The sequence below is a fragment of the Sphingobacterium bovistauri genome, from assembly GCF_020295405.1.
GTDB classification, from domain to species: domain Bacteria; phylum Bacteroidota; class Bacteroidia; order Sphingobacteriales; family Sphingobacteriaceae; genus Sphingobacterium; species Sphingobacterium bovistauri.
In genome coordinates, this window is record NZ_JADEYP010000034.1 from 1 (window position 1) to 42,679 (window position 42,679).

Consider the following 42,679-nt stretch of genomic DNA (forward strand, 5'->3'; position numbering starts at 1 on the left):
AACTCTTTGTCGTTTAATAATGATTCTCTGTCAATCATAATAATAAAGTTATGTAAATAAAAATGTGGAATCCAATTATTTATGAACTCCACATTTTATTATTTACACACTTTATAAGACAGTGTCTAAGTAGTCATTTATTAATATTATTACGACAATTCAAATTTATCACTATCCTCTAGAAAAGGGAACATATCCCGTGACTTTTGAATATCTTGGGGATTTAAAGTAAAAGTATATAAATCCTCATCCTCAGGCTTGTAATATACGACATCCCCCATTGGTGAGATGCACATTGAACCGCCTGAATAATAAACTTCATTTCCATCATGACCTACCCTATTCACACCGATGACATAAGCTTGATTTTCAATAGCACGTGCTGGAATTAAAGCTCTCCAATGTGCAGAACGTTTGTCTGGCCAACTTGCGGTATACACCAATAAATCATAACCATTAACAACATTTCTGGACCATACTGGAAAACGTAAATCATAACAAATCATTGGGCATATTTTCCATCCCTTCAATTGCAAAATGATACGTGAATTTCCTGCTGTAAAATAATCCTTCTCACTAGGATTACCTTCCTTCGCTAAACCAAAAAGATGTCTTTTGTCATAATGTACATAACTACCATCTGGCGACATCCATACAAATCGATTGAAATAATTATTATCCTCAACTATGATTAACGATCCTGCAACGACACAATCATACTTCTTTGCTGTCTCATACAGCCATCGCATAGTTAGGCCATCCATCTTTTCTGCACATTTCTCTACATTAGTAGTGAACCCTGTATTAAACATTTCAGGCAGAATAATTAAATCTGTCTTTTCTCGTAATGAAGACAATCTTAAGCTTAAATTTTGAAGGTTTTTTTCAATATTTTCCCAAAAAATATAAGCTTGAAATATAGTGATTTTTATAGGTTCCATTATTGGTTTATTCCCTCTTTGAAATATTTTTAATCTAATATACCAATTTTCAGTAAAAAATTTACAACAAACTCATTTCTATTTATTACGATTCAACAAAGTATTTGATAAAACGATCAAATCTTGTTTATTTTCGTCTTTAACTTCAATAGAATTCAAGCTAATTAATGACCTGCTAGAATACTCTTCTTTTAACGTATTAGCTTGTTCAAATATTTTGTATTTATTATACATTTTTTTCATTAACTCCACTTTTTCTTTACCAGCAGATTCGTCTAATGCTAAAATAGAATTGAATTCTTCCAGATCCTCAGCTCCCAAAGCTCTTCTCAACAGTATATATAGAATTGTCTTTTTATTCACAATAATATCACCGCCTACCTGCTTGCCAAATGTTTCTGGATTACCAAATGTATCTAAAATATCATCTTGCAACTGAAAAGCTATTCCAAGATTGACACCAAACTCATAAAGTTTAATTCTATCTTGTTTATTAGCACCTGCAATAATCGCTCCCATTTCTAATGCTCCCCCTAATAATACAGAAGTCTTTAGACGAATCATATTAATGTATTCATCCTGAGTTACATCATTACGTTGCTCAAAATCCATATCAAACTGTTGCCCCTCACATACTTCTAACGCAACCCGATTGAATGTTTTAAGTAAATCTGGAACTGATACAATGGGACATTTGGATAATTCTTCATAAGATTTTACCAAAAGTGCATCTCCCGATAGAATTGCCACGTTGTCATTCCATTTTTGATGTACTGTTTGTTTACCACGACGAAGTGGAGCTTTGTCCATTATATCGTCGTGCATCAAAGAAAAATTATGAAAGTACTCAATAGCTATTGAAGCGGGAAGAACCGTTTCAAGATTTCTATACCCAAACAAACTGGCACCCATAAAAACTAATTGGGGACGAATTCGCTTTCCCGATAGAGATAATATATAATGAATAGGTTCGTAAAGATTATTCGGTGATTCAGGTAATTGTATATTTTCTAAAGCATCACTGATTTTCTCAGCGTAGTACGGATTTCCAAACATATGTAGTACGTGAATATTCTCACGAAGATACATATATATTTTAATACGGTTTTACATTTCCTTGTAATTTGCCTCTGCAATTAATAGTATATTTGTAGAAAAAGTATTGATGCGAATTTTAATTGTCCATAATTATTATCAACACAAAGGAGGTGAAGACGTCTTGTTTCAACAGGAAGTTGAAGCATTACGAAAACATCACCAAGTGGAGACAATAACTTTTCAAAATCTAAAAGGTTTTGAAGGATTAAAACAGTTTGCACTATATCCATGGAATATTTTTGCAGCAAATAGAATTTTGCAAAAAGCGAAAGGTTTCAACGCTGAAATTATACATTTCCACAATATCCATTATGCGATAGGTCCATTTGCAATCAGAAAATTGTATAACGCAGGATTCAAAATCGTGATGACTTTGCATAATTACAGATTGATTTGCCCATCAGCGACTTTATTTTTTGATGGTAAATTATTTACCGCAAGTCTTGATGAAGATTTCCCGATAACAGCTGTAAAAAAGAAGGTCTTAGATCGATCTTGGGTGAAAACATTGATAACAGCTTGTGTATATTACTTTCATCGTAAGATGAAAACATGGGATATGGTACACAAATACATTGTATTATCCAATTTCGCAAAAGAAACATTCCGTGTTAGTCCATTTGGAGTTGAACAATCTAAGCTAGAGGTGAAACCTAATTTTGTCCCTACACCAACTATTTTAGAAAAAAATCCACAACCCAACTTTATATACATTGGTAGATTATCAGAAGAAAAAGGTATTATTCCTTTACTAGAAGCTATAAAAAACACCGAATATCATATCAAAATATTGGGAACAGGACCACAACTCGAAGAGGTTCTTACTATAGTCAACAACAGTTCAAATATCGAATACCTAGGCTTTCTATCCCAAGAAGATGTTACTAAAGAGTTAAACAATAGCTCAGCACTAGTTTTTCCATCAATATGTTATGAAGGTATGCCAATGACAATTATTGAGTCTTTCGCTTTAGGTATACCTGTACTATGCAGCAATATTGGAATTTTAGAGCAGATGGTAACGCCTAACTATACAGGTTTACATTTTGATATTCATAATAAAAAAAGCATATTAGATACTTTAGATTTGTACACTAAATTATCTGAAGACGATAAGAAACGAATTAGTATAAATTGCAAAAATGAATACAGTAGCAACTATACAGAACAAAAGAACATACAGTTTTTGAACTCTTTGTACTCAAAGGCTATAGAAGAAAATAATATATGAGTAATATAATAGTAATCGATCATTTGGGAATTGCTCCTAAAATCAAGGAGGTGTTAGAGTCAATCTATGATCCAGAGCTTAAACCTGCAAATATTGTAGATTTAGGTCTTATCTATGAAATCATCACAAAAGAGGGAGGCATTGCAAAGATCGTTATGACATTAACTGCACCTGGCTGCCCTGTCGCAGGAGAGATCATGGATGAAGTACAGCGCAAAGTAGCAGCTATCGAAGGTGTTAACGAATCATTAGTAGAGCTTACGTTTGACCCACCATGGAACAGAGATATGATGTCTGAAGAAGCAAAATTAGAATTAGGATTTCTCTAGTCTTCCTTCTTAACAGAAGCTTCCAAATCTGCCAAGGTCTTTTTAGATTTGGAGGCTTTTTTATCATCCCCAAATAAACCCGTCCATATATTTCTTGATTCTTTAGTTAATAATGGTGAGACTATCGAAAGAATCAACACATATACCACCACGAAAGATTGTAAGACTGGCAACAATCCTCCTGCTTTACCTATGTTTGCCATAATAATGGAGAATTCACCACGAGCAGAAAGGGTAAATCCTATATCAAAAGATGTCTTTGGCTTCATACCCGAGAAATGTGCCGCAAAGTAACCTGAAGCTACATTACAGATAACAGTAATCACAGCCGCTACAGCTGCCCAACCTACCGCTCCACCTAGCGAATAAATATCAATAGACAATCCAAAGCTAAAAAAGAACATTGCACCAAAGAAGTCCTTATAAGGCAACACCATAGCTTCAATTTTCTTTATATATTTCGAATCGGCAAAAACTAAGCCTGCCATCAAAGCACCAATAGCTTCTGCTACATGTATCGTTTCAGAAAAACCTGCTATTACGAATAATAAACTGAAGATAATAAGAATGAAGAGCTCGGATGACTTATCTTGCAATATCTTATCAATAAAAGGAACGAGTTTTCGTCCCAAGATAAGAAAAGTAAGAATAAATCCTAGTGCCAGCAACGAAGTACCAATCACAGACCAGGCAGAAGACCCTCCTGTTAATATTAATCCTGACAAGAATGATATATGCATCGCAATGAACAAATCATCAAACATAATCATACCCATGATTACCTCCGTCTCTGCATTAGCAGTCCGTTTCAAATCCGTCAAAACCTTAGCTACTATCGCAGTAGATGAACTTGTCATCAACCCACATAGCACCATAAGCTCTTTAAAAGGTAAATCCATCAACCAGCCTATGAGTAATCCTGAAACAAAGTTGAGGATCACGTATAACGTACCACCTGTTACGATAGATTTGCCTGATTTGATCAGCCTGCTTACAGAAAATTCCAACCCTAGATAAAAGAGTAAGAATAGCACACCCAATCTCCCCATGAAATCAATAAACGGTTTACTCTCACTGAATGTAAAGAAAGACCAAAGAGAATCTACTTTAGATGTAAGGTTTGGGTTGTTAATCTGTGCTAAAAAATCGGCAATAAATCCGGGGTATTCTTTATTGCCTAACAACATACCTATAATAATAAAAAAAGGAATGACAGAGAAGCGTAATCTATTAGCCAACAATCCAACAGATGCAACTAACAAAACGGCAATTCCTATTTCTAATATTATGATATGCGACATATATTACACTAATAATTCTTTAAGAAGTTTGATATTTTTAGCTTTACCTGCGATGACCAAAGTATCCCCTGGCTCAATGATATAATCAGGTCCCGGATTGATTTTGGTTTCTGAGTCTTTGATAGCAGCAATAATAGATGCTCCTGTTTTCTGACGAACGCCCAATTCACCTATGCTCTTATTCACACCGTCATTTGACGCTTCTACTTTGTACCATTCGATACGCAAATCGTCTAATGCGACTTCGATAGTTTCCAAAGCCTTTGGCTTATAAGATAATCCACCAATTATTCCTGCCACTTGACGCGATTCTTCATCCGACAATGTCATTACACAATGTGTTTCATTATCCTCTTCGTCATGACGATACAATTCACGACGACCGTCATCATGAATCACTACGACCATATTGTCACCAGCTTCCGTTTCAATCTGAAACTTCTTGCCTATACCAATAAGATCACTTTCTCTAACTATTGACATAATACTATGTTATTAGTTTTATAAAAACTGATTTATTCAAATATAATAAAAATGAGGCTATTTGTTAGGATCAACTAACATATAACTGCCATCGTCTTTCAATTTAGGTATTCCCATCGCCAAAGATTTGCCATGGTAAAATAAATAAATCCAGCCTTCTGGAGCTCCTTGCTGCCAATATTCTTTACGTTTGTCGCGGGCTGCTCTTCCATCAAAATCATACTTTGCAATGAAGTTTTTGAATAACTCTTCTGGTTCTGGTAAAACATCTCCACCAAAGAAAAAATGTTCCCCACCTGTCTTGATATGAAAAGCTTGGTGACATTCGGTATGCCCTCCATTTACTTCATAACTTATTTCATAATTCACCACACCATCTCCCTCGACCAAATTAAGATTTCCGCTACGTTGGATCACATCAAACACTTCTGTACGATATGAAGGAGATTCTGATGCGTAAGCGTTCTCCCATTCTCCTCGTTGAATAATATATTCTGCTTCAGGAAATGCTACACGCCCTACTCCATTTTTAAAGTCTACCAATCCCCCTGTATGATCTTTATGCAAATGCGACATCAAGACATACTTCACGTCTTCGGGCTCAAATCCCAATTTACGAATACTATGATGAATCAACAACTCATCATCTTCCGTTCGAAATCCTAAACCAGCATCGCAAAGAATCAAACCATTCGTAGATTCTATTAAAAAAGGATGAACATGAACAAATAAAGATCCTGGACGGCTTTTTGGATCATCTTTTAAGGGGTCAAATGGCACGAATTTTTTAGTGGCATCTACAGAGAAGGAACCTTCAAATAAAGAATATGCTTGAATCATTCTTTTATATTATTGTATAATATTGTAAATATGATAGTTAGGAAATCCTAAATTAATTATCAACTGAGAGTATTAGGTTACTACACCTATAAAATGTATATTTACATACAAATATTGTGCAAAGATATGCAAAAAAGGTGGGTCCTAAAACCAAAAAGTAATAGCAATAAAGTCATTCATTTAAAATCAGAACTAGGTGTCAATGACATCGTTGCAAATCTTTTGGTAAGTCGGGAAATTGAAACCTTCGAGCAAGCAAAGTATTTTTTCAGACCTTCCTTGGATCATTTGCATGATCCTTTTTTGATGAAGGACATGAGCGTTGCAATATCTCGTATTGAAAAAGCTATAGGTAACAAAGAAAAAATTCTAATCTATGGTGATTACGACGTAGATGGTACCACAGCCGTATCCGTTGTTTATAGTTTTTTTCGCACTTTCCATTCCCGAATTGAGTTTTATATTCCAGATCGGTACGCTGAAGGTTATGGCATATCCACTCAAGGTATAGATTACGCTGCAGAAAATGGATTCTCTCTAATAATTGCACTAGACTGTGGTATCAAAGCTATTGACAAAATAGGCTATGCAAATACGAAAGGGATAGATTTTATAATTGGAGACCACCATTTACCTGGTGAAACAATTCCAAATGCTGTGGCTGTGTTGGATCCAAAGCGAGTAGATTGCGAATACCCCTATAAAGAATTATCTGGATGCGGAATTGGTTTTAAAATTATTCAGGCATTTGTCCTCAAGAATAATATGGATCTGGAAACTGCCTACCAATATTTGGATTTAGTAGCGGTAAGTATTGCATCAGATATAGTTCCTATCACCGGTGAAAACCGAACATTGACGCATTTTGGTTTAAAAAAATTAAACACCAATCCATCCGTTGGATTTAGAGCTTTAATTGACTTATCTTCAAACCGCACACGTACGTTCACAGTAAACGATATTGTATTTCAAATTGGTCCCCGTATCAATGCTGCTGGTCGAATAGAGCATGCGAAAGACGCGGTGAGATTATTGATTTCAAAATCAGAAGAAGAAGCTAAAAACTTTTCTAGTGCAGTAGATGATCAAAATAATGTGCGCAAAGATTTTGATTTGACAATAACAAAGGAAGCACTATCAATCATTGAATCATCCTCTGAAAACCAACGTCGTAAATCAACTGTTCTATACAAATCAGATTGGCACAAAGGAGTAATCGGAATTGTAGCCTCGAGACTGACCGAAAAATATTACAGACCAACTGTAATTCTTACGCAAACTAACGGTCACATAGCGGGTTCAGCTCGTTCAGTAATTGGATTTGACTTATATGAAGCCTTAAGTGAGTGTAGCGATTTGTTAGATCAATTTGGCGGACACAAATACGCTGCAGGTCTGACTATGCGTGAGGAAAACATAAGTCTTTTTCAGCAGAAATTTGAGGATGTGGTTCAAAAAACCATAAAACCAGAAATGCTACAACAAGAAGTTAGCATAGATCTCGAAATACAATTTAAAGATATAGACAGCAAACTATACCGTATATTAAAACAATTTGAACCCTTCGGGCCTCAGAATGAAGCTCCAGTATTTATGTCTAAAGATGTACGTATTATCGGATCTGCGTATATTGTAGGCAACAATCATTTAAAATTAACTGCTGTACAAGATGGTTCGCCTGCTTTTGAATGCATTGCGTTCGGTTTAGCGGAACATTTTGACCATATTCAAAGACAACTCCCCTTTGATATCTGTTATACGGTAGAAGAAAATAATTGGAGGGGTAAAAAGAATTTACAATTAAATATTAAAGCAATCCGATATTAAAATATATTTGCAATAGCTGAAATATTGATTCATGATACTTAGAGCAGAAAATCTCATCAAGAAATATAAACAACGGACTGTTGTTAATGATGTTTCATTTCACGTGGAGCAAGGAGAAATTGTAGGTCTACTTGGTCCTAATGGTGCTGGTAAAACTACATCCTTTTATATGATTGTAGGGCTTATTAAGCCAAATGATGGTCACGTATTCTTAAATGATGAAGAAATAACAAAAGACGCTATGTTTCAACGTGCGCAGAAAGGTATTGGATATTTAGCCCAAGAGGCATCAGTATTCCGAAAACTATCTGTCGAAAACAATATATTAGCTGTCTTAGAAATCCACTACCCTAACAAGGAAGAGCGCATGGCAAAACTGGAAGAGCTATTAAGCGAATTTAGTTTACATCGTGTTCGCAAAAATCGTGGTGATCTATTATCTGGTGGTGAACGTCGTCGTACTGAAATAGCTAGAGCATTAGCCGCAAATCCAAATTTCATACTCTTGGATGAGCCATTTGCAGGGGTTGACCCCATAGCGGTGGAAGAAATCCAGTCAATCGTTTCTAAATTAAAAGCAAAAAACATAGGTGTACTTATCACGGACCATAATGTACAAGAAACTCTATCAATCACAGATAGAGCTTATCTATTGACAGAAGGAAAGATTATGCTGACAGGTAAACCTGAGGAGATTGCAGAAAATGAAATGGCAAGGAAATTCTATTTAGGACAGAATTTTGTATTACGAAGAAAAAAACTCTAACTTCCAATACTAATCATACTAAATTATGGCCATTCTTAATTCTATTTTCTCATGGATAATGCAAAAAAGAATTCATCAAATTGAACTCTTTATCAAATATCCACATGATGTTCAAGAAGAATGGTTTCAAAATCTTGTCTCTGCTGCTGAAGCAACAGAATGGGGTAAAAAATATGATTACAAAAGCATACTTACCCCTGAAGAATTCAAAAATAGAGTACCCATAAGTGATTATGATGATCTAAAAGAATACATAGACCGTATGATCAAAGGTGAACAGAACATTTTATGGCCATCAGACATAAAATGGTTTGCAAAATCTTCTGGTACAACAGCTGACCGCAGCAAATTTATCCCTGTTAGTTTGGAAGCGTTAGAGGAATGTCATTACCAAGGAGGTAAAGACATGTTGACAATTTTTTGCCACAACAAACCAAACAACAAAGTTTTTACAGGTAAATCTGTCGTGATAGGAGGCTCCTCACAGATAAATAATTTTAGTCCAGACTCTTATTATGGTGATTTGTCGTCCATTTTATTGCGTAATCTTCCTTTTTGGGCTGAATTTTTACGTACACCAAATTTAGAAATCACATTAAACCCAAATTTCGAGGAAAAAATAGAGCAAATTGCAAAGCTTACTATAAAAGAAAATGTAACGAGCCTAGCTGGTGTTCCTACTTGGAATATTGTGATGGCGAAGCGTATTCTCGAAATCACAGGCAAAGATAACTTATTGGAAGTATGGCCTAACCTAGAATTCTACGGACATGGGGGAGTAAGTTTCACGCCATATCGCGAACAATTCAAACAGCTAATTCCTTCTGATAATATGTATTATTTGGAGAATTATAATGCTTCTGAAGGTTATTTTGGAATTCAAGATCAGTCAGATTCTGACGATTTGTTGTTAATGCTCGATTACGGAATTTATTACGAATTCCTACCAATGGAAAATTTGGAAGATGAACATCCAAAAACATTAGGCCTTCACGAAGTCGAAATCGGAAAGAACTATGCACTCATTATATCAACGAATGCAGGTCTTTGGCGTTATAAAATAGGTGATACAATTAAATTTACTTCTCTATCCCCTTACCGTTTCCAAATCTCTGGTAGAACAAAACAATATATTAATACATTCGGAGAAGAAGTAATTGTAGATAATGCAGATCAAGCGTTGAAAATGGCATGTCAAGTTACAGATGCTATCATAAAAGATTATACAGCTGGACCTGTCTATTTCAGCAACAACGATGCTGGAGCTCATGAATGGATAATTGAATTTGATAAGCAACCTTCTGATTTCAACACCTTCTGCGAAACATTAGACAATAGATTACGAGAGATTAATTCAGATTATGACGCCAAAAGATTCAAAAATTTGGCTTTGGGTCAACCCATTGTTCACAATGCCCCAAATAATACGTTTTACTCTTGGATGAAATCTCGTGATAAACTTGGTGGTCAAAATAAAGTTCCTCGTCTTGCCAATAATCGAGATTATTTAGACCCTTTACTGAAGTTAATCCATCGAAATTAATTCATCTTCTTTAATAATTTCTCTGCCTTTTTGCCCAAGTCTCCTTGACTAGGGATCATTTTAAGCAAAGCAATTGCATCTGAGGTTTTACCCTGTTTGTCCAAGCTTACAGCAAGATAATATTTTGCTTCGTCTTTGAAAATAGATTGACCTTCAGCAATTGTGGTTAATTTCTCACTAGCTTCAAGCCATTTTTGCTCACCTAAGTAACTTAGCCCCACATAATATTGATACTGGATTACATCCGGCTCTTTTTCGATTAAAATATTAAGTATAGCACGTGATTCTGCATATGATTGTTTATTGTACAATTGCACAGCCTCTTCATATTGTTCATTTGATTCTTGACCTCGCACAATTTCTGACTGCATTGATGGTAATTCATACAAATTATCGCTAGGACTGAACAAGAAGAGATATCCCGCGAACAATAAACATGCAGCACTTGCTACAGCCATCAATGGCTGTAGACGTTGAAAAATCCCTTTTTTACGATATTTCATCTTATTCTCTGCAAGAAATAATGATTCTCGTAAATCTGATTCTCCAGAAGTCAATCTTTTGTTCAAAATTCCATGCACCTCCTTTTGCAGCTTGACCAAATTTCTGAATTCGATATCTTGATTAAGATGATTCTCAAATTCTATCAAGTCCTGCCCTTCCAAATGTCCTTCTATGTAATCTTGAATTTTGTCTGCTAAATGTTCCATTGCAATAATCAATTTTTAAAATAAACCACATTCTTTCACCTTTTTAACAAGTGAAGCCATACATTCACTCTTTTTTTTACGAAGATATGCATAGGAAATACCCATAGATTCAGCTATTTTCTCTTGATGCTTTTCCAGCATACATCTTTTGATAATTTGCTGGCAACTTTCGCCCAAAGTATCTAACAGAGCCATTACTGTATTCTCTCGGTTTACTGTTTCCAACATTTCATCCCAAGCTTGTGATGAATCATCTTCAACATATAATACACTTTTCTCAAGATTTGTTACTGGCATTCGTTGATTTTTTTTCAAGACGTTCAACCATTTCCGTTTACATACTAGCCCCAAAAAAGCTCCAAAGCTCGTCGTCAGCTCAAAATCTTTTTCAATTGACATATGGTAGATATCTACTAATGATTCTTGCAAAATATCATAACCATCATCTTCAGAACCGCTATTCTGCTGTATAAGGGTAACAATCTGCTTAGAATATTTATTATATATTAATTGAATGCCCTCACTGTTATTATCCTTGAGGTATTTAATATAAATTTGGTCAATATGCATTTAATTGGCTATTACTTAGTAAATTTAATAATATTTCTACATAATCATTATTTTATATAACCTAAAATTATGGGATTGAAATTACTACCAATATTTTTTCTATTGATTGTAAATTTTTGTTTTGCACAAAGCGATACATCATTGACTCCTATCGATACTTTCGAAAGTAATATTGATATTTATGAAGAGAATGGGGTATTTCATTTTAAACCGGTTTTAAGGCCATTGGTTCAAATACCTGGAGGTAGAGCTCCTTATTATAAGTATTTATGGGATTTCGGTGATGGACACTTCAGTACGCAGCCAGAGCCCAGTCATCAATACGCCAAACCTGGCCAATATGAAGTCTCTGTATATGCTGTGAACAATTATGATTATGGACCGAAACCCAAAAGGCCTAAAAAACCTGTGAATAATAAACACAGCAATACGGCAATTGCTAGTATTCATCCTAATAACTTTGAACAGAATTTCTTTAACTCAAATGGAATATTTCAGATTTATAAGCTATCCGATGCCAAACCTGGTGAAGACATGCAGCTGGTATTAGGTGTAAATACAGGAGGTCAAAAGGGAAAAGTATATATTCTATCTAATGAAAAAATAGCCGGTTTAAATGGGTTCAAATTAGCGCATCAAAGCAAGTACTACCAAGAGAAGATAGATACCATTTTAAAAAATGACCATTTACAAAGTATGTGGGCTACTATCAAACAATCAACTTTCACTAAAACGGGGAGTCCAGATTATGGAATAAAAGAGATATCTGAGTTTAGCTCAAGCCAGCAAGCTGTAGATTATTTCAAAAATCTATACGGTGCTTACAACTCGCTTTCGGCATATGATATTGACCCACAGGTTTCTGATCACCAATTTTCATTATTAAATTTGGATGTCACGGAAGATATGCTTGTTGACACAAATGCTATAGTCACGATTACTGGCGTGTTTATTCCTGAAAATGGATTAGCAAATGTACATCAAGTTGACATACCCGTTGTGAAATCTCATGATCCAAACAAAATGTCGGTCAGACCTGCCCGAATGAGTTACCGCTTTCAGTCTAAAAACAAAACACTTACCTATAAAGTACAATTCCAAAACGATGGAGAGGGTGATGCCCGTCAAGTTCGTTTAGAGATGTTTTTACCACCCGAAGTCCGCAAAGAAACATTCCGTCTCAAATCCCTGTATCCACAATGTGATACTTGCGCTACCCCTTCTTCTATGGGTTGTTACCAATATTACATCAAAGATAACGGAGCCTTGGTTTTTCATTTTAAAGACATTGCACTTCCTGGTACAGCTTCAAAAACATTAACCGACCCTGATAGCTCAAAAGGATTTATTCTTTTTGAAGTAGATATGGAAAAGAAAAAGTTCCGGAATAAATCTTTCCAATCTTATACTGATATTTATTTTGACAAAAACCCTGCTATCACAACCAATATTTCTACCTCTAGATTTAGACAGATATGGTCTCCTATTGTGACTATTGGAACCGCCGCTACTTTTGGTACTCCTAAAGAAAATACGCTACAGCATCAATTCAAACCAGGAATCCAACTTGGCTTTGGATTAGCTCCAATGGCACCGTACAAAAAACCATTCTGGCAAGTTGAGATCTACACGTCCTATTACAGTCGTACTAGTACTACTGGTAGACAAGATGATAAAGGAGTGATAAGTTTCCAAGAAAACGGTCGAGATGTAAAATATGAATATCAAGCATCTGATAGTACTATAAATCGAGATTTTCTATCTGTACAATTACCAGTACAAATTCGCTATAATATTTCATCATTACTTTCTATTGGCGCTGGAGTAGCTTTACGCAAAGACTACAACGTAAAATACAGCAACACAAAAAACTTCTATTATGCATCTGCACAGGGTACTGAAGAGAATGTATACACTCAGGAGAATATAAATATGGAAAAAGAAAATAGCCCAATTAAATACAATCCCTTTTTAGATATCAATATAGGTCGCGTATATATGGGACCAGCAATAGGCTTTAGATTATCATACGATAAAAATCAAAAATCGTATAGCGGCATATATGGAATTTGGCGATTTTAGAACATAATGGAGCAATACATTAAATACTCATTATTCTATTTCTGTCTTATAATCATCCTTTGGAGCTGTCGGGAAACCAACAAAAACCAACCTATAGCTCTACAACAATTTCCTTCTATCACCTTTGAAGATTTTGGAGAAATAACGGACAATCATCCTGATAGATATATTAGTAATCCTGACTCTTTTCTCAATACCACACATCTAACTCCAAAAGATGACTATGAAAATGCTGTGTACGCATATGGTTTGGTGATGATGGCGTACAATCTTCGTGAAAACGGAAGGATATTCAAAAGTATTCAATACTATGAAAGAGCTCTAAATTTTGCAAAGATCCATACTATAGCAGATTTTGATATAGGTTTATATATTCTAAAACCCCTATCTGCATTATACATCAACGTTGATGATAATCAAAAAGCAATTGGTATACTTGAGGATTTGGTTCAATCTCAGCCAATACAAGAGAATACCTCAGGGCTTATTAATAATCTCGCAAACGCATATATCTATAATCACGAATCGAATAGGGCAATTAAACTCTTATCGAAACATATTATAGAAAAAAAAACTTCCGTACATAAAGCCTTATCTTTTAATTCACTGGCAACTGCCTATGCTAAGTCACAAGACACCATCAACAGTATACGATATAATGAATATGCTATTGCTGAATTTGAGAAATTTGAATTACGACGGGATACATTAATTTGGTATTGTTCAGCACTCACACAATATGCAGAACTTCATCATTCATCTAAACAAGCTGTTAAGGCTATTGAAATTCTTAATCATAATTTCGCGGGGACTCAATACAGAAATAAAGCAAATGCCCATTTAAGTTTAGCCTCAATTTATTTTGAAGATGAAAATTATGATGCAGCTCTAAAGAGTTACACCAAAGCCTTCGAGAACTTCAGGCAAGGCAATAGTAAATATTTTTTGGACTATAAATATACGTACACGCTATTGGGATTAGCCCGCTCTTATAAAGCCCAAAATCAAAGTGACTCTGCTTTATACTATTACGAATGGGCGGTAGAAAATGATTTCCGAACTCAACAATTAATCACAAGTGAGGCTAATCAATTAATAAATAATGTCTGGAATAAAAGTATCATAGAGGAACTGATTGAACTTTATTCAAATAATCCAACTATTCATTCCTCGGACAACAGAAAGACTTTGCTTTGGTGTATAGAATTAAGTAAAGCACGTCTTCTGATCAATGAAATCAATCGATCTGACAATTGGACCTCTGCATCAAATCAGGTCAAATCGGGTGTACAACAGATTCGACAATTTTACCAAAGATTAGACGCTTCTGAATCAGAAGAGGATAAAAAAAATATACTTGAACATATTGCAAAACTCAAAATTGAATTTGATTTATCTGAACGATACTTTGAAAACATAAATTTCAATCCCTCAAAAGATAAATTTTTAAATCGAATATTGAATAACAATAATGCTTACTATAGTTATTACATACATACAGACAAGTCTTTAAGTATTCTTTACAATATAAAAAATGACATTTCTTTAAAAAGGATTAACGATAAGTCCATTATTGACAGTTTAAACAATTTCAAAACCACATATTTTAATAATTCTCCAAAAAATTTCAATAACAATCCTGATCGCTATAAGGACTTGGCAAAACACTATTCTCAAATATTACTACCTCAATTGGACAAAAAACAAAGTGACGTATTTCTTTCTTTAGATGGCAGTTTATATGGAATACCCTTTGATGCATTGTACCGAGAAGACTTCTTGGTTAAGAATCACAATTTTGCTTACCTAAATTCGTTTTTACTATTTGACTTCATCACAAATAATACGTCTACACATGATGCCGAAATATCCCTATTGTATCGCTCCGAATATCCAAAGCCATTGCCACATTTGGAATTCGTAAAAGAAGAAGTAAATAACCTCACCACAAAATTCAAAACATTAGCGATTCCTCCCCCCCTGCAAAACGATTCCACGATTCGAGAAGCTTTTACTAAAATCAATATTATTCATATTGCAGCACATACCATTTTGGATAGTATTGAAGCCCCCAATTTATACTTACACCAAGCGATTTCGACTAATCAGCTTCGTTTTTTTGATATTAATACTCCATTGGTTTTTCTTTCAGCGTGTAATACAGGCAGTGGTCGTCCTCTTCCATCAGAAGGAACCGAGAGTATACAGAGAGTCTTTATGAGTAAAAATGTACCTTCCGTAATTTCAACATATTGGTTTGCAAATGACGAAGTAATGTTGAATTTAACATCTAATTTCTATAATCAATTACAGGAATCAAAAAATCCTATGGTTGCATTGGCAGATGCAAAGCGAAATTTCTTGAAACAAGCCTCTGCACAGCGACAAAATCCATGGTACTGGGCTAATATCAATTATACAGGTATTGGTAACAAAGTAGGCTTGAAAAAATCTTCAAACCTACCGATTGTAATTATGGGGTTAACCATTTTTGCTTTGATTGGATTTTTTACTTTTAAACGCCTCTCAAGGTCTAATAAAATTTCTATATAAATAGATTATGTACCCCTTAAGAAACTCCATTAGGCTCATGTCTTTCAGATCTTCGTCTTCCATATCCGAAGAAAATTTTGGTGATGTTTTCATAAAATATTAAATGTTAGTTGTATTCCAATACCTTTATTTCTGTTCTTCGATTTTCTTGATGTTGCTCTTCTGAACAATCAACATCATTTCCACAATTGTTTACTAATCTACTTTCACCATATCCTTTAGCAACTAATCTCGCTCTACTAATTCCCTTTGAAACGATATATGCAACTGCTGCATCGGCTCTGCGTTGGGACAATTTCAAGTTGTACTCATCATTACCTCTACTGTCTGTATGTGAAGACAATTCAATTTTCAACGAAGGATTTTGTTTCATAATGGATACAACATTGTCTAAAACTAAAGCCGCGTCTGAACGAATATTACTTTTATCAAAATCATACAAAATGTTCTTCAACACAAAAGCTGCATTATTTTGTAAATCGCAAACTCCTAACTTTAACGTAACATATAGCGTTTTGCTACGATCAAGTCCATTTGTAGATACAATTTCTGTCTGGGAATAACGACCTTGCTGATTTGCGACTACAGTAAAATCACTTTGAGCATTCAACTGATATATAAATTTCCCTTCTGCATCCGAAATTTGACTCATATTTTCTTTATTTATCATATTCGTTAATACTGTGTTGATATTTGGAAGATTACGTTCCACATTACAGTCAAATGTTTCGCCTATCAATGTGAAACGTGGATCATCATGATATATTTCTTTGAAAATAACTTTTGAATTCCCTTTGAAATCGGCTTCACTTAAGTGAAGAGTCGGAGTCTTGATACCATTCTTCTCACCTGTAATTTCATAAGTTCCTGGTTTAATAGAGAGAATTTTAGAAGCTTGACCATTCGCATCTGATACCGACCGCTCATCAAAATTAGCTCCCATCACACTTACCGTTACGCCTCCAAGTGCAATATTTGTTTGCTTATCCTTTACCACAATTTGAAGTTCTTTTTCCACAGCTACAGATTTAGGTACTTCACTGTATTGAACTACAGTAGGTTTAGCAACTGGCTTCCTAGTATTTTTGAATACATATTTTATCCCCAAACCAGCATTCAGGGTTTGATGAACAGTATATTCTATCGTCTTAGCATCTGACTGATAATGATCTACGTAATCTTTGACAAATGTCGTCGCTACTATTGCGTTAGCAGCAAGAGGTTCTAACCTTTCAGAAATAAATCGGCTTGGCTTACCACCAAACTCTGTGCCGAAGGATTGTACATAATCTATATGAGCAAAGGCACCAAAATTAGGTGTAAACATATAATTGAAACGTAAACCTCCTAATCCAACCCACGAATTCGCCTTATTGGAAGGATCATTCACCGTTTTTTCTATTTCCTGTGTAAATATTGTTCCCCTTGCATCCGCATAGGTAATAGATGAAACAAATTCTGGAAATGATTGCAACATTACCCCTCCACGTAAATATGCCTCCAATTGAAACTTATTATTTGTGAATTTATAAGAAGGACCCAATGTGAATACCAAATCTTGAAATCTTTTTTTGTTCAAATAATTCGATGATAGAAATCCATTTTCAAAAAGAAAAGAATCTATTGGAGCAATAGAATTGTATATATATCTTGCATCTACACCAATCCCCCATCTATTTTGAGAAAAATATTTATCCATAAAAATTCCACCATGATACCCTATTTTAGTATCTACCATGTTTTTATATTTATTTAATGGCGAACTAGCTCCTCCGAAAATTCCAATCTGAAAATCTCCCTTTTCTTTTTGTTGTGCCTGTGCTAGAAATGCCAATCCGATTAACATTAATGCGAGTAAAAGTTTTTTCATAATCTGATTATTTAATTTTATACTTAATTCTGCTGCTTTTCCTTTATATCAGTAAAAAACTCACATTGTTACCCCTATATTTAAAATTTAAGTAAGTAGCTCTAAATATTTTTTTTAACTTGCAATCCAATTAAAATATATAAGAGAAATGAGCGCGACAGAACAAATTTCATTTCGCGTAGAGCCAACAAAAACATCAAGACTCTCGCAAGTAGACTTCAATAATCTTAAGTTTGGACAAAACATGTCGGACCACATGCTGGTCGCTGAATACAATAACGGTAAGTGGGAAGATGTCAGTATCGTCCCTTATGGTGATTTAAGTATTAGTCCATCTATGTCTGCTTTGCATTATGGTCAAGCAATATTTGAGGGAATAAAAGCTTACAAATTTGAGGATGGTACAGTAAGCATTTTTAGACCTGATAAAAACTGGGAAAGATTCAATAAATCTGCTTCACGTTTGCAGATGCCAGAGGTTCCAGAAGAAATTTTCTTAGGCGGACTTAAACAACTTTTGGATATAGATCGTGGTTGGGTACCTTCTATTGAAGGAACATCATTGTATATTCGTCCGTTTATGTTTGCTACAGAATCAGCATTGGGCGTTCATCCTTCGATTTCATATAAATTTGTGATTATCACTTGTCCTGTAGGTGCGTATTATAGCAAACCAATCTCCTTGAAAGTAGAAACGCATTATACGCGTGCAGCTGAAGGTGGTGTTGGTTTTTCTAAAAACGCAGGTAACTATGCCTTGTCTTTATACCCAACACAATTGGCAAATGATGAAGGGTATGATCAAATCATGTGGACTGATGCTCTAGAGCATAAATATATTGAAGAAGCAGGAACTGCAAATTTAATTTTTCGTATTGGCGATACTATTATTACGCCACATGGAGATACGATCTTACACGGTGTAACTAGACGTACAATCATGCAATTGGCTGAAGAATGGGGATATAAAGCAGAACAACGCAAAGTATCTGTTCAAGAACTTATCGAAGGTATCAAATCGGGTAAAGTTTCTGAAGCATTCGCTGCTGGAACAGCTGCTACGATCACCCACATTGATAGGATTGGTTTCCAAGGAACAGATTACAACTTACCTCCGATAGAAGGTCGTGATTTCTCAAATAAAGTGTTAAATTATTTGAATCAATTGCGTTACGGTAAAATTGTTGATCCATTTGGATGGAACTTTATCATCTAATTGCTGATTCGAACGATAATTAAAAGGTCTAAACGAAAAGTTTAGACCTTTTTTTATTACTCATTCGAACCGAACAAAGACTCCTTTCAATTAAACTAATTGTTCGTTTTGTTAATAACAATTTGAGTAGGAACTGGCCCGTCAATATCTTCTTTGTCAAATGCCTTTTTTACTAACTCTTGTACACCAAAATAGACATCCCAGTAATCAGCTTGTGTCGTATATGGACGGATTGCCAATGTTGTCATTCCGTTTCCAACCTCTAGAACACTTACCTCTGGAGCCGGAGACTGTAATACTTTTGAATGGCTAAGCATAGCTTGCGTAGCTACTACCCTAGCTCTATCTATATCAGTAGTCAATGCTATCCCCATTTTTAGGTCCACACGTAGATTGCCATGCGTATTAAAATTGGTAATAACTCCTGTTGACAAAGAACCATTAGGCAGAATAATAGTTTTATTCTCTGGAGAAAGAATAGTAGTACAAAAAATACCAATCTCCGTCACAACTCCCGATACTCCCTGTGCCTCGATAATATCCCCTACCTTAAATGGTTTGAATATCATCAACATCACACCTCCTGCAAGATTACCCAATGAGCCATTCAACGCTGCACCAATGGCAAGACCCGCACCGGCTAAAAGTGCCGCGAAGCTAGTAATATTTACACCCAACATTCCTACAATTGCTAGGAACATCATAATAGTCAATGAAACTTTAATTAGGGAGCCTAAAAAAGTCTGTAGAGATACATCAAATTTTTTGCGCAACATAACTGCTCGAGCTACATTCGCAATACGACTGATAATCCAACTTCCGATAAGATAAACTAAAATAGCACCCAAAATCTTTGGTACATAATCCAATGCCATATCTTTAATTTTCATAACCCAGATCTGGCCACTATCCATGAATTGCGATGCATCAGGAATCGTTGATTCAATTTGTAATAATTTCATATTTATATTATTTAGATTAATAATCAAATATCAAATTCTAAACCAATCTAAATAGGAATTGTCCACAAACTATAAGGGAGTAAATTTTATTCTACAAGAGAACGCTGTTAGTTACAATAAAGTCGCTTTCGTGAAGCTAATTATTGCATCAATATCATTAGGCTGAAACCAAGTGGTATTACCATATTTTTTGAACCAAGTAATTTGACGCTTGGCGTAACGGCGAGAATTTTGTTTGATTTTGTCAATAGCTTCTTCAAAGGTAAGTTTACCATCAAAATAATCGAACACCTCAGAATAACCAACAGTAAGCATCGCTGGTTTGTGACGATAAGCTGCTAAAGATTTTACTTCGTCTAATAATCCTGCTCCGATCATCTTATCCACACGAAGGTTAATACGTTCGTATAGTTTATCTCTGTCCATATTCAGACCAATAGTTACAATATCAAATGGTCTTTTAGATAAATCTTTCTTTTGATAGAAAGACATGGGATTACCCGTAGCTTCGTATACTTCTAAGGCACGAATTACACGTTGAGGATTATCAATATCTGCAATAGCATAATAAGCAGGATCAATATCTTTTAACCTTTGCTTCAATGGTTCTAAACCAGTTTCCTCGAAAGATTTGTTTAATGCCTCTCGTATTCCCTCAGTAGCCTTAGGCAAATCATCCAACCCCTCGCAGACTGCTCGAACGAATAATCCTGAGCCGCCAACCATGATAACCACATCTTTAGCCAAAAACAATTCATCCAATAATTTCATTGCATCGCGCTCAAAATCACCCGCTGAATATTCCTCTTGAATAGAATGAGAGTTAATAAAATGATGAGGGGCTGCAGCTAATTCCTGTGTATCTGGCTTAGCAGTACCTATAGTCATCTCACGATAAAACTGACGGGAGTCAGCCGAAATAATTTCAGTATCGAAATGTTGTGCTAATAAAATAGCCGTAGCTGTTTTACCTACTGCTGTAGGACCAACCACTACGACCAACGTTTTTTTATGTTTTACTTGTGAAGACATTAATTAATAGTTGTCTTCGCCTGAACCGAATTCTTGCTTTTCTTCTCCTTCTTCTTCATCACCATCCATCAAATCATAATCATCTTCCTCATCTACACCATATTCTTCAGTTGAAGACTCTTCAATCAGATCATCGTCATCATCATCCAAATCTGTTGCCACTGGAAAATTAGCTGCTGCCGCCATTTTTGGAGCTAAACCTACAGATTTGAATAAAGAGGGATACTCTTTACCATCTTCTTCTTTCATGATTTTCACTAACTCCACATGAAAATCGTAAGGTCTATCAAAATTATAGATATAGTAAAATTTTTGATGTGGATCATCAATAAACTTACTTAAACGAACATCTTCCATGATTAATACTCCTGTATCTTTCTTACGCGGATTCGGAAGATGTGCTATTTCTGTACCTTTTTTCCATTGATCATTACTCACATAAAATGAGGACGGGACATCTTGATGATATCCTGTTGTTTTATGAACTTCTTGATGTAACTCTAAAAAAGTACCCTTTGAAGGCATATCGATATCACGATATACATCTTCATAATCTTCGAATGTAACTCTAAATCTGTAAACTGCCATATCTAATTATATCGACTAAGTGAAGCTTAGTTTCTAACTATAAAATTATAAATTATTTTGTTGTCTCTAAAGACAATATTTGCTTTGGATCTAAATTTAGCTCTTTTGCTTTATGTAACATGAATTCATAAGCTGCTATTTTTTCATTGGGGATCTCACCATCTAAAATAGCTTCTCGAATTGCATTTTTGATAACCCCCACCTGTCTACTTGGTCCTAAGCCAAAGACATGCATGATATCTTCGCCCGTCACTGGAGGTTGCCAATTGCGCAGGTGATCGCGCTCTTCAACATCTTTGAGTTTTTGTTTTACTAACTCAAAATTGTCACGGTATTTCTTTTTCTTGAATTCATTTTTGGTAGTCACATCGGCATGACACAACAACATCAAAGCGTCAATATCATCACCCGCTTCAAAAAGCAGACGTCGAACAGCAGAGTCTGTAACGATATCTTGTGCCAAAACAATTGGTCGCAAATGCAATTGCACTAACTTCTGAACGAATTTCATCTTCTCATTCAAAGGCAATTTCATATCAGCAAACAATTTAGGAACCATACGTGCTCCTTTGTCTTCATGTCCATGAAATGTCCAACCGATTCTTTTATCAAAACGCTTCGTTGCTGGCTTAGCAATATCATGCATTATAGCTGCCCAACGCAACCACAAATCGTCCGACATTTCAGCCACATTATCCAAAACCTCTAGGGTATGGTAAAAGTTGTCTTTGTGACCTTTGCCATCTACATAATCTACACCATATAAATTCGCCATAGCAGGAAAAACCAAATGAAGTAAACCTGTATCAAACAAATATTTAAATCCAATCGACGGTTTTTTAGACAAAATAATTTTATTCATTTCATCTGTAATACGCTCTTTGGAAATAATTTGTATGCGTTCTTTTGTCTCTACAATTGCTTCCAAAGCTTGGACATCAATCTTGAAATTCAATTGTGTTGCAAAACGAATAGCACGCATCATGCGAAGTGGGTCATCAGAAAATGTTTCTTGCGGCTCTAATGGTGTACGGATGGTTTTATTTTCAATATCTACTAAACCATTAAAAGGGTCTAATAATTGTCCATAAGTAACGGTATTCAACGAATAGGCCATCGCATTAATTGTGAAATCACGACGATTTTGGTCATCCTCTAATGTACCATCTTCCACGATCGGCTTACGCGAGTCACGACGATAAGACTCCTTACGTGCTCCCACGAATTCTACATCCAAACCATCATATACTAACATCGCCGTACCAAAAGACTTATACACGGCAACTTTTGTATGCAAATGTTCGCCCAATTTCGTTGCAAAATCTATACCTGAACCTATTACCAATATATCTACATCATTTTTGAAAGGACGATTCATTATCCGATCCCGCACATAGCCACCAATCACGTACACTTCTGTACCTGTCTTGTCGGCCAAATCTTTGATAATAGAAAATATAGGATGTTGTAAATCTTCAGTCATAGCACACATATAGGCCTCACCGACCTAATTAGTTGGCAAAAATACTCAATTAAAAAGAAAAATAAGTCAAAAATATATGGTAATATCCCTATTTGACTAATCTCTATCTTTTGAAAGTTTACGGAATGCTAAAGGATTTTCGGACAATTCAGCTTGTTCACGACGGTTTTTCACAATATGAACAGCCGTAAAAATTGCTTCCAAAAATGATTCATGGGATGCCAAATTTTGACCTGCAATATCATATCCAGTACCATGATCTGGTGATGTTCGTACAACAGGTAAGCCTGCTGTATAATTTACACCTTTACGACTTGCGATATGCTTGAAAGGAATTAAGCCTTGATCGTGATACATAGCTAATACCCCATCAAATTTTTTATAAGCATCTCCGGCGAAAAAGCCATCTGCTGGATATGGTCCAAAACAGAAAATCCCCTCTTCATTTGCTTTTTCTAATGTAGGTGCAATAATTGTATCATCTTCTGATCCAATGACTCCATTATCGCCGGCATGTGGATTTAATCCCAAAACAGCAATTTTTGGTTTCTGAATCCAAAAATCAGCTTTCAAAGAATTATTCATCAAGCGCAATTTCTTCAAAATAGACTCTTCAGTAATAAGACTTGCTACCTCATTCAATGGAACATGGCCAGTTGCAACACCAATTTTCAATTCATCACAAACCATAAACATCAATACATCATCCGAATTCGTTTTACTTTGTAAATATTCGGTATGTCCTGGAAAATTAAAATTTTCACTTTGAATATTATGTTTGTTAATAGGCGCAGTAACTAAGGCATCTATTTTGCCAGCAGTCAAATCTTCAACTGCTCTTTCTAATGAAATGAAGGCATATTTACCACCAATTTCATTTTCCTCACCTAAAGTAATTTTAACATCTTCTTGCCAACAGTTAATTAGATTAGGACGCTTTGGATTCGCTTGTTCAACATCATTGATGACATTGAAGCTAAAATCATTGATATTATTGGCTTTACGATGAAATGAAGCATTTTTAGTATTACCGTACACAATAGGGGTAAAAAAATCTAAAACACGATTATCCAAAAGAGATTTAATAATCACCTCTAAACCTATTCCGTTTATATCCCCAATACTAATACCTACTTTTAATTTTTCACTCATCGTTTTTAGCGTTATTCAAACCAAAAATAGCAAAAAAATAAGAAAGATACAGCTATTTAAAAATTGATTCATAAGTATCCAGTTTTAGAATTAGCGAAATCTTTTTGCATCAATGTCATATTTACTTTTTAATTTTGAAGCTTAGAAGAGAATATGGGTAACGTACGTGCAAAAAAACATTTAGGACAACATTTTTTGAATGATAAAAATGCAGCTCAGCGTATTGCTGATGCATTAGATACTTCGTTGGGGTTCACCCAAGTATTAGAAGTAGGCCCTGGTATGGGTGTATTATCAGATTTTTTGTTGCAAAAAGAAAAATACGAAACCTATCTAATTGACGTTGACGACGAATCCATAGAATATTTAGCTGATAAATATCCTGAACTGGGAGATCGATTGATTCATGGTGATTTTCTAAAGCTGGATTTCAGCCAATACTTTGGAGAAAGGATGGCGGTAATTGGCAATTATCCGTACAATATTTCCTCGCAAATCTTATTTAAAATCTTGGAAGAAAGAGACCGCGTTGTGCAGATGGCGGGTATGTTTCAAAAAGAAGTAGCAGAACGTTGTGTAGCCAAACCTGGAAGTAAGGAGTATGGTATTCTTTCTGTTTTCTTGCAAGCCTATTATGATGTAGAATATCTTTTTACAGTAAAAGCTGGCGCATTCAATCCTCCTCCTAAAGTTCTCTCAGGCGTCATGCGCATGACACGAAATAGCATTACAGATTTGGGCTGTGATGAAGGTTTATTTTGGAAAGTAGTAAAAGCTGGTTTTAATCAAAGACGCAAAACATTACGAAATTCCCTTGCAGGTGTCATCCCAAAAGACAAAATGAGTGACAATCCTTTGTACGAATTGAGAGCAGAGCGCTTGACTGTACAAGATTTTGTAACCCTAACGAATGAGATAACAGACGCTAAATAACATGCATATAGACACTGAATTTGCGATAATTGGCGGTGGTGTAGCGGGATTAACTGCTGCAATTGGGCTCCGTCAATTGGGACGCGAATTCATGGTTTTCGAGCAAGCCAAGGTCTTAAAAGGAATTGGTGCTGGATTTGGATTAGCAGCCAACGCTATGCAGGCTTTGGACATATTGGGATTAAAAGAGGGTGTGGAAAAGATTGGATTTTATACAAATTCTTTCAATATTCTTGACCAGCGTGGCAATATCTTATTAGCACCAGATACCAAGAAACTTTCGCAACAATACAATCAAGCTAACTTTACTATTCATCGAGCTGATTTGCATTTTTATCTGCTAAATCAATTACCAATCGAGAAGGTAACATTAGGGAAAAAAGCAATTCAATTCGAACAAAGCGCTGACACTATCACGGTTTGTTTTGATGATGGAAGTACCATAAAGTGTAAATATTTACTTATTGCAGATGGTGTAAAATCTCCTTTGCGGCAACAATTACTACCAAGTAGCACACCGCGTTATTCAGGATATACATGTTGGCGCGCTACTATTGACAACAGCAGTATTCAGCTGGATAAAGGGTCAGAAACGTGGGGCGTAAAGGGAAGATTTGGGATGACTCCGTTGGTAGGCAACCGCATATATTGGTACGCTTGTGTCAATAGTAAAGCCAATAACCATACATTTAAAAATTACACAGTAAAAGATTTATCCCAACATTTTCAACATTACCATGACCCGATTCCAACTATCCTAACTGAAACCCGAAATGAAGATTTGATTTGGAATGACATTATAGATATTAAGCCGCTCTCGCATTTAGCGTATGGAAATGTTTTATTGCTAGGTGATGCGGGACACGCTACCACGCCAAATCTTGGACAAGGCGCATGCCAAGCGTTAGAAGACATTGCTGTACTGATGGATGAATTAAAAGGGGTAAACTCAGTCCAAGATGCATTTCGTAATTTTGAAAAAAGACGTTTGAAACGCACGAAATACATCACAGACACTTCCAAACGTATTGGAGAGATTTCGCAATGGGACAATCCTTTTTTGGTATCTTTCAGAAATACCATTATGAAATTACTTCCTACCAAAATTGCACAATCGGGATTAACACAACTTTTGTCTGTGGATTTTATGAAAATTGGAAAATAATAGCACATGAAAATTCTTATTGTTGACGATATACACGAAATTCTTTTAGAAAAGTTTGATAAGGCTGGAATCGCGTACAATTATCAGCCTAATATAAACAGAGAAGACGCTGAAAAAATTATTTCAGCATATTCTGGCTTAATTATTCGTTCTAAATTTCAAGTCGACCAAAACTTCATAGATTTAGCGCCTAATCTGCATCTGATTGGACGTTCGGGAGCTGGTATGGACAATATTGATGAGGATTATGCCATCGCAAAAGGTATAAGACTATTTCCTGCAAACGAAGGAAACTGCGATGCTGTAGGCGAGCATATGATTGGAATGCTATTGAGTCTCATGAACAACTTGAATCGTGCAAATGCTGAAATTCATAGTGGTCTATGGAAGCGTGAAGAAAATCGTGGATACGAACTAAAAGGAAGAACGGTTGCTTTGATTGGTTATGGACATAATGGGCAAGCAATGGCTAAAAAGCTTTCTGGTTTTGATGTCAAAGTGATTGCCTACGACAAATACAGAACAGGTTTTTCTGACCAATATGCTTCGGAAGTTTCTATGGAAGAAGTTGTCAAACAAGCAGATGTTTTGAGTTTTCATATTCCGTTGACACGTGAAACCAAAGGTTTGGTCGATGAAGAATATTTATATCACTTCCGAAAACCTATTTTTTTCTTAATGGGGGCACGAGGTGGAATCGTTCGAGTTCCTGCGGTTTTAAAAGCATTAGATGCTGGCAAAATATTAGGTGCTGCATTTGACGTATTACCGGTGGAGAAATTTCCGGCTTTAGGTCAGCAAGATTGGTATAAAGATTTAATCTCCAGAGACAATGTTATCTTGACTCCACATGTGGCAGGTTGGACTTTTGAAAGCTATTTCAAACTTTCGGATATTTTAGCGGATAAAATTATCAACGATCTGAATACAAACCACACAGATTAAATATTGCATAACTAACATCAAATCCAGTAAATAAACATTAAGAAAGCTATTCCGCTCTTTAAATATTTTGAAGTTAAATAATAAAAGAACCAAAATATCACATAAAATTAAACCGATTTTAATTGATCCAAGTGTTTGCATAAATAGCACTAGGATAATATGTGCCATTAACAAAAGATAACATAACACCTTCGTTTTACGCTCCCCCAATGCGATTGAAACAGTCTTGAGATGATAATATGAATCTTGTTTCATATCCCGCAAATCAAATGGCAACGTGATTAGTATTATAAACAAGAATTTGCATAGCAAAAGATACAATAAGCTTCCATAATTTAAATCCTGCAAAGTATTTCCACTTTCAATATACACCAATCCTACTGTGCTCAAAGACCAAATTAAGGCTATATGAAAGACCTTAATATATGGTAAGTGTCTAAAACTTTTCCTTTCTCCTTTAAAGTTCAAAATTGGTAAAACATAAGCTAAACTTATAACCCCAATAAAACCGAAGTAAATCAAGGTTTGAAGACTTATCTGTGTAAGTGCAAATAAAAGAAGAGTTAATGCTAAAAGACTTATTGTCCAAAATATTGACATATGATCAAATACCCATCTTGTGCGCTCGTAAGGTGATTTTGTATAATCTTTAGGTTTAGACATCCATATACTCAAATTGTACAACAACAACGTAGCACAAAACTCAACTTGAACTATGTAAATATTGTAAGGAATCTGAAAAACAGCATAGCTCAAAAGCACTTGAGCACCCGCCCCTATTGCTATTAAAATATTCGTGAACACTAAAATCTTCCAAACCTTTATTAGTGATTTCATGACAAAAATTTATTCACTTTGACACAGATAATTATCAATTATATACATCCTTTGTTCGCTTTTAATGGCAAAAAAAATTAAATTAGTCTCTAAATCAGACGTTTTACATCATTGAATAAATGATTGTCTGAATCGGATAACTAAGTATAATAAAGTATAAACCTATAGAAAATTTAACAGAAAGAAAGATGAGTTTTCAAATTAAAACTTTTGAGGAGTATCAGGATGCTTATAAGAGAAGTGTCGAAAATCCAGAGGAATTTTGGGGTGATGTCGCTAGCAATTTCTTTTGGAAAAGAAAATGGACGAATGTCTTAAATTGGAACTTTACCGAGCCCGATATCAAATGGTTCGAGGGAGGTAAATTAAACATCACAGAAAACTGCCTAGACAGACATATTTATAAAAATGGAGATACACCGGCGATTATTTGGGAACCAAATGACCCATCTGAATCACACCGTATCTTGACATACAAACAACTTTTAACAAAAGTTGAGCAATTTGCGAATGTATTAAAAAACAATAACATCAAAAAAGGTGACCGTGTATGTATTTATTTACCGATGGTACCTGAATTGGTTATAGCTGTATTAGCCTGTGCTCGTATCGGCGCTATTCACTCTGTTGTTTTTGGAGGTTTTTCTGCGCAGTCTATTGCTGATCGTATCAATGATGCAGAATGTAAATTGGTTATCACGGCAGATGGTGGTTTCCGTGGAAATAAAGTTTTAGAATTAAAAACTATTGTTGACGATGCATTGATGCAATGTAAGTCTGTCGATAAAGTAATTGTATTGACTCGCTCTCGTACACCTATTTCGATGTTAAAAGGTCGTGATGTCTGGTGGGAAGATGAAATTAAGAAAGTGGAAACACAAGGAAACCCAGCTTGTCCAGCAGAAGAAATGGATGCTGAAGACACCTTATTTATCCTTTATACATCAGGCTCTACAGGCAAACCAAAAGGTGTTGTACATACAACTGCGGGGTACATGGTTTACACAGGATACACTTTTGCAAATACTTTCCAATACCAACCTGGTGAAGTTTATTTCTGTACTGCTGACATCGGCTGGATTACAGGACATAGCTACATCGTATACGGACCATTATCACAGGGCGCTACTTCGTTAATGTTTGAAGGTATCCCTACATTCCCTGACGCAGGTAGATATTGGGATATTATTGACAAATACAAAGTGAATATTCTTTATACTGCCCCTACAGCAATCCGTTCTTTAATGGCTTTTGGTGATGAATATGTAGATTCAAAAGATTTATCTTCATTACGTGTATTAGGCTCAGTGGGTGAACCTATCAACGAAGAAGCTTGGCATTGGTACAAAGACAAAATCGGTAAAGGAAAATGTCCAATCGCTGATACGTGGTGGCAAACGGAAAATGGAGGTCACTTGATCACTCCTATTGCAGATGTAACACCAGAAGTACCAGGTTATGCTTTATTACCACTACCAGGTGTTCAACCATGTTTGATGGATGAAAATGGCAAAGAGATTGAAGGGAATGATGTTTCGGGTAACCTTTGTATAAAATTCCCTTGGCCGGGAATGCTTCGCACTACTTGGGGAGATCATGAGCGTTGCAAACAAACATACTTCTCTACATATGCAAATATGTATTTCACTGGTGATGGTTGTTACCGTAGTCCAGAAGGCTACTACCGCATCACAGGCCGTGTGGATGATGTATTAAATGTTTCAGGTCACCGTATTGGCACAGCCGAAGTGGAAAATGCAATCAATATGCACTCTGACGTAGTTGAATCTGCAATTGTAGGTTACCCTCACCCTGTAAAAGGTCAAGGTATCTATGCTTACGTAATTGCTAATCACCACATCGATGCAGACAAAACTCGTCAAGATATCTTACAAACTGTAACACGTCTAATTGGCGCTATAGCAAAACCAGATATCATTCAATTCGTAAGCGATTTACCAAAAACTCGTTCTGGCAAAATCATGCGTAGAATTTTGCGTAAAGTTGCTGAAAATGATTTGGGAAGTTTAGGTGATACCTCTACATTACAAGATCCTACTGTAGTAGAAAAAATTATTGAGGGAGCTGAAAAACTTCGCAAATAGGACAAGACTTATTAAATATCAAAGGGATAGATTTTCTATCCCTTTTTTTGTTAAATTTATATTCCACAATATATAAACCTAATAGCGGATGAAATTTCAATATTTATTAATACTAGCATTTTTATGCCTGATAGGCTGTAAAGACGAGGATTATTCGCCTCAGATAAGTAATGTAGTGTATCAAGAGATAAAAGACACTTCATATGGCGTTGGTGCTAGGAATAAAATGGACATATACTTACCTGCCAACAGAAATGAGCATACAAAAACGATAATAGCAATTCACGGCGGCGCTTGGATCAGTGGAGATAAATCAGAACTTAATTATATAATCAAAAACATAAGAGCACTTGATCCTAACATAGCTATAGTAAATATAAATTATTCATTGGTCGACGGAAAATCTGTTTTTTTACAAGATCAAATTAATGATGTTGTGAAAGCTGTTAATTTTGTTCAAGATAACACTTCTAAGTTTTTAATATCAAATAAATTTGCCATCGTTGGAGCTAGTTCTGGAGCGCACTTAGCTATGCTATATGCTTACAAATATAACGACTCGAAAAGCGTGAAAGTTGTAGGAAACTATTTCGGCCCAACTAGATTAGATTCAAAAGAGTGGTACGACTCCTTTAATTTAGGTTTATTTATATCAGTTGAAGATTTATTATTCCCCTTATTTGGAAAGCCTTGGGATCTGTCATTATATAGTGGCTATAGTCCTTATTCCATTGTGAATAGTATAAATGGCAAACCTACAGTATCGTTTCATGGAGCACTCGACCCTATTGTACCCAAAGATCATTCAAAAGACCTAAATGCTAAATTAAAACAACTTTCGATACCAACTGAATATTATGAATATCCCTATTCTTTGCATGAATTGTCTGACAATGATTTGAAAGATTCATACCCTAAACTTCTATCATTTATTAATAAAAATTGGTAACAAAACGTAGTTAATTTATAAAACTGTCAATTTTCGCACCTGAAAACCGTCCATTTTTATTATTTTTATGGAATTCATCAATCCATAATAAATTGTAAATGTTATTAACAGTATTATCAGGATTAATATTTTCTATTGTTCTCGTTTTATTCGGCAGGAAATTCAAAGCCAAATGGAGTATTTTACTCCCTATACTTCCTACTCTATTATTTTTGTATTTCGCGTATCAAATACCTCAAATTTCGGAAGGTAAATCTATCATACAACACATAGATTGGGTACCATCTTTAGGTGTTAATTTTGATTTTCATTTAGATGGATTATCCTTATTATTTGCGTTATTAATAACGGGAATAGGCTCTTGCATATTCTTTTACGGACGGGCATACCTGAAGGGACATCCATATTTTGATAGATTTTTCGGTTATCTCCTTCTCTTCATGTCGGCAATGTTGGGGGTTGTCTTATCAGACAATATTTTACTTCTGTTTGTGTTTTGGGAATTGACTAGTATAAGTTCATTTTTCTTAATCGGATTCAACAATGACAACCCTGATTCACGCAAAAGTGCATTAACTGCACTTGGAATAACAGGGTTCGGGGGATTCTTTATGTTACTAGCATTAGTGTTAATAGGGAATATTGCTGACACATATACGATCTCAGAATTATTTACCCACAGAGAAACCATTCTCAATCACGAGCTTTATCCATTAATAATTGGATTACTCTTTGTTGGAGCATTCACTAAATCAGCACAGTTTCCATTCCATTTTTGGCTACCTGGAGCAATGAAAGCGCCGACACCAGTCTCCGCATATTTGCACTCTGCTACTATGGTAAAAGCTGGGATTTATCTTCTTGCTCGTTTTACCCCTATACTGGGGGATCATACATATTGGAATACAACATTACTAGTTGTGGGTGGAATTACAATGCTTTATGCAGCAATTCACTCTTTATTTCGAATTGATATGAAAGCTATTTTAGCTTATTCGACGATATCTGCGTTAGGCGTTTTGACATTTTTATTAGGTTTGGGGACTCGTGAAGCAATGATTGCTGTCTCTGTCTTCATATTAGCACACGCCCTATATAAAGCAACACTTTTCATGGTCACAGGAATCGTAGACCACGAAACGCATACTAGAGATATTACTGTACTTTCGGGATTAAGAAAAGTATTAGGTCCTGTTGCATTAGCTGGTATATTAGCTGCATTATCAAGTGCAGGCCTACCTTTTCTGACATTTGGATTTATTGGTAAAGATCTTATTTATGAAGCGACATTACACTATACTATCCCGGAGTGGATTTGGATATTAACAGGACTGGCCGTAGCTACAAATATTGGATTAGTAGCTGCTGGTTTTATGGCAGGTATCAAACCCTTTGTTGGTACATTACCACAAGAATTTGAAAAAGTACATCTTCCTTACAAATCAATGTGGATACCACCATTACTATTAGCTATACTAGGTGTAATATTTGGAATACTACCTGCATTAGCAGGCGATTTTATAACTAACACTGCATCTAATGCTATATGGGGTAACGATACAGCTTCTCATCTGAAAGTTTGGCATGGATTCAACACTGTGTTCATATTGAGTTTAGTGACTTTAATAGTAGGATCATTAATATATTTTATTAATAAACCTAGCCTTTCAAAATTACAGGCTGTAGAAAGATTAAATAATATCTCTCCTCAACGTATTATTACTGGCTATGCCAATGACATCGTACGATTCGGACAATGGTATACCAACTTATTTCACAACGGTTATTTACGTTCATACCATTTAAAAATTATTTTATTTGCTGAAGCGTTGATCGCATACAGACTGTGGTTGAGTGGCCCTATCAATGTTGACTTTTGGACATTGACTTATCCTGACTGGTATGAGATCGCTATTATATTTATCCTAATTGGCGCTATATACCTCGTGGTAACGACACCTTCTAGATTAACAGCTGTTGTCGGAATGAGTGTAATTGGTTATTGTATCTGTTTGATATTTGTGATCTATAGTGCCCCAGATTTAGCAATGACCCAATTTACAATTGACACGTTAAGTACTGTATTATTTGTATTGGTACTTTATAAGTTACCTCCGTTTATAAATCTAACCAGTCATACCGTTTTAATTAGAGATGCTGTAGTAGCATTAGGTTTCGGAGTTATATTAAGTTTAGTTGCATTCAAAGTATGGTCAGAACCAATCTCTACCGAAATATCTGATTTCTATGGGGAGAATGCTTACCTACTTGCTAAAGGTAAAAATGTAGTCAATGTAATCTTAGTAGATTTTAGGGGAATAGACACCATGTTTGAAACAGTAGTATTGAGTATTGCAGCAATAGGTGTGTATAGTTTAATTCGTCTACGTTTAAAATCATCTGAAAGAGAATAATGAAAAGTCCGATATTACAATCCGCAACTAAATATTTGTTGCCTATATTATTACTGTTCTCATTCTTTTTACTTTTAAGAGGACATTATTATCCTGGAGGAGGGTTTGTTGGTGGATTAGTCGCTTCAATAGCATTTGTGCTTCATAGTTTTGCAAATGGTCCTGATGAAACGATGAAAATTTTAAAGAGAAAACCTCTTTCACTTATTCCTACTGGATTAAGCATATCTGCCTTAAGTATCACATTGCCATTATTATTTGGGTATCCGCCCATGACGGGTCTTTGGTTTGAAGAACCTATTCCATTTATAGGAATGATTGGCTCATCCCTATTCTTTGATCTTGGAGTATATTTAGTAGTTGTCGGTGTTGTATTGACCATATTATTCACTATTTCTTTGAATAATTTAGAAGAGAAAAACTAATGGAATTATTACTTATCATATTGATTGGATTGCTTTACGGCGCTGGTGTCTATATGATTCTTCGAAGAAGTATGGTAAAGCTACTTTTAGGAATCATGTTTTTGGGCACTGGTGCTAATATTTTGATTTTTTTATTAGGTGGAATTACTAAAGGAAAGCCACCGGTTATTGATGAATCATTAAAAATGTTTCAAGATAATTATGCTGACCCGATTCCACAAGCGTTAATACTTACTGCAATTGTAATTAGTTTTGCTTTAACGGCGTTTGCAATTGTTTTATTAAAGCGAGTATATGCATTAGTTGATTCAGATGATTTGGATGATTTAAATACACCGGAGGAGGAAGATATATGATTGATAACCACATTTTAGGGCCGGTTTTTATACATTTATTTACAGCGATTCTACAGCTAATAGCTTGGAGAAAGACTGTTACACAACGTGTCATTAGTGGTATTGGTTCGTTCTTAGGTGTGCTAGTATCTATTCGATTGCTTGACAAAGTTGTTGACAATGGTATCTTGACCCTGAATGCATCTAATTGGGAAGCTCCTTTTGGTATTGTCTTCGTAGCCGATTTATTAAGTAGTACTCTGGTACTCATTACCTCATTAGCTGGCTTAGCTGTTTCATTATTCTCTTCTACAGGAATCAATAGACAACGCATGCTCTATGGGTATTTCCCTATTTTCCATTTTTTGGTCATGGGGCTGAATGGCGCATTTCTGACTGGAGATATATTTAATTTATACGTTTGGTTTGAAGTTATTATCATTTCTTCTTTTGTTTTAATGACATTAGGTGGAAGGAAGCAGCAGCTAGAGGGTGCTGTTAAATATATGGCGCTCAATATTCTCGCTTCAACATTTTTCTTGACTGGTATAGGCATACTGTATGGTATTACAGGCTCGTTGAATATGGCTGATTTATCACAAAAGATAAAACTCGTAAATAATCAATTTTTAATTGGTATTACTTCCACATTCTTTTTAATAGGGTTCGGTATCAAATCAGCTGTCTTTCCACTTTATTATTGGTTACCTTCTTCTTACCATACGCCACCATCAGCTGTAGCAGCGACTTTCGGAGGATTACTAACCAAAGTGGGTATTTATGCCATGTTGCGTGTATTCAGTCTCATATTTATTCCCGATGAATTCACTCGCAATCTATTGATGGTATTAGCAGTATTGACTATTATCACGGGAAGCTTGGGTGCACTAATTAAGCTTAACATACGTCGATTGTTCTCGTATCTCATTGTATGCCACATAGGTTTTATGATTGGAGGAATAGGTATGTTTACTAAGGTAGCATTGATGGGGACTATATTCTATTTGTTTCATGATATTTTGGTGAAGACAAATATGTTTTTGATAGCAGGGGTAATTCGACAAATGCGCGGTACAATGGAAATGAAATATTTGGGTGGTATTTATGGACAATACCCTAAGATTTCGTTATTAATAGCTTTAGTACTTTTTTCGCTTGTAGGTATTCCACCATTATCTGGTTTTTGGCCAAAAATATTTTTGTTTAAAGAATCCTTAAACTTAGAGCATTATGCATTTGTTGCAGCTTTAGTATTAGGAAGTTTTGTGACATTATTTGCAATCGCAAGAATGTGGTCAGAAGTATTTTGGAAAGATGTACCAGCTGGTGTAGACGCCGAAGATAAATTTGCTCCTATGCCATTAGCTCGTAAGATATTATTGATCCTTCCGATTGGTCTTTTGGCAGCAATAACAATTTTTATTGGATTGAATGCTGAAGTTGTTGTGCAGTTAGTCGATAAGATTTCAGACCAATTGGTAGATACTTCAAGTTATGTAGAAGCAGTTTTGGGAAAACAAAATTAGTAGTATGATTAAGCAATTTCTAATGAACTTACTGCTATCATTTATTTGGGTAGCGTTGACAGGTTCCATGTATTATACGAATTTTGTATTCGGGTTTATGCTCGGGTTTGGAATTTTATGGATCATGAATCGCAATGATGGTGATCGTAGTTATTTCTATAAAGTACCGCGAATCATTAGTTTTGTGTTCTATTTTATTTGGGAAATGATCAAAGCTAATGTTCAGGTAGCTTATGATGTAATGACACCAAGATATTTCATGCGTCCAGGGATTATTCGTTTTCCCCTGAATGCAAAAACAGATACGGAAATAAACTTATTATCAACAATGATTTCTCTTACACCAGGAACTCTTATTATTGATATTAGCGAAGATAAAAGGACAATGTATATTCATGTCATGTACTTAGATAATCCAGAAAAATTTGTACATGAAATGAAAACAGGGTTAGAACGAAGATTATTGGAGGCAATACGATGACACTAGAAACATATTTTGATTATTTCATACTTCCGATACTAACTATTTCGGTTATCTTAGTCTTTATCAGACTAATAAAAGGGCCTAAGGTAGTAGATCGTGTTATAGCTCTAGACCTTATAATCACTATAGGTATTGGAATTATTACGATTTTCACTATTCGTTCTAATCAGAAAGTCTTGTTGGATGTAGCTATAATGTTGGCACTAATTGCATTTTTGGGCACTGTTGCCTTTTCATTTTATATAGAAAAAAGAGAAGATGATTGATATTTTAATTGGCATACTAAGTACTATCGGTGCTTTTTCGATATTTTTTGCTTCGTTAGGCATATTACGAATGCCTGATTTTTACCTAAGGTTATCTGTGACTGTCAAGGCCGCTACGCTTGGCGTAGGGTTACTTTTATTATGTGCTGCGATCATTTTTCCTGACATTTCTGTCAGTACCAAAGCCATAGCGATTACGTTTTTCTTGATTATCACCTCTCCTATTGCTGCACATATGATTGGAAGAGCTGCTTATTTTACGGGCACTCCCCTATGGAAAGAGACGATTGTAGATGAATTGAACGGTATGTATGACAAAGAAACACATGAACTTAAAAATGAAAAGCAAGTCAATCTCGCTGAAATATGTGGCGATGAGCCAGATCAAATAGCAGATACTGAAGAAGAAACTAAATAAAAAGATCCAAGCAAAATTGCTTGGATCTTTTTATTTAGTTATGCTGCAGCTTTCAAGTTTAAAAGTTTTGTCTTCAAAGTTGGATATACAAAAACAGCACCTAAGATTATAATGGCTCCTGCATAAAAACCTACACTCATCTTTTCTGTACTGCCAATAAAGAAAAATGCCAAAACAATTCCATACACTGGTTCGAGATTTGTAACTAACGCTACCGTAAAGGCACTTAATTCTTTCATTACCGCAACTCCCAAAACATATGCTAATGCTGTACAGATACTACCCAGTACAAATAAATAAAAGAAATCACTACTTGACAAGAGCATATTCTCGTCAAATTGACCGGTAAAAAGAAGGACTAATGAGACGCCTATGAAAGCACCTATCATTTCATATTGTGTGATTATGCTCGGACTAGTTTTCTGTACCATTTGTCCATTCAAAATAGAAAACACACTCGCGCATAATGCCGCTCCCAAGCCCAAACTAATACCTAGCCAGTATTTAAATTCAAACTTGAAAATTAAATATATGCCGAATATTATAACTACACCAACAAGTATATCACCGATCGACATTTTTCTCCTATAGAATAAAGGCTCTAAAATTGATGTAAATAATGTCAAAGACGAAAGTGTAACGAGTGTTACTGAAACTGTAGAAACCTTTATGGCTTGAAAAAATAGTACCCAATGCAATCCAACTAGCAAACCTACACCCATGAATTTTAGAATATCCTTTGTAGGAACAAGCATCTCCTTGCGCATGATAAAATGATAGCCTATCAAAGTCAATGCTGCTATCAACACACGATACCAAACCAATTGAAGTGCAGGAGTAGAAATTAGAGACCCAAGGACACCCGTAAATCCCCAGATTAACACCGTAAAATGTAAGATAAACAAATTACGATGACGTGTAAAAAAAATCATAGATAAATTATTTTGGAGCTTTTCTGAGCAGAATAATTGCTAAAACTAAAAATAACAAACTCGGCGTAATCACAGCTAATAATGGAGGGAAACCAGCTTTGAGTGAAAACATAGTCGTAAATTGATTCAAAACCAAAAAAGTAAAACTCAATCCTATACCAATCCCCAAACTCAACCCTATACCTCCACGTACTTTTTTAGAGGATAATGCTACTCCCATTAACGTAAGAATTAGTGCCGCAAAAGGTGTTACCCATCTTTTATATTTCTCTAACAAAAGATCTGTCATCATCCCAGTACCACGAGTTTCCTCTTTCGTAATACGCTCGTTCAGCTCTTTAGTGGTCATTGCCGTAAAGACATTTTCGTATACTTCAAAGTCACGTGGACGCATATCCAATGTAGTATCACGTTTATCACCCTTGTCCATCTTCTCCTTCAGACCTGTTATAATACGGTTTGTATAATTCTCTATACGCCACTTATTAATGGTAGAATCCCACACAACACGCTCAGACATTAGCTTTTCAGTCATTTCCAGCCCATCAAATTTTTCTAACACAAAGTTATAACCAGTTGAAGTTTTAGTATCAAAATTATCGATATATACATAGGTATTACTATCGATTTGCATATGTGTAGAAGACTTATTAGTACTAACCTTATGCGGTCTGACGTATACGTTTTCAAAATTTACCTTAATCCGATTGGTTTCTGGTAAAATCCAAAGGTTAGAAACTAACGTAAAAATGGTAATAATAGATGCTCCATATAAATATGGCCTTAGCATCCTATTAAAGCTCATACCACCATTCAGAATAGGCACAATCTCTGTTTGATCCGCCATTTTTGAGGTGAAGAAAATCACCGCAATAAAGTTGATCAATGGCGTCAACATATTTAAGAAAAATGGTACCGATCCCAAAGCATAGTATTTGAACAATACATCAACAAAAGAAGCTTTGTTTTTCAGGAAGTCATCTAACTTTTCCGAAATATCAAAAATCACTATCACAACAATAAAAATGGCTACCGTAAACACGAATGTAGTCATGTACTTCTTGAAGATATAGCGATCTATGATATTCATTGTCTCAAAGTAAACAGTAAAAAATGAAAAGTAAAAATGTTTACAGACGTTGGCCCAATATTTTCACCATTTTTTCTTTCCAATCGTAGAAAGTACCTTCCACAATTTTCTCTCTCGCCTGCTTAACCAACCACAGATAGAAATGCAGATTGTGTAAAGAAGCTATCTGTGCTCCCAAAATCTCTTGCGATCTGATCAAGTGTCTCAAATAAGCTTTGTTGTATATTTGATCCATCATCAAATCACTTTCAGCTTCTATTGGTGAGAAATCATCTTTCCATTTCTCATTTTTGATATTAATAATACCATTTTGAGTAAATAGCATACCATTACGCGCGTTACGCGTTGGCATCACACAGTCAAACATATCAATACCTAATGCAATATTTTCCAGAATGTTGATTGGTGTACCTACCCCCATCAAATAACGTGGTTTTTCTTTTGGAAGAATATTCGTTACCACTTCAGTCATTGCATACATCTCCTCAGCAGGCTCACCTACAGACAATCCACCAATGGCATTACCCTCACGTTCAAAAGAGGCTATAACTTCAGCTGATTTGGCACGTAAATCTTTATAAACAGAACCTTGAACAATTGGAAATAAAGTTTGGTCATAACCATATAATGGTTGTGTACTGTCAAAACGGTCACAACAACGTTTTAACCAACGGTGAGTCATATCCAATGAACGGCGTGCGTAATTGTAATCACATGGATATGGCGTACACTCGTCAAATGCCATAATGATATCTGCACCGATAATACGTTGCGTATCCATTACATTTTCTGGAGTAAACAAATGTTTCGAACCATCCACGTGCGAACGGAAAGTAACTCCCTCTTCACGAATTTTACGGACCTCTGTCAACGAATAAACCTGATAACCTCCAGAATCCGTCAAAATCGGCTTATCCCACCCATTGAATTTGTGCAATCCACCTGCCTTTTGCAATACATCCAATCCCGGTCTCAAATACAAATGATAGGTATTACCTAGGATAATTTGCGCTTGAATATCATTAACCAATTCATGTTGATGCACAGCTTTCACTGTCCCAGCAGTCCCTACTGGCATAAAGATAGGTGTTTCTATATTTCCATGAGCTGTCTCTAATACCCCTGCACGTGCACTGGAAAGTTTATCTTGAGCTTGAAGCGTAAATTTCATATACTTAGTAAAAATCAGGTGCAAAAATACTATAAAATATTGAGCCTACCTCATTCGCTGGATTTTATTAGCAATTCTTAACTGTTTTCTGATAATTTTAGAAAATATCATTCTATCTTTGAGTCTTCATTATGCATATTGATTTAGACACGATTATACAAATACCTTATGTGCTCTACAGCATTTTAGGGATACTTCTGCTTATACAATTGTATTTTATTCTATTTGTCTACAGCAAACTTTCTTTGTATAGAGTAAAATCATATCAGGATTCTACAGAGCTGAAGCCTGTTTCGGTTATTATTTGTGCAAACAATGAACAAGAAAATCTGAAACAATTTCTTCCAAGTATCTTGGAACAAGATTATCCTAATTTTGAAGTGATTGTAGTCAATGACTTCTCAACGGATGAAAGTAAATGGATTTTGGAAGATTTCAAACGTCAATATCCTCACTTATATGTGGTCGATATTAAAGAACACATAAAACTGAAAAATTCTAAAAAATTTGCCCTTACCCTGGGAATTAAAGCGGCCAAAAACGAAGTACTGATTATGACAGATGCAGATTGTCAACCGCAAAGTAATCAATGGTTAAAAGAAATAGCTGGTGCATATTCCGAAGGAAAAGAAATTGTGTTAGGCTATTCCCCTTACTTCAAACAATCCGGTTTTCTCAATAAATTGATTCGTTTTGAGACTGCACATACAGCAATGAGCTATCTTTCTTATGCACTTAAACGAGATGCATACATGGGGGTCGGACGCAATCTCTCGTATTTGAAATCCTTGTTTTTCAAAGGAAAAGGCTTTAATGCACATATGCATATCAAATCAGGGGATGATGATTTATTTGTAAATCATAATGCAACACGACACAATGTAAACATCGCTATTCATCCTGACGCGCAAGTATATTCAAATCCTAAAGAAACGTGGAAAAGTTATTACAAACAAAAAGCGAGACACGCTGGAGCGTCTGTGCTTTATAAAAAATCACACCAGCGCATGTTGGGTACACAGTTAATTACTGCATTTTTATTTTATGTGTTGCTCATCGTATGTATAGCGTGCTATCCATCATTATGGTATATCGGCGTAGGGATATTTTTCTTGCGTTACATTTGCCAAATGATAGTATTCTCATCCATCTATAAGAAACTTGCAGTCAAAGACTTATTAGTATGGTTGCTCATTTTGGATGTCTTTTACTATTTTTACATTTGTCTAAACGGTTTATTTAACCGCAAAAAGAAACAAAAATCTTGGAAATAATCTGATTTATCAGCATTATTTCTTTCCATTACAATTTAAAACACAAGGAATCGTGAATTCAACTGTAGATATTATTTTCAACTATTTTCCACGTCTTACGGAAAAACAAAAAGAGCAATTTAGCAAATTAGCAGAGGTTTATCCCTTTTGGAATGACCAAATCAATGTGATTTCTCGCAAAGACATTGAAAGTCTATATTTGAAACATGTCCTGCACTCCTTAGGCATTGCCAAATTTGTAACTGAACTTACACCTGGCACACGCATTTTGGACGTTGGTACAGGTGGAGGGTTTCCAGGCATTCCATTGGCAATCATGTTTCCTGAGGTGCAATTTCATTTGGTAGATTCGATTGGTAAAAAAATCAAAGTCGTACGTGAGGTCGCAGCAGCTATTGGTTTGACTAATGTAGAGGCTGATCACATTCGCGCAGAACAACTAGACTACAAGTATGACTTTGTGGTTTCACGTGCAGTGACAAGACTTGGAGACTTTACACCTTGGATACGCAACAAATTCGAGAAAAAAGATAAAAATGCAATTCCTAATGGCATTCTGTACCTAAAAGGTGGAGAACTAAAAGAAGAGATTAAAGAATCTAGGTTGAAAGCCGAATTACACCCTTTAAGTTTGTACTTTAAAGAAGATTTCTTTGATACAAAATATGTGGTCTATGTACCGATGTAATAAAAAAGGCTCCAGTGCTGGACATGCCCCAAAAAGTTAGACACTTATTTGGGGCATTTTTATGAGAAAAAATCAGAAGTATAATTTCAATTTTAAGTTACGTTTAGTAACTATTCTTCAGCAGGGCAAAGATAGTATTGGAGGT

Annotated in this window: 39 protein-coding genes; 22 read left to right on the forward strand and 17 right to left on the reverse strand. The window is 35.4% G+C overall.

Features of this window, described 5'->3' with window-relative positions; translation table 11 throughout:
* Positions 1–149 precede the first annotated feature (149 nt).
* Positions 150–941: an amidohydrolase gene (locus IPZ78_RS14890; RefSeq protein WP_225554782.1), complete on the reverse strand. Its 792-nt coding sequence runs from the start codon at positions 939–941 to the stop codon at positions 150–152.
* A gap of 78 nt (positions 942–1,019) precedes the next feature.
* Positions 1,020–2,030, reverse strand: a complete 1,011-nt coding sequence (locus tag IPZ78_RS14895; protein ID WP_225554783.1) for a polyprenyl synthetase family protein — start codon at positions 2,028–2,030, stop codon at positions 1,020–1,022.
* A gap of 76 nt (positions 2,031–2,106) precedes the next feature.
* Between IPZ78_RS14895 and IPZ78_RS14900 the strand changes: the two genes are divergently transcribed.
* The gene (locus IPZ78_RS14900; RefSeq protein WP_225554784.1) at positions 2,107–3,270 is read left to right on the forward strand and encodes a glycosyltransferase family 4 protein; all 1,164 of its coding nucleotides are present in this window, start codon (positions 2,107–2,109) and stop codon (positions 3,268–3,270) included.
* On the forward strand, positions 3,267–3,599 hold the full coding sequence (locus IPZ78_RS14905) for a metal-sulfur cluster assembly factor (RefSeq protein ID WP_225554785.1): 333 nt from the start codon (positions 3,267–3,269) through the stop codon (positions 3,597–3,599). Before IPZ78_RS14900 ends, IPZ78_RS14905 begins: the two co-directional genes overlap by 4 nt.
* Here IPZ78_RS14905 and IPZ78_RS14910 read toward each other — a convergent pair.
* Genes IPZ78_RS14910 through IPZ78_RS14920 form a run of 3 tightly spaced genes read right to left on the reverse strand, consistent with a single transcriptional unit; the run spans position 3,596 to position 6,223 of the window.
* Positions 3,596–4,900, reverse strand: coding sequence for a cation:proton antiporter (locus IPZ78_RS14910; protein WP_225554786.1), 1,305 nt, complete (start codon positions 4,898–4,900; stop codon positions 3,596–3,598). The genes IPZ78_RS14905 and IPZ78_RS14910 overlap by 4 nt on opposite strands.
* Positions 4,901–4,903: 3 nt before the next feature.
* Entirely contained in the window at positions 4,904–5,383 is a 480-nt protein-coding gene (locus IPZ78_RS14915) for a cation:proton antiporter regulatory subunit (RefSeq protein ID WP_225554787.1), read from the reverse strand.
* A 57-nt stretch (positions 5,384–5,440) separates the two neighbouring features.
* On the reverse strand, positions 5,441–6,223 hold the full coding sequence (locus tag IPZ78_RS14920) for an MBL fold metallo-hydrolase (protein WP_225554788.1): 783 nt from the start codon (positions 6,221–6,223) through the stop codon (positions 5,441–5,443).
* Positions 6,224–6,349: 126 nt separating this feature from the next.
* On the opposite strand from IPZ78_RS14920, the gene recJ reads away from it, so the two are divergent.
* The 3 genes from recJ to IPZ78_RS14935 are packed head-to-tail and all read left to right on the forward strand — an operon-like array spanning position 6,350 to position 10,359.
* On the forward strand, positions 6,350–8,050 hold the full coding sequence (recJ, locus tag IPZ78_RS14925) for a single-stranded-DNA-specific exonuclease RecJ (protein WP_225554789.1): 1,701 nt from the start codon (positions 6,350–6,352) through the stop codon (positions 8,048–8,050).
* A gap of 31 nt (positions 8,051–8,081) precedes the next feature.
* On the forward strand, positions 8,082–8,816 hold the full coding sequence (lptB, locus tag IPZ78_RS14930) for an LPS export ABC transporter ATP-binding protein (protein ID WP_225554790.1): 735 nt from the start codon (positions 8,082–8,084) through the stop codon (positions 8,814–8,816).
* Positions 8,817–8,841: 25 nt separating this feature from the next.
* The gene (locus tag IPZ78_RS14935) at positions 8,842–10,359 is read left to right on the forward strand and encodes a GH3 auxin-responsive promoter family protein (RefSeq protein WP_225554791.1); all 1,518 of its coding nucleotides are present in this window, start codon (positions 8,842–8,844) and stop codon (positions 10,357–10,359) included.
* Here IPZ78_RS14935 and IPZ78_RS14940 read toward each other — a convergent pair.
* Together IPZ78_RS14940 and IPZ78_RS14945 are read right to left on the reverse strand one after the other, a co-directional pair.
* The gene (locus IPZ78_RS14940) at positions 10,356–11,069 is read right to left on the reverse strand and encodes a tetratricopeptide repeat protein (protein ID WP_225554792.1); all 714 of its coding nucleotides are present in this window, start codon (positions 11,067–11,069) and stop codon (positions 10,356–10,358) included. The genes IPZ78_RS14935 and IPZ78_RS14940 overlap by 4 nt on opposite strands.
* 15 nt (positions 11,070–11,084) lie before the next feature.
* Positions 11,085–11,639, reverse strand: a complete 555-nt coding sequence (locus IPZ78_RS14945) for an RNA polymerase sigma factor (RefSeq protein WP_225554793.1) — start codon at positions 11,637–11,639, stop codon at positions 11,085–11,087.
* A 69-nt stretch (positions 11,640–11,708) separates the two neighbouring features.
* Here IPZ78_RS14945 and IPZ78_RS14950 point away from each other — a divergent pair, with 69 nt between their 5' ends.
* Positions 11,709–13,721: a PKD domain-containing protein gene (locus IPZ78_RS14950; RefSeq protein WP_225554794.1), complete on the forward strand. Its 2,013-nt coding sequence runs from the start codon at positions 11,709–11,711 to the stop codon at positions 13,719–13,721.
* A 6-nt stretch (positions 13,722–13,727) separates the two neighbouring features.
* Positions 13,728–16,274: a CHAT domain-containing protein gene (locus tag IPZ78_RS14955; RefSeq protein ID WP_225554795.1), complete on the forward strand. Its 2,547-nt coding sequence runs from the start codon at positions 13,728–13,730 to the stop codon at positions 16,272–16,274.
* Positions 16,275–16,380: 106 nt separating this feature from the next.
* On the opposite strand, the gene IPZ78_RS14960 is transcribed toward IPZ78_RS14955, so the two are convergent.
* Complete coding sequence (locus tag IPZ78_RS14960) at positions 16,381–18,144, reverse strand: OmpA family protein (RefSeq protein WP_225554796.1); 1,764 nt, start codon at positions 18,142–18,144, stop codon at positions 16,381–16,383.
* Between the two features lie 148 nt (positions 18,145–18,292).
* Between IPZ78_RS14960 and IPZ78_RS14965 the strand changes: the two genes are divergently transcribed.
* The gene (locus IPZ78_RS14965; RefSeq protein ID WP_225554797.1) at positions 18,293–19,360 is read left to right on the forward strand and encodes a branched-chain amino acid aminotransferase; all 1,068 of its coding nucleotides are present in this window, start codon (positions 18,293–18,295) and stop codon (positions 19,358–19,360) included.
* Positions 19,361–19,455: 95 nt separating this feature from the next.
* Here the strand turns inward: IPZ78_RS14965 and IPZ78_RS14970 are convergent, their stop codons facing one another.
* The 5 genes from IPZ78_RS14970 to pdxA form a co-directional block, all read right to left on the reverse strand.
* Entirely contained in the window at positions 19,456–20,322 is an 867-nt protein-coding gene (locus tag IPZ78_RS14970) for a mechanosensitive ion channel family protein (protein ID WP_225554798.1), read from the reverse strand.
* A 111-nt stretch (positions 20,323–20,433) separates the two neighbouring features.
* A complete protein-coding gene (miaA, locus tag IPZ78_RS14975) occupies positions 20,434–21,354 on the reverse strand; it encodes a tRNA (adenosine(37)-N6)-dimethylallyltransferase MiaA (protein WP_225554799.1) in 921 nt (306 codons plus the stop codon).
* A 3-nt stretch (positions 21,355–21,357) separates the two neighbouring features.
* Complete coding sequence (locus tag IPZ78_RS14980; RefSeq protein ID WP_225554800.1) at positions 21,358–21,942, reverse strand: plasmid pRiA4b ORF-3 family protein; 585 nt, start codon at positions 21,940–21,942, stop codon at positions 21,358–21,360.
* A gap of 52 nt (positions 21,943–21,994) precedes the next feature.
* The gene (locus IPZ78_RS14985; protein ID WP_225554801.1) at positions 21,995–23,425 is read right to left on the reverse strand and encodes a CCA tRNA nucleotidyltransferase; all 1,431 of its coding nucleotides are present in this window, start codon (positions 23,423–23,425) and stop codon (positions 21,995–21,997) included.
* Positions 23,426–23,521: 96 nt separating this feature from the next.
* Positions 23,522–24,577 (reverse strand): 4-hydroxythreonine-4-phosphate dehydrogenase PdxA, encoded by a 1,056-nt coding sequence (gene pdxA / locus IPZ78_RS14990; RefSeq protein WP_225554802.1) that lies wholly within the window; start codon positions 24,575–24,577, stop codon positions 23,522–23,524.
* Between the two features lie 153 nt (positions 24,578–24,730).
* Here pdxA and rsmA point away from each other — a divergent pair, with 153 nt between their 5' ends.
* From rsmA to IPZ78_RS15005, 3 genes are read left to right on the forward strand one after another with little or no spacing between them, the layout of a single operon-like run.
* Positions 24,731–25,510 (forward strand): 16S rRNA (adenine(1518)-N(6)/adenine(1519)-N(6))-dimethyltransferase RsmA, encoded by a 780-nt coding sequence (gene rsmA / locus IPZ78_RS14995; protein ID WP_225554803.1) that lies wholly within the window; start codon positions 24,731–24,733, stop codon positions 25,508–25,510.
* A gap of 1 nt (position 25,511) precedes the next feature.
* Positions 25,512–26,675, forward strand: a complete 1,164-nt coding sequence (locus IPZ78_RS15000; RefSeq protein ID WP_225554804.1) for an FAD-dependent monooxygenase — start codon at positions 25,512–25,514, stop codon at positions 26,673–26,675.
* Positions 26,676–26,681: 6 nt separating this feature from the next.
* Entirely contained in the window at positions 26,682–27,620 is a 939-nt protein-coding gene (locus tag IPZ78_RS15005) for an NAD(P)-dependent oxidoreductase (protein ID WP_225554805.1), read from the forward strand.
* Here the strand turns inward: IPZ78_RS15005 and IPZ78_RS15010 are convergent.
* Positions 27,573–28,457: a UbiA prenyltransferase family protein gene (locus IPZ78_RS15010; protein ID WP_225554806.1), complete on the reverse strand. Its 885-nt coding sequence runs from the start codon at positions 28,455–28,457 to the stop codon at positions 27,573–27,575. The genes IPZ78_RS15005 and IPZ78_RS15010 overlap by 48 nt on opposite strands.
* A gap of 188 nt (positions 28,458–28,645) precedes the next feature.
* Here IPZ78_RS15010 and acs point away from each other — a divergent pair, with 188 nt between their 5' ends.
* From acs to mnhG, 9 genes are all read left to right on the forward strand, one after another.
* Complete coding sequence (gene acs, locus IPZ78_RS15015) at positions 28,646–30,562, forward strand: acetate--CoA ligase (protein WP_225554807.1); 1,917 nt, start codon at positions 28,646–28,648, stop codon at positions 30,560–30,562.
* A gap of 88 nt (positions 30,563–30,650) precedes the next feature.
* A complete protein-coding gene (locus IPZ78_RS15020) occupies positions 30,651–31,511 on the forward strand; it encodes an alpha/beta hydrolase (RefSeq protein WP_225554808.1) in 861 nt (286 codons plus the stop codon).
* A gap of 98 nt (positions 31,512–31,609) precedes the next feature.
* The gene (locus tag IPZ78_RS15025) at positions 31,610–33,925 is read left to right on the forward strand and encodes a putative monovalent cation/H+ antiporter subunit A (protein WP_225554809.1); all 2,316 of its coding nucleotides are present in this window, start codon (positions 31,610–31,612) and stop codon (positions 33,923–33,925) included.
* Positions 33,925–34,350: a Na+/H+ antiporter subunit B gene (locus IPZ78_RS15030; RefSeq protein WP_225554810.1), complete on the forward strand. Its 426-nt coding sequence runs from the start codon at positions 33,925–33,927 to the stop codon at positions 34,348–34,350. The genes IPZ78_RS15025 and IPZ78_RS15030 overlap by 1 nt, the downstream gene beginning before the upstream one ends.
* Complete coding sequence (locus IPZ78_RS15035) at positions 34,350–34,706, forward strand: Na+/H+ antiporter subunit C (protein ID WP_225554811.1); 357 nt, start codon at positions 34,350–34,352, stop codon at positions 34,704–34,706. Before IPZ78_RS15030 ends, IPZ78_RS15035 begins: the two co-directional genes overlap by 1 nt.
* Positions 34,703–36,211 (forward strand): proton-conducting transporter transmembrane domain-containing protein, encoded by a 1,509-nt coding sequence (locus IPZ78_RS15040; protein ID WP_225554812.1) that lies wholly within the window; start codon positions 34,703–34,705, stop codon positions 36,209–36,211. The genes IPZ78_RS15035 and IPZ78_RS15040 overlap by 4 nt, the downstream gene beginning before the upstream one ends.
* Positions 36,212–36,233: 22 nt before the next feature.
* The gene (locus IPZ78_RS15045) at positions 36,234–36,692 is read left to right on the forward strand and encodes a Na+/H+ antiporter subunit E (RefSeq protein ID WP_225554813.1); all 459 of its coding nucleotides are present in this window, start codon (positions 36,234–36,236) and stop codon (positions 36,690–36,692) included.
* Positions 36,689–36,961: a monovalent cation/H+ antiporter complex subunit F gene (locus IPZ78_RS15050; protein WP_225554814.1), complete on the forward strand. Its 273-nt coding sequence runs from the start codon at positions 36,689–36,691 to the stop codon at positions 36,959–36,961. The genes IPZ78_RS15045 and IPZ78_RS15050 overlap by 4 nt, the downstream gene beginning before the upstream one ends.
* Entirely contained in the window at positions 36,954–37,379 is a 426-nt protein-coding gene (gene mnhG, locus IPZ78_RS15055; RefSeq protein WP_225554815.1) for a monovalent cation/H(+) antiporter subunit G, read from the forward strand. The genes IPZ78_RS15050 and mnhG overlap by 8 nt, the downstream gene beginning before the upstream one ends.
* Before the next feature lie 38 nt (positions 37,380–37,417).
* Here the strand turns inward: mnhG and IPZ78_RS15060 are convergent, their stop codons facing one another.
* From IPZ78_RS15060 to tgt, 3 genes are read right to left on the reverse strand one after another with little or no spacing between them, the layout of a single operon-like run.
* Positions 37,418–38,311, reverse strand: a complete 894-nt coding sequence (locus IPZ78_RS15060; RefSeq protein ID WP_225554816.1) for a DMT family transporter — start codon at positions 38,309–38,311, stop codon at positions 37,418–37,420.
* 7 nt (positions 38,312–38,318) lie between these two features.
* Positions 38,319–39,401, reverse strand: coding sequence for an LptF/LptG family permease (locus tag IPZ78_RS15065; RefSeq protein WP_225554817.1), 1,083 nt, complete (start codon positions 39,399–39,401; stop codon positions 38,319–38,321).
* Between the two features lie 40 nt (positions 39,402–39,441).
* On the reverse strand, positions 39,442–40,572 hold the full coding sequence (tgt, locus tag IPZ78_RS15070; RefSeq protein ID WP_225554818.1) for a tRNA guanosine(34) transglycosylase Tgt: 1,131 nt from the start codon (positions 40,570–40,572) through the stop codon (positions 39,442–39,444).
* Positions 40,573–40,703: 131 nt separating this feature from the next.
* Here tgt and IPZ78_RS15075 point away from each other — a divergent pair, with 131 nt between their 5' ends.
* Both IPZ78_RS15075 and rsmG read left to right on the forward strand, forming a co-directional pair.
* The gene (locus tag IPZ78_RS15075; protein ID WP_225554819.1) at positions 40,704–41,846 is read left to right on the forward strand and encodes a glycosyltransferase; all 1,143 of its coding nucleotides are present in this window, start codon (positions 40,704–40,706) and stop codon (positions 41,844–41,846) included.
* A 52-nt stretch (positions 41,847–41,898) separates the two neighbouring features.
* Entirely contained in the window at positions 41,899–42,534 is a 636-nt protein-coding gene (rsmG, locus tag IPZ78_RS15080) for a 16S rRNA (guanine(527)-N(7))-methyltransferase RsmG (RefSeq protein WP_225554820.1), read from the forward strand.
* Positions 42,535–42,679 lie beyond the last annotated feature (145 nt).

What these genes read in the sequence shown, in the direction of transcription:
- IPZ78_RS14890 (WP_225554782.1), bottom strand. Translation starts at nt 941, where the DNA reads ATGGAACCTATAAAAATCACTATATTTCAAGCTTATATTTTTTGGGAA.
- IPZ78_RS14895 (WP_225554783.1), bottom strand. Translation starts at nt 2,030, where the DNA reads ATGTATCTTCGTGAGAATATTCACGTACTACATATGTTTGGAAATCCG.
- IPZ78_RS14900 (WP_225554784.1), top strand. Translation starts at nt 2,107, where the DNA reads ATGCGAATTTTAATTGTCCATAATTATTATCAACACAAAGGAGGTGAA.
- IPZ78_RS14905 (WP_225554785.1), top strand. Translation starts at nt 3,267, where the DNA reads ATGAGTAATATAATAGTAATCGATCATTTGGGAATTGCTCCTAAAATC.
- IPZ78_RS14910 (WP_225554786.1), bottom strand. Translation starts at nt 4,900, where the DNA reads ATGTCGCATATCATAATATTAGAAATAGGAATTGCCGTTTTGTTAGTT.
- IPZ78_RS14915 (WP_225554787.1), bottom strand. Translation starts at nt 5,383, where the DNA reads ATGTCAATAGTTAGAGAAAGTGATCTTATTGGTATAGGCAAGAAGTTT.
- IPZ78_RS14920 (WP_225554788.1), bottom strand. Translation starts at nt 6,223, where the DNA reads ATGATTCAAGCATATTCTTTATTTGAAGGTTCCTTCTCTGTAGATGCC.
- recJ (WP_225554789.1), top strand. Translation starts at nt 6,350, where the DNA reads ATGCAAAAAAGGTGGGTCCTAAAACCAAAAAGTAATAGCAATAAAGTC.
- lptB (WP_225554790.1), top strand. Translation starts at nt 8,082, where the DNA reads ATGATACTTAGAGCAGAAAATCTCATCAAGAAATATAAACAACGGACT.
- IPZ78_RS14935 (WP_225554791.1), top strand. Translation starts at nt 8,842, where the DNA reads ATGGCCATTCTTAATTCTATTTTCTCATGGATAATGCAAAAAAGAATT.
- IPZ78_RS14940 (WP_225554792.1), bottom strand. Translation starts at nt 11,069, where the DNA reads ATGGAACATTTAGCAGACAAAATTCAAGATTACATAGAAGGACATTTG.
- IPZ78_RS14945 (WP_225554793.1), bottom strand. Translation starts at nt 11,639, where the DNA reads ATGCATATTGACCAAATTTATATTAAATACCTCAAGGATAATAACAGT.
- IPZ78_RS14950 (WP_225554794.1), top strand. Translation starts at nt 11,709, where the DNA reads ATGGGATTGAAATTACTACCAATATTTTTTCTATTGATTGTAAATTTT.
- IPZ78_RS14955 (WP_225554795.1), top strand. Translation starts at nt 13,728, where the DNA reads ATGGAGCAATACATTAAATACTCATTATTCTATTTCTGTCTTATAATC.
- IPZ78_RS14960 (WP_225554796.1), bottom strand. Translation starts at nt 18,144, where the DNA reads ATGAAAAAACTTTTACTCGCATTAATGTTAATCGGATTGGCATTTCTA.
- IPZ78_RS14965 (WP_225554797.1), top strand. Translation starts at nt 18,293, where the DNA reads ATGAGCGCGACAGAACAAATTTCATTTCGCGTAGAGCCAACAAAAACA.
- IPZ78_RS14970 (WP_225554798.1), bottom strand. Translation starts at nt 20,322, where the DNA reads ATGAAATTATTACAAATTGAATCAACGATTCCTGATGCATCGCAATTC.
- miaA (WP_225554799.1), bottom strand. Translation starts at nt 21,354, where the DNA reads ATGTCTTCACAAGTAAAACATAAAAAAACGTTGGTCGTAGTGGTTGGT.
- IPZ78_RS14980 (WP_225554800.1), bottom strand. Translation starts at nt 21,942, where the DNA reads ATGGCAGTTTACAGATTTAGAGTTACATTCGAAGATTATGAAGATGTA.
- IPZ78_RS14985 (WP_225554801.1), bottom strand. Translation starts at nt 23,425, where the DNA reads ATGACTGAAGATTTACAACATCCTATATTTTCTATTATCAAAGATTTG.
- pdxA (WP_225554802.1), bottom strand. Translation starts at nt 24,577, where the DNA reads ATGAGTGAAAAATTAAAAGTAGGTATTAGTATTGGGGATATAAACGGA.
- rsmA (WP_225554803.1), top strand. Translation starts at nt 24,731, where the DNA reads ATGGGTAACGTACGTGCAAAAAAACATTTAGGACAACATTTTTTGAAT.
- IPZ78_RS15000 (WP_225554804.1), top strand. Translation starts at nt 25,512, where the DNA reads ATGCATATAGACACTGAATTTGCGATAATTGGCGGTGGTGTAGCGGGA.
- IPZ78_RS15005 (WP_225554805.1), top strand. Translation starts at nt 26,682, where the DNA reads ATGAAAATTCTTATTGTTGACGATATACACGAAATTCTTTTAGAAAAG.
- IPZ78_RS15010 (WP_225554806.1), bottom strand. Translation starts at nt 28,457, where the DNA reads ATGAAATCACTAATAAAGGTTTGGAAGATTTTAGTGTTCACGAATATT.
- acs (WP_225554807.1), top strand. Translation starts at nt 28,646, where the DNA reads ATGAGTTTTCAAATTAAAACTTTTGAGGAGTATCAGGATGCTTATAAG.
- IPZ78_RS15020 (WP_225554808.1), top strand. Translation starts at nt 30,651, where the DNA reads ATGAAATTTCAATATTTATTAATACTAGCATTTTTATGCCTGATAGGC.
- IPZ78_RS15025 (WP_225554809.1), top strand. Translation starts at nt 31,610, where the DNA reads ATGTTATTAACAGTATTATCAGGATTAATATTTTCTATTGTTCTCGTT.
- IPZ78_RS15030 (WP_225554810.1), top strand. Translation starts at nt 33,925, where the DNA reads ATGAAAAGTCCGATATTACAATCCGCAACTAAATATTTGTTGCCTATA.
- IPZ78_RS15035 (WP_225554811.1), top strand. Translation starts at nt 34,350, where the DNA reads ATGGAATTATTACTTATCATATTGATTGGATTGCTTTACGGCGCTGGT.
- IPZ78_RS15040 (WP_225554812.1), top strand. Translation starts at nt 34,703, where the DNA reads ATGATTGATAACCACATTTTAGGGCCGGTTTTTATACATTTATTTACA.
- IPZ78_RS15045 (WP_225554813.1), top strand. Translation starts at nt 36,234, where the DNA reads ATGAACTTACTGCTATCATTTATTTGGGTAGCGTTGACAGGTTCCATG.
- IPZ78_RS15050 (WP_225554814.1), top strand. Translation starts at nt 36,689, where the DNA reads ATGACACTAGAAACATATTTTGATTATTTCATACTTCCGATACTAACT.
- mnhG (WP_225554815.1), top strand. Translation starts at nt 36,954, where the DNA reads ATGATTGATATTTTAATTGGCATACTAAGTACTATCGGTGCTTTTTCG.
- IPZ78_RS15060 (WP_225554816.1), bottom strand. Translation starts at nt 38,311, where the DNA reads ATGATTTTTTTTACACGTCATCGTAATTTGTTTATCTTACATTTTACG.
- IPZ78_RS15065 (WP_225554817.1), bottom strand. Translation starts at nt 39,401, where the DNA reads ATGAATATCATAGATCGCTATATCTTCAAGAAGTACATGACTACATTC.
- tgt (WP_225554818.1), bottom strand. Translation starts at nt 40,572, where the DNA reads ATGAAATTTACGCTTCAAGCTCAAGATAAACTTTCCAGTGCACGTGCA.
- IPZ78_RS15075 (WP_225554819.1), top strand. Translation starts at nt 40,704, where the DNA reads ATGCATATTGATTTAGACACGATTATACAAATACCTTATGTGCTCTAC.